General features: G+C 44.8%; 44 protein-coding genes and 5 pseudogenes. 16 read left to right on the top strand and 33 right to left on the bottom strand.

Translation table 11 applies throughout. The features are described 5' to 3' along the window. The 8 genes from L3V35_RS24815 to L3V35_RS24780 form a co-directional block, all read left to right on the top strand. On the top strand, window positions 1–96 hold a 96-nt coding region (locus L3V35_RS24815), incomplete at its 5' end, for an IS3 family transposase (protein ID WP_135458248.1). A 165-nt stretch (window positions 97–261) separates the two neighbouring features. Next, entirely contained in the window at window positions 262–894 is a 633-nt protein-coding gene (locus tag L3V35_RS24810) for a LysE family translocator (protein ID WP_237300806.1), read from the top strand. 137 nt (window positions 895–1,031) lie between these two features. Beyond that, the gene (locus L3V35_RS24805) at window positions 1,032–1,553 is read left to right on the top strand and encodes a GNAT family N-acetyltransferase (protein ID WP_132940543.1); all 522 of its coding nucleotides are present in this window, start codon (window positions 1,032–1,034) and stop codon (window positions 1,551–1,553) included. 483 nt (window positions 1,554–2,036) lie between these two features. Continuing rightward, window positions 2,037–2,480, top strand: a complete 444-nt coding sequence (locus tag L3V35_RS24800) for a GNAT family N-acetyltransferase (RefSeq protein ID WP_206747488.1) — start codon at window positions 2,037–2,039, stop codon at window positions 2,478–2,480. 14 nt (window positions 2,481–2,494) lie between these two features. Continuing rightward, a complete protein-coding gene (locus L3V35_RS24795) occupies window positions 2,495–2,761 on the top strand; it encodes a magnesium transporter (protein ID WP_237300805.1) in 267 nt (88 codons plus the stop codon). A gap of 500 nt (window positions 2,762–3,261) precedes the next feature. Next, the gene (locus tag L3V35_RS24790; protein ID WP_237300804.1) at window positions 3,262–3,924 is read left to right on the top strand and encodes a hypothetical protein; all 663 of its coding nucleotides are present in this window, start codon (window positions 3,262–3,264) and stop codon (window positions 3,922–3,924) included. Between the two features lie 53 nt (window positions 3,925–3,977). After that, window positions 3,978–4,595: a hypothetical protein gene (locus L3V35_RS24785; RefSeq protein WP_237300803.1), complete on the top strand. Its 618-nt coding sequence runs from the start codon at window positions 3,978–3,980 to the stop codon at window positions 4,593–4,595. A gap of 1,458 nt (window positions 4,596–6,053) precedes the next feature. Next, window positions 6,054–6,413 (top strand): hypothetical protein, encoded by a 360-nt coding sequence (locus tag L3V35_RS24780; RefSeq protein WP_016790675.1) that lies wholly within the window; start codon window positions 6,054–6,056, stop codon window positions 6,411–6,413. An 18-nt stretch (window positions 6,414–6,431) separates the two neighbouring features. On the opposite strand, the gene traI is transcribed toward L3V35_RS24780, so the two are convergent. From traI to traD, 3 genes are all read right to left on the bottom strand, one after another. After that, a complete protein-coding gene (traI, locus tag L3V35_RS24775; RefSeq protein ID WP_237300802.1) occupies window positions 6,432–12,176 on the bottom strand; it encodes a conjugative transfer relaxase/helicase TraI in 5,745 nt (1,914 codons plus the stop codon). Between the two features lie 93 nt (window positions 12,177–12,269). Further along, on the bottom strand, window positions 12,270–13,793 hold the full coding sequence (locus L3V35_RS24770; RefSeq protein WP_171350111.1) for a hypothetical protein: 1,524 nt from the start codon (window positions 13,791–13,793) through the stop codon (window positions 12,270–12,272). Between the two features lie 617 nt (window positions 13,794–14,410). Continuing rightward, window positions 14,411–16,516: a type IV conjugative transfer system coupling protein TraD gene (gene traD / locus L3V35_RS24765; protein WP_237300801.1), complete on the bottom strand. Its 2,106-nt coding sequence runs from the start codon at window positions 16,514–16,516 to the stop codon at window positions 14,411–14,413. A 481-nt stretch (window positions 16,517–16,997) separates the two neighbouring features. On the opposite strand from traD, the gene L3V35_RS24760 reads away from it, so the two are divergent. Together L3V35_RS24760 and L3V35_RS24755 are read left to right on the top strand one after the other, a co-directional pair. Continuing rightward, window positions 16,998–17,270, top strand: a complete 273-nt coding sequence (locus L3V35_RS24760) for a helix-turn-helix domain-containing protein (RefSeq protein WP_048657775.1) — start codon at window positions 16,998–17,000, stop codon at window positions 17,268–17,270. 314 nt (window positions 17,271–17,584) lie between these two features. Beyond that, window positions 17,585–18,172, top strand: coding sequence for a hypothetical protein (locus L3V35_RS24755; RefSeq protein ID WP_237300800.1), 588 nt, complete (start codon window positions 17,585–17,587; stop codon window positions 18,170–18,172). A 174-nt stretch (window positions 18,173–18,346) separates the two neighbouring features. Here the strand turns inward: L3V35_RS24755 and L3V35_RS24750 are convergent, their stop codons facing one another. Next, window positions 18,347–19,582 carry a type II toxin-antitoxin system HipA family toxin gene (locus L3V35_RS24750; protein ID WP_048657858.1) on the bottom strand — a complete coding sequence of 412 codons (1,236 nt, stop codon included), beginning with the start codon at window positions 19,580–19,582 and terminating at the stop codon, window positions 18,347–18,349. After that, window positions 19,575–19,850 (bottom strand): helix-turn-helix transcriptional regulator, encoded by a 276-nt coding sequence (locus L3V35_RS24745; protein ID WP_102282377.1) that lies wholly within the window; start codon window positions 19,848–19,850, stop codon window positions 19,575–19,577. Before L3V35_RS24745 ends, L3V35_RS24750 begins: the two co-directional genes overlap by 8 nt. Before the next feature lie 663 nt (window positions 19,851–20,513). Between L3V35_RS24745 and L3V35_RS24740 the strand changes: the two genes are divergently transcribed. After that, window positions 20,514–21,020: an AAA family ATPase gene (locus tag L3V35_RS24740; protein ID WP_048657859.1), complete on the top strand. Its 507-nt coding sequence runs from the start codon at window positions 20,514–20,516 to the stop codon at window positions 21,018–21,020. 321 nt (window positions 21,021–21,341) lie between these two features. Here the strand turns inward: L3V35_RS24740 and L3V35_RS24735 are convergent, their stop codons facing one another. The 4 genes from L3V35_RS24735 to L3V35_RS24720 form a co-directional block, all read right to left on the bottom strand. Continuing rightward, window positions 21,342–21,749: a hypothetical protein gene (locus tag L3V35_RS24735; RefSeq protein ID WP_132785188.1), complete on the bottom strand. Its 408-nt coding sequence runs from the start codon at window positions 21,747–21,749 to the stop codon at window positions 21,342–21,344. 263 nt (window positions 21,750–22,012) lie between these two features. Next, entirely contained in the window at window positions 22,013–22,177 is a 165-nt protein-coding gene (locus L3V35_RS24730) for a hypothetical protein (RefSeq protein WP_155407271.1), read from the bottom strand. A gap of 56 nt (window positions 22,178–22,233) precedes the next feature. Continuing rightward, a complete protein-coding gene (locus L3V35_RS24725) occupies window positions 22,234–22,788 on the bottom strand; it encodes a hypothetical protein (RefSeq protein ID WP_048657861.1) in 555 nt (184 codons plus the stop codon). A 409-nt stretch (window positions 22,789–23,197) separates the two neighbouring features. Beyond that, window positions 23,198–23,683, bottom strand: coding sequence for a GrpB family protein (locus L3V35_RS24720; protein WP_048657862.1), 486 nt, complete (start codon window positions 23,681–23,683; stop codon window positions 23,198–23,200). A gap of 240 nt (window positions 23,684–23,923) precedes the next feature. Between L3V35_RS24720 and L3V35_RS24715 the strand changes: the two are divergent. After that, window positions 23,924–24,233, top strand: a pseudogene (locus L3V35_RS24715) (regulator). A gap of 161 nt (window positions 24,234–24,394) precedes the next feature. Here L3V35_RS24715 and L3V35_RS24710 read toward each other — a convergent pair. The 19 genes from L3V35_RS24710 to L3V35_RS24620 form a co-directional block, all read right to left on the bottom strand. Beyond that, the gene (locus L3V35_RS24710; RefSeq protein WP_048657863.1) at window positions 24,395–24,664 is read right to left on the bottom strand and encodes a hypothetical protein; all 270 of its coding nucleotides are present in this window, start codon (window positions 24,662–24,664) and stop codon (window positions 24,395–24,397) included. Window positions 24,665–25,039: 375 nt separating this feature from the next. Continuing rightward, window positions 25,040–25,576: a hypothetical protein gene (locus L3V35_RS24705; protein ID WP_048666366.1), complete on the bottom strand. Its 537-nt coding sequence runs from the start codon at window positions 25,574–25,576 to the stop codon at window positions 25,040–25,042. 83 nt (window positions 25,577–25,659) lie between these two features. Beyond that, window positions 25,660–28,467 (bottom strand): conjugal transfer mating-pair stabilization protein TraG, encoded by a 2,808-nt coding sequence (traG, locus tag L3V35_RS24700; RefSeq protein WP_237300799.1) that lies wholly within the window; start codon window positions 28,465–28,467, stop codon window positions 25,660–25,662. Between the two features lie 3 nt (window positions 28,468–28,470). Then, a complete protein-coding gene (locus tag L3V35_RS24695) occupies window positions 28,471–29,877 on the bottom strand; it encodes a conjugal transfer protein TraH (protein ID WP_048661582.1) in 1,407 nt (468 codons plus the stop codon). Continuing rightward, window positions 29,874–30,287, bottom strand: a complete 414-nt coding sequence (gene trbB, locus L3V35_RS24690; RefSeq protein ID WP_048661583.1) for a type-F conjugative transfer system pilin assembly thiol-disulfide isomerase TrbB — start codon at window positions 30,285–30,287, stop codon at window positions 29,874–29,876. The genes L3V35_RS24695 and trbB overlap by 4 nt, the downstream gene beginning before the upstream one ends. A gap of 75 nt (window positions 30,288–30,362) precedes the next feature. Then, complete coding sequence (gene traF, locus L3V35_RS24685; protein ID WP_132974765.1) at window positions 30,363–31,148, bottom strand: type-F conjugative transfer system pilin assembly protein TraF; 786 nt, start codon at window positions 31,146–31,148, stop codon at window positions 30,363–30,365. Window positions 31,149–31,171: 23 nt separating this feature from the next. After that, window positions 31,172–32,899, bottom strand: a complete 1,728-nt coding sequence (gene traN, locus L3V35_RS24680; RefSeq protein ID WP_237300798.1) for a type-F conjugative transfer system mating-pair stabilization protein TraN — start codon at window positions 32,897–32,899, stop codon at window positions 31,172–31,174. A 36-nt stretch (window positions 32,900–32,935) separates the two neighbouring features. After that, complete coding sequence (gene trbC, locus L3V35_RS24675) at window positions 32,936–33,649, bottom strand: type-F conjugative transfer system pilin assembly protein TrbC (protein ID WP_171762886.1); 714 nt, start codon at window positions 33,647–33,649, stop codon at window positions 32,936–32,938. A gap of 253 nt (window positions 33,650–33,902) precedes the next feature. After that, window positions 33,903–34,913: a conjugal transfer pilus assembly protein TraU gene (gene traU, locus L3V35_RS24670; protein ID WP_048661614.1), complete on the bottom strand. Its 1,011-nt coding sequence runs from the start codon at window positions 34,911–34,913 to the stop codon at window positions 33,903–33,905. A gap of 159 nt (window positions 34,914–35,072) precedes the next feature. Next, a complete protein-coding gene (gene traW, locus L3V35_RS24665) occupies window positions 35,073–35,804 on the bottom strand; it encodes a type-F conjugative transfer system protein TraW (protein WP_080967333.1) in 732 nt (243 codons plus the stop codon). Continuing rightward, window positions 35,755–38,304: a type IV secretion system protein TraC gene (traC, locus tag L3V35_RS24660; RefSeq protein ID WP_237300797.1), complete on the bottom strand. Its 2,550-nt coding sequence runs from the start codon at window positions 38,302–38,304 to the stop codon at window positions 35,755–35,757. Before traC ends, traW begins: the two co-directional genes overlap by 50 nt. Window positions 38,305–38,454: 150 nt before the next feature. Beyond that, the gene (gene traV / locus L3V35_RS24655) at window positions 38,455–38,850 is read right to left on the bottom strand and encodes a type IV conjugative transfer system lipoprotein TraV (protein ID WP_048657845.1); all 396 of its coding nucleotides are present in this window, start codon (window positions 38,848–38,850) and stop codon (window positions 38,455–38,457) included. A 2-nt stretch (window positions 38,851–38,852) separates the two neighbouring features. After that, window positions 38,853–40,391: a TrbI/VirB10 family protein gene (locus tag L3V35_RS24650; protein WP_237300796.1), complete on the bottom strand. Its 1,539-nt coding sequence runs from the start codon at window positions 40,389–40,391 to the stop codon at window positions 38,853–38,855. After that, window positions 40,381–41,166, bottom strand: coding sequence for a type-F conjugative transfer system secretin TraK (gene traK / locus L3V35_RS24645; RefSeq protein ID WP_080967332.1), 786 nt, complete (start codon window positions 41,164–41,166; stop codon window positions 40,381–40,383). Before traK ends, L3V35_RS24650 begins: the two co-directional genes overlap by 11 nt. Beyond that, on the bottom strand, window positions 41,153–41,728 hold the full coding sequence (gene traE / locus L3V35_RS24640) for a type IV conjugative transfer system protein TraE (RefSeq protein ID WP_048662546.1): 576 nt from the start codon (window positions 41,726–41,728) through the stop codon (window positions 41,153–41,155). Before traE ends, traK begins: the two co-directional genes overlap by 14 nt. Window positions 41,729–41,742: 14 nt before the next feature. After that, on the bottom strand, window positions 41,743–42,045 hold the full coding sequence (gene traL / locus L3V35_RS24635; RefSeq protein WP_048661540.1) for a type IV conjugative transfer system protein TraL: 303 nt from the start codon (window positions 42,043–42,045) through the stop codon (window positions 41,743–41,745). A 9-nt stretch (window positions 42,046–42,054) separates the two neighbouring features. Further along, entirely contained in the window at window positions 42,055–42,342 is a 288-nt protein-coding gene (traA, locus tag L3V35_RS24630; RefSeq protein ID WP_048661539.1) for a type IV conjugative transfer system pilin TraA, read from the bottom strand. Between the two features lie 78 nt (window positions 42,343–42,420). Next, entirely contained in the window at window positions 42,421–42,786 is a 366-nt protein-coding gene (locus L3V35_RS24625) for a hypothetical protein (protein WP_048661538.1), read from the bottom strand. A gap of 346 nt (window positions 42,787–43,132) precedes the next feature. Continuing rightward, window positions 43,133–43,312 carry a TraY domain-containing protein gene (locus L3V35_RS24620; protein ID WP_048661537.1) on the bottom strand — a complete coding sequence of 60 codons (180 nt, stop codon included), beginning with the start codon at window positions 43,310–43,312 and terminating at the stop codon, window positions 43,133–43,135. A gap of 796 nt (window positions 43,313–44,108) precedes the next feature. Between L3V35_RS24620 and L3V35_RS24615 the strand changes: the two genes are divergently transcribed. After that, entirely contained in the window at window positions 44,109–44,942 is an 834-nt protein-coding gene (locus L3V35_RS24615; protein ID WP_048661255.1) for a hypothetical protein, read from the top strand. Window positions 44,943–45,546: 604 nt separating this feature from the next. Here L3V35_RS24615 and L3V35_RS24610 read toward each other — a convergent pair. Together L3V35_RS24610 and L3V35_RS24605 are read right to left on the bottom strand one after the other, a co-directional pair. After that, window positions 45,547–45,708 carry a Hok/Gef family protein gene (locus tag L3V35_RS24610; RefSeq protein ID WP_081016090.1) on the bottom strand — a complete coding sequence of 54 codons (162 nt, stop codon included), beginning with the start codon at window positions 45,706–45,708 and terminating at the stop codon, window positions 45,547–45,549. 147 nt (window positions 45,709–45,855) lie between these two features. Further along, window positions 45,856–46,077: a hypothetical protein gene (locus tag L3V35_RS24605; RefSeq protein WP_237300795.1), complete on the bottom strand. Its 222-nt coding sequence runs from the start codon at window positions 46,075–46,077 to the stop codon at window positions 45,856–45,858. Window positions 46,078–46,441: 364 nt separating this feature from the next. Here L3V35_RS24605 and L3V35_RS24600 point away from each other — a divergent pair. Beyond that, window positions 46,442–46,711, top strand: a pseudogene (locus L3V35_RS24600) (hypothetical protein). A gap of 291 nt (window positions 46,712–47,002) precedes the next feature. Here L3V35_RS24600 and L3V35_RS24595 read toward each other — a convergent pair. Further along, window positions 47,003–47,212 carry a hypothetical protein gene (locus L3V35_RS24595; RefSeq protein WP_210442333.1) on the bottom strand — a complete coding sequence of 70 codons (210 nt, stop codon included), beginning with the start codon at window positions 47,210–47,212 and terminating at the stop codon, window positions 47,003–47,005. 316 nt (window positions 47,213–47,528) lie between these two features. Beyond that, the gene (locus tag L3V35_RS24590) at window positions 47,529–47,741 is read right to left on the bottom strand and encodes a cold-shock protein (RefSeq protein WP_210442335.1); all 213 of its coding nucleotides are present in this window, start codon (window positions 47,739–47,741) and stop codon (window positions 47,529–47,531) included. 806 nt (window positions 47,742–48,547) lie between these two features. Here L3V35_RS24590 and L3V35_RS24585 point away from each other — a divergent pair. Next, window positions 48,548–48,837: pseudogene (locus L3V35_RS24585) on the top strand (DUF4277 domain-containing protein); the annotation flags it as partial. Here L3V35_RS24585 and L3V35_RS24580 read toward each other — a convergent pair. Then, window positions 48,803–50,020: pseudogene (locus tag L3V35_RS24580) on the bottom strand (IS3 family transposase). The pseudogenes L3V35_RS24585 and L3V35_RS24580 overlap by 35 nt on opposite strands. Window positions 50,021–50,295: 275 nt before the next feature. Between L3V35_RS24580 and L3V35_RS24575 the strand changes: the two are divergent. Beyond that, window positions 50,296–50,515 (top strand): annotated as a pseudogene (locus L3V35_RS24575) (hypothetical protein); the annotation flags it as partial.

The following is a 50,515-nucleotide window of genomic DNA, read 5'->3' as shown; positions in this document are numbered from 1 at the left end:
TTTGAATACATCGAAGTTGATTACAATCGAACAAGAAGGCACAGTGCTCTTGGGTATCTAAGCCCAGTTAACTTTGAAAAACAATATGTCGCTTAATGCGGTGTCCAGTCTGACTGGAGCAGATCATTACTCGCGGTTCGAGGGGAGCAACAAACGGAATTTCATCAATTGGCTGCCTTAGGGTTGGAGAAGAGAAACTTCAATATGGAAAGTAATATTGGAGAATGAAATGGTTAAAAATTGAAGGGAGTTTGAATAATAATGACTTCAAATACGGAATTGTTTACCTACTTAGTTGTTACTTTGTTATATGCGTTCATGCCCGGTCCGGCGATCCTTTATAGTATTGCTCAAGCGGTGTCAGGAGGGAAGAAAGTAGGAATAATGGCAGCTTTCGGCCTTCATATAGGAGGGTATGTCCATGTGATTTTAGCTGTATTAGGTTTGTCTTCGGTGCTTCTAGCTAATCCTACTCTCTATTCAGTTATTCAAAAGTTAGGAGCTCTTTACCTCGTTTGGTTGGGGTTCCAGCGTATCTATCTAACTAAAAAGTTAAGGGTTACTTCTCGCGAAAGTAATATGGCCTCTCCTAAAAGAACTTTCATTGAGAGTGTCATTGTAGATGTCTTGAACCCTAAAGCTGCAATTTTTTATCTTGCTTTTTTGCCACAGTTTGTGAATGAATCAGGAAGTGTTGCTGTTTGGCTGCAGTTACTCATTTTGGGCGTTTTTACGAATTTAATGTTTAGCAGTGCGGATCTTTTAAGTGTTTTGATGGCGAGTCATCTACATAAAAGGTTCAAAGAAAGAAGTCACTGGGTTGATTTTTTCTCAAGGTGGTCTGGAAGTATTTTTATACTGTTAGGTGTTATGGCCTTGGTAAACTCTTCGTGAGCTTAGGGTGCTGCTCAATTTAAACTTGCAAGTTTCAAAACTGAATACACAATCAGAGCGTTCATTACTGGCATGTAATACCAAGTGATAAATTTAACTTTCTGGTGTTTCGCCCGTTAGCTCTTACGAGGATGAGTATGAAAATCGTATATGAAATTAATGTGACCGAAAAGCAGCATAAAGAAATAATGATGTTGCGGAATCAATCATTTCCAAAGCATCAAGTTGGGCGTTCCTACTTTAAACAACTCCCTCACCTTCGTGCGCTACAGTATGAAGGAGATGTGCTTGTCGGGTATCTCGGATTAGATTATCGGGTAATAAAAGTTGGGAATGAAGTACACAGGGTTTTGGGGATAGTCGACTTTTGTGTTGCTGAACATTATCGAGGTCAAGGTATTGGTACGTTGATGTTATCCGAGGTTTCCTTGTTTTGCGAAGGTAAGGGGGTCGACTTCATCATTCTTGTCTCAGAGCTGCAAAGTTTCTATTCAGCACGAGGATATATTCAAGTTAAGGGAACCAATTCATGGTTAAGGCTTCATGAACACACGAATTATGGTGTTGCTGTTGAACATGTTGATGAGCTTTATATAAAGCCAATGAATGCAAAGAATTGGGGAGATGGCCATATTGACTGGCTTGGCTATATGTACTGACGACAAAGGACAACCAAACGTTTGAGAGTCTCAAGATACTTCGTCTAACCTTATGGCTTAATGTAAGGTGCCTAAGCTGTTTGTGTCCAGAGGCTTCATAGACCTGAAGTTTTACTTATGGCACTTTTATAAAAAGTGCCAGCTAGCTAAGATCTGCCCCAAAGCATCTTAGAGTAAAAGCTAATAATATGCTTGTTAACGTGAGTTTCCCCTACCAAAAATTATCCGAACGAGCTGATAAATTAACGCCACCCTGATTAAGCTCATCTTGCAGACTAATGTTCGTTCACCTGACTTAACCTATTGACTATTAATTAAACCATATGAGAAAAACTGCATTTTAAGGAGGTGAAAACACAGTTAGGCGGCTAATAAGCGTTATATCACTCCTCTACTGTCTTCATCTGTAATTAGATGGTTGAACTTCCTACAAATGTCGGTATTCTCCGTGAGATAATGTTACTTGCTGATAGGAATTCAAAAATGCAAGAGTTTTCTTTAAGAATTGCAGAGCCAAAAGATGTGCAAGCGCTAGTCAATGCTTTGTCTGCCTCAAGTAAAGGTGATGTTAGCCTTGAAGCAATGAATAGATTAAGAAACAGAGTGTTAAATGAAATAAATGGACTTATTCCTAACAGCAAAACTTACATAATAGAATACCTTGGTGAGAGCGTCGGCCGACTCCGTTTGGTCGAAGAAGAGAACGAGTTGTTCCTAGGTGGTATACAATTACTGCCAGAGCATCAAGGCATAGGATTGGGTAGTTTGATACTTCGGCATCTTATTAATTATTCAAAAAGTGAAAACAAGTGCTTACGACTTGAAGTTGAAAGAAATAACCCGAAAGCGAAAAAATTATATGTAAGTTTGGGCTTTGTAGTTGAGCAGAGCTTTGAAGACAAAGAGTTCATGGTTAGAGCTATATAACAAACGGATTTAAAGTGGGAGTGCTGAATGGTGTACTTTGGGCTATTGTCATTGGCGTTATCACGGGTCTTTGGTTTGACAGTATGATGTTGGGGATCGTCATCGGTATGGCCATTGTGACAAACACAATAAGTGCTTCACTCGCTGGTATCTTTATCCCTGTTATTTTAGATAAGCTAAAAACCGACCCTGCATTATCAGGTTCTGTCATATTGACTCCAGTAACGGATGTGTTTGGCTTCGTCGCATTTTTAGGCTTAGGTACACTATTTTTAATATAAATCCTCGCGTACAACGTTAGTTATTTTCGGGGGGTGATCTTACGTTGAAAAAATAGGTGTTGCCAACAGCGGACACCTATTTAGGGGGACGGAGTTAGTTGTGTAGTGGCTCACAGGATTTGGCTTCCTAATTAGAGACTCCCATGACAGTTCTCTGTGCTGATCCATATGTGAACCATACTGATTCTAATGTGCATTGTAATTTTTAGAACTTAAGCTCTAACGCGTTTTTGTCCAGAACTTTCACAGATGGCACTTCCTAACTCTGTCACTTCCTAACTCAGAAGTGCCCCAAAGCTTCTCAGAACCAGCAATAGGGCGACCTAGTCAGAACACCAATAGACCAACTTTGGTCTCCTACACGGACTTTTCCCGTATTTCTCCCGCTTAATTCTATATCTATTAACACAACAGGTTGATAGCAGTTGAGTTTCATAATAAATGGCAGCAACATAGACGGAAGAGTTCCGCCTATGTTGAGTTATGCCTAAAGGAGACTTATGGAGTCAATTTACGAAGTAATACAAGAAAATCCCGAATTCTATGTGTGGGTCTTTGGCATCATAAATGTGCTTTGGGCTTTGTTTGTATACTTCAATAAGCAAAGACACGAGCGAAACCTGAAGCAACTGGAGCAAGACCTTCGGTATAAGTCTGACAGACGATTAAAAATTTTCGACTTAAAAGCACGTGAATATGCAAAGTATGTGACTGACTTGGACAATTTTGGACGTAAAAACGAGATAGAACTTCCAAAACGTATGCAGCCGATTTTCGATGAGTATTTACAAAGCTACTTGGCCGCAACTCAAGCGGGAGATAAAGAGAGAGAATATCAAGTCATTGGTTGGCTTAGCTCGCAAGTATCTGCGCTGATGCAAGAAGGGCTAAAGGATGTTCTAATACTTAAAAGTGAGTCAAATCGTTTAAAGTTGATAGCAACAGATGAGATGCTTCAGACATTCGACAAATTGGAGGGCTTAACACAAGAGTCCATGGATTGTTCAAATGATTACATGAGCAATTTCACCGATATCGTATTGAATCAAAAGCATGGTGAAACCGAAGCGTTTCAAAAAAAAGCGTCAGATTTAGCTGAACAGATAAAAAAACAGTCTAACTCTCTTCTTTACCAAATGAGGCGTGAGCTTAGCGATATATAGGCATGCAAGCATTTAAGAGTGACTCCCAATGATTGGCTTTTTGGAGGCTTAAAATGAAAGATAGTGGTTTGGCCATAATCAAAGATAATGCAGAGGTTTTGTTAGATCACATTTCAGAAAATGAATGGATTAGAGAAATACCTGTATTAGATAATATTTTCAATATTTTATCGGTAGCGACATCTATTAGAGATGCGTTGTTTGCAAAGAAGTTGGAGCAGTTTTTTGTAAGCATAAAAGATGTTAGTGAACGGGATTTAAATAAAATAAAAAAATTCGCACTAAGCTGTGATGCAAATGAAGTATCTGAGATATTAATTAACGTTTTAGATAAGGTTAGTGATAACAAAAAGCCTACTATAATTGCAAATTTATTTATTGGTTATATTGAAGGTTACCTAACTGTTGAAGAATTCAAAGTCACTTTGGAAGTTATCGATAAATCTTACACTACAGATTTAGAGAGCTTTCTTTCAACAGGCTTCGGCATCGTCGATTTAACTCTCACCGAACTTATAGAGGAAAAAGTCTACAGTATGATTTTTACTCCTCTTTTAGCTAGAACAGAAAACCCGCAAAGGACTCACGTTGAGCGATATAGTATTTCAAATCTTGGACTAGTGTTTTTTGACGCTTATAACTATGGTGTCACTGCTAGGAAACAAAGCTAACAAGCATTTAAGACTTCAAGATACTTTTTCTAATCGATATCGAACGCGTTAGATCTCAAATCTCTAGCACGTTTCTGTCCAAAACCGTCACAGGCTGAATTTGTACCTTGTGTGATTTGTACCCATTGTCGTCGTGACTCAAGGCGAGTTCCAATGATGTATTTGCAACTGGAAGCAGTTAGCTTTGTCGACAAGAGTTGATAACAAAGAGAGCCAAAGCTGATTAAATTGATTAACCAATAACTTTCAATGTTTTTGGTTATAGTATGTGTAATACAAATTCCAATAATACTTGGGTTATTTTAAATGAAACAAGAAGTACATAGGTTTGAGCTATCAATAAATAGCACTATCTCTGAAGTCTATGGTCACTTTATTAAGGCAAATAGTGACCAAAGCCTCGATAGAATGTTTGAAGGTCTTCAAAAAAAACTCAGGAAAATTACCTGCTCAGTGAGAGAGAGGGAGTGTACTCTCATTAATGTGTACATTGCATACGGCAGAAGACAAGAGGACTTTGATGGTAAAGGGAAGACTTGTAAATCTTTTCCTACAAGGAGAATCGAAAGTATAATGAACACCCACTCTAACCTTTCGCCAGAAGAGCTACTAGGTGAGGCTTTACGATCTTTAGATCTGTGATCTGGAACTTTAACGCTTTCTAAATTAGCGCATGATAGCTAAAAATATGAGCAGAAAAATTAAGAGTAATTAAACACCCTAGGTCAAAATAATGATAGATGTAGTTTACTCTCAAGAAAATGAATCTATGAAAGAGGTCAATATGGTCTCTTTTTTTGTATTGATTTTAAACATAATTCGATTATTGTCCAGAGGCGTTCTAGCGCTAATTTCAGTTAACTGTAATCTCGTCATTTTTAGTCTGTATTTTGGGGGTTAAAGTGCCCCTGTATAAGAGTAACTTGGCGTTAATGTAAAAACAGTGTGGTCAAATCTACACCCCAACCCCTTCCAATAGGGGCGTTTTTCATCGATAATTTAGCCTCTTAGCGAAAACAAAGACTAATTGGAAAGCGTCTCCAAGATGCCCCTGTACTTTCAATTCTTCACCACACACCACGCTAAATCGTAAACGATTTAAATGGTTGTCTGAGATGAATGTAAAAGACATAAAAACAATGACTTATGTTTATTGGTGGAGGTGAAATAGAGCGTGAAAAAATTTTCAAAATCTCAACTAATTAGCCGCTGAAATCCCAGTGTGAAAATATGTAATCACATTGAATTATCATTGACGCCTTTCTGTATAAGGGATTGCGGTTGTTTCAATCTAAATCCAATGGGATTTAATTGAATTATTATTTATCCCTTTATAGGTAAGGCTTTGGCGGTTTTTTTAAAACTAAGTACAATGGGTTTACATTGAGAGTTTATTGGATTTCATTGGGGTTTAAAAGTGGACTTCATTGACATTCATTGAGGAGAAAAGGCTAAATTATGTCGCGTTCTTACCCTTTACAAAGCTCCCTTCGAGGGAAGCTAGAGCAAGATTTTAAGAAGTTCAGAGATAGAGAAAAGTTAAGTGATGCTGAGGCAACTCGTCAGCTTTTCACCTTGGCGTTGCGTATCAAACTGAATGACAGTGACGATGAACGGCCGTCGAACCGTGAGTTGATGGAAGAAACGTATCGTAGAGTTAGGCAAGTACAAGGCGTGCTAAATTTAAATTTGGCGCATAGCTTTGATGGGGAGGGGTATTATAAGAATAAAGCGGATTCGATTGAGCAAAGAAAATCCAATACCGCTTTGGTTGATAAAAGCGTCGATGAATATCTTGAAGGCGAAAAAAAAGGGTAGCCATTGGCTACCCTTTTATTATCGCTCTAACTCTCTGTCGATTTCTCTGTCTTCCCAATGGCTCTCTTTCTCTGATTGATTAAATTCCATCTCTTTTTGAGGGGAATATTCTTTTGGCTCAAAGTGATCGAGTGATTGGCTGTCGGTTTCTTTTTTCTCATTATAGTTGAGGGTGTCTAATTCGCTCTCTTGATGAGAAATGTGTGGCTCACTTAATTCAATGTTATGTGCGCTGTTATCTTGCTCTAGTTTATCAAGGCATGATTTGATGTCCTCTTTAAGGTTATCGTCTGACATGAATTGAATGTCTCGACCATTAAAGTTCTCGACGATTTTCTCAATGTTGTTCGGGTTTAAATCGTGGTTGCCGTGATTTAATACAATAATGATGTTCTGTCTCAGTTCATCGGTAGAGATGTTTTGAATGTCGTTCTTATGATTGACGTTGATAATGTCAATCTGCCCTTGAGTTTGGTCTCGAATTAAAAACGAGTTTTCTATCGATGTGCTGATGATGGTGGTGTTTAAATCCTCCCCCTGATGGAATTGTGTTAATTGTTTGGATTTTGTTCCTAGGGTTCTTGGATTAATATCTAGGGAGGTGTCTTTATTTCCTTGAGTGTCTAAATAGGTCACTTCTATGGCTTTGGTTTCACCTTGTTTATTGTGGATGTTGGTTAGCATCGCAGGGTGAAGGGAGCTATCTTCGGATGAATAGACCGCTGGGTGGAATTTTACATGGTTGTTTTCAATGTTATTGACACCGAGCTTGTTTAAGTACGTTTGGGCCAGTGTGTTATCCATCGGTAAGCTTTGATTGATATAATCCTTAGCCCTTTCTTCAAACTGCGCAATATGCCTTGGGGTGGTGCTCAGTAATTTTTCGTGTTTACTGTTTTCCTCCAATTGATATTTGTCCGGCTCATTGAGCATCTTGTGCGCTTCATTCATCGCGGCTTTATAATTCATTTCCTTATGACTCATGATTAGGTTAATCAATGCGCCTTTTTCGCCCGTGGTGTAGTCTTTAAAATACCCTCGATGCTCTCCTGTTAGGGTCACTTTAATGGCTGATTTACCAATGCCAAAGGTTAAGTAATCCCGGTCTGATTTTGATTGATTCGGCTGGCCTAATAACTGAACGGCGAGGCTTTCTGTGTATTTTGGTAGTTGCGTATTGATGTGCTCCCTAAATTTGTTGTAGTCAAAGTCACCGCTTTTATTTTGGAACCGGACGTCCTCATGAGGGAGGGCATTACGGTTAAAGTAAGTGGTGTCTTTGGGTGGGATTTGGTTGAGGGTTTCTATCGCACTGGCTTTATGGCTATCTTTAGAAAGCCAGCTTTTGACCAGTTGTTTTGTGTTGTCGGTATAGAGCCGAATGTGCTGACTGGCACGAGTCACATCGATACCGGCGCGTCTTAAGTTGGTCAGTGCGCCTTTGCTTTGTATCGCGCTAATGACGTGTTGATAGGTGGACCCTTGCGCCATGTCTGCGGTTCGACTGTACGCGTAGTCCCAGTGCCCGTCTTTAAGCGCATTAGGGTGAAGGTTGAGTGTTTGTCCTGTCTTAGATTGAGCGACAATACTGTCTGTAGTCGCTTGCGTGATGCGGTACTCCACGTTGGCTTTAATGCCGCGCTCTTTATCGGTAAAACGGGTGATGATTTTATCGCCCGTTGAGAGGGGTTTTTCTGACACGCTAAACAGTGTCGTGAAGGTATGGTCTCGATTGCGGGGTAAGAACGGCCTTGTCTTACCTGTACTCGCGTCTTGAAGTGTTACTACGCCATGCTCTGAATCTACGTGAGTGATTGTCGCGTACTCACCGGGTCTGGTGTTCAGTATTAAGCCTTTTTGATACGGCATCATGGTGGTGAGCTCTTCACCCGTCGCACCGATTGAGCGTAGCCGGGTTGCGATGACGTTCTCTTTGCCTAACTCACTCTTTTTCATCAATCCGACTCGGATGTATTCGGTAGTTTGGTCTCGCTCCTTGTTGGTGTAAAGAATGAGAAGTGTGTTTTCTCGCGTCTCTGGTGTGCGCTCTAGATAGTCCTTGGCGATCATATAGGGCAGTTTTTCTGTGGCTTCTAACTGCGCTTTGTGTCGGTCTTTACGGTGTTCATTCAGCGTGGAAATGACATGCTGGCGGTTGCCTTGAGTATCAGGGGCTTGCTGCTGGAGCTTATCCAGGGCGCTCTGTGGCTGCTTATCAATGATGTTTTGCGCCGCATTAAGTAAGGTGTCGTTTTGCTGACGGATGATGTCGGTCATGTAAGCGGTATCGATGCGGCCTTGGCTTATGGCTAGCTCAAAGGGTTTACCGGCACTGAGTGATAAAAGCTGCTCTTTATCGCCCAATTTGACTGTTTTGGACTGACTGTCATTGACGAGCTTTGTGAACTCATCGGCTTGCTTGTTGCTGACCATGGAGCTTTCATCGAGAAAGAACAAGGTGTGTTGATAGTCACTGGCTTCTCGATTGCCTTGCCGGATGTCAGAAAGCAAACTGTCTAGCGTTTGCGCTTTCACGCCTTTGCTTTCTAGCTCTGCAACCGCGGCGTGAGTGGGCGCAAGACCGATGACGCTTTGCTCTGGTTGCTGGCTGGCTTCTTTCACTAACTGGATAAGTTCAGTATTGGATTCAAGCATGGTGGACTTACCTGTGCCGGCTAACCCTTGGATGGCCACAAAGCTGTCCTTGGTGGTTGATATGAGGGTGATGGCGTCCTTTTGCCCTTGGGTTAGGCGAGGCTTGGTATTGAGAAAGTCTTGCACCTGTTTAGGTGTGGCAAAAGGCTGATGTTGGTCTTTACCATCATCGATGTTTTGCAAGATGCGCTTTTCAGTCTCCAGCGCGGCGTGCGTCGTCCAGCGTGTGCCGTCACTGTACTCTGCAGAGAGGGTGTCGCTGCGTTTAGTCAGTTCTGTTTCAACCTGCTCTTTGGTAATAGAGCCACCGGCTTCTTCAAAGGCGTAACGCACCGCTTCCACCACTAACGCTTTTTGGCTAAACGCCGCTTCTCGCTCTGAGAGGTGGTTCAGGGCAAAACTGACCGCTTTTTCGATGAGTGGGGCGTTTTGCGCTTTGGCTAGTGCTGACAGTGCCTGACTGACATCGTGCTTTAGCCAATCTTGGGTGGCGTCATTTAGGTAGCGGTCGTTGACGTTTTGCGTCTGTAATACGCGCTCAATGGCTGACGGGGAGACTTGCTCTTTCTCAAGTACGCTTTGGGCTTTGTCCGGTTTGTCGGTGAAGATATCAAGGCGCTCTGTTTTTTCGGTCAGGTCGTTTATCAGGGGCTTAGATAAAGTAAATGCTTTACCTGACAGCAAGGTATGGGCTTTTTGCTCAATATGGTGGGCGCCGTGAACATAGTCGTATTGCAGCGGCGCGTCTTTTAAGCTCTCTAGGTTGACGCGCTGCGTTTGACCTTGGCTCTCAAGCGTGAGGCTCTCTTTGCTAGCGTTTGTGACAAGGTAACTTTGATTGACGTCCAAACCGGCAGGGAAGTGTTTGCCTAACGAGCGAAGACGTTCGCCTTGGGCGATGTTGAGGCTTTGCGGTTTGCTGATTTGCATCTTCATGCGCTTAAAGGTGCGACTGGACGGGTCAAAGGTGTGTGACTGTCCATCGCGTTTGCTGAGTGCGGTCATGGTGTTGCTCTCTTTATCGATGCTGGCGATGACAAAGCTCTGAGGTTTGTTTTTCTCCCAGTGGGTGAGTGTCATGCCTGGTTTGTAGTGTTGAACGAGGGGTTGTTGCGCTTTGGAGAGGTGGTGAGGGGTTTGAGTGAATAGGGTGGTTTCGTGTCTGGCGAGGGCGCCGGTATTTTTCAGTTGGCCCCGTATCGCTTCGGTTAACCGCCGCTGCTCGACGCTGGAGGTGGCAATCACTTGCGTGTTGGCTTTATCGGGGAGGTCGGCGTACACCCGCGCTATCCTATCGGTGTCATTGTCATGCAGTTTCACGTTGGTATGGCTGGCTCGCTTGCCGACCCAAGAATGACTCTCCACATTGCCTTTTTGATACAGCGAGATAGCGTTATTGGCTTTAAATCCCTGACGGCTTGATACGCGGTTAAGCATCACCACTTTACTGCTCGATTGTTTGGCTTTATCGGTGAGGGCTAACAGCTCATTGGCGCTCATCTTATTGGCGTCATCGATGAGCAAGACGTCTTTATTGGTCAGCGGCGTATCGCTTTGCAATAAGCTGTGGGTGGTGTGGCGCTGCTCTGGTGAAAAGAGCTGACCGACCCAGGCGCTGAGTGTTTGACTCTTGCGCTGTACGCTCTCCATGCCTTCAGCCTTGGCTTTCACGCTTTGGGATACTAATTGGACACGCTTACCACTGTGGTTCCCCACGTTAAGTAGCTGCTGCGCAATGCTTTGTGATGAGCCATGCACATTCACCACGTGGAACTGTTTGGTGGAGTGGTACAGGTCAGTCAAGATACGCTGCTGGTTTTCAGGGATAGCAAGCTTGTTGAGCGTGCTGGATTCAACGTGGGTGCGCATGTGATGCGCCCGACCTTGGGTGCTGTCGATAAGCGCTTGTTCGTTATCAATTAAGCCTTTGGTGGTGTATTGCCCTTTTTGCCTGAGTCCTATCAAGTCGCCCTGTTTAATCATTTCATCCGCGACTTTTTTGATATCAATAGCGTTGAGTTGTACGCCGCCTTTGGTGAACTCTGAGGCGGTGAGTTCAATGATTTTTTCTAGGTGTAACGCGGTGCTGTATTGCCCTAGATGGTCAATGGCTCTGCTGATGGCGGCTTTGGTTTCACCAAGTGGTGGGGTGTTTTGCGCTTCTTTCACTTGTTGCGCCATGGTGACAAGCTGGGCGGGCTCATACCCTTGCTCTTTTACGGTGCTTTGCCACTGTTTGTTGAGGCTGTCACTGCTCTGGTAGGTCTTGCTTTTACGAGTATCGAGGTTTGCTACGTCTTTCGCCGCGCGAGAGTCAAAGCCTAAATCGAGTGTGCGTTGGTCAATTTGCTGTTTGCGAGTGGATGACGCATCAAGAATAGGCTGAGGGACACCGCTGATTTCGAACTGACCGTTGCCGACGCCTCGCGTGGAATAACCGAGTGTTTCTGCATCTTTAGCTAATTGGCTCTGGTACAAGATACCGTAGTATTTTTGGAAGTTGTAAATGCGCTCGCCAGTCCCGTTAATCACGCCCCCTTTTTGTTTTAGGCTGGTTGATAAAGCGCGTAAATCTCCTTCTTTATCGCGCGTCATGTTAGCGGTTAGCGCGTGCGAATGCACTTGCATGTCATTTTCACGGCTGGTCTTATGGCGTACGACTGCAAATAGCATCGAATCCGTATTTTCGTATTCTTGAACGCCTTTCTCATGGGTGACTTTGACTTGTGCTACGTCTTTCTCAAGCTCTGTTAAGGCGAACTTCACGGCGTTATTGTGCGCTTCAATGAGGCGGTTATCTCCGCCAATAAGTGCAAGAACGCTGAGGGATTTGGGCGCAGAAAAGGTCAGGTCGAAGCCAGATTTGTGTTTTTCTCGCTTCCCTTTAATGGTTTCACCGCCAAGATTGCCAGAAAGCACCGATTCTAGGGTGGCTTGATCTACGGGTTTATCTGCCAGTCCCGCTTCGATGGCCAGCTTGCCATGCCAGAAGGTGTTTTCTACCTGGTCTTTTTCTAAAGAGACGTCAGGTAGGTCTTTGGGGTTTTCTTCGCTTAGGTAATATTTGGCAGCGCCAGAAGCGGATTTTAATGGGCTAATAGAAAGCATGAGTATTTTCCTTATGCAACGCAAATTGCCGCTAGCAGCAAAACTGAGCGGTGAGTGGAGGTTAAGGGGGAAGTGGAATTAAAAGAGGTGTGGTTACAAAATGATCCCAACACAAGCAAAGGAATTGCTAGCGGTTAACGTTCGTTCTTCGTGAATGATGACGCCATTTTCATCAAGGTGAATGGATGTAATGCCCGCTTTAAATCGGTCTAACGCTACAATTTCTTCATTGGTTAAATGCTTGCCATGAGTTAGGCATTCCAGGCGGTTAAAGCTATATTCATCGGCGGCCATCGCTAGTTTCGAAGAATCAGAATGCTTCATGCACTCATTGCCATACAGCCAATCTTGAGCACACTCTATATTTGGCTCTAACTGGTAAGTCATATGGTGGGTGACGCTTGCAAAAGAATGGGACTGGCTTGTCCATTTGTAGCTTACTTGAAAACAATCAACCTCATCGGGAATGACGGCATACCAACCTCGACTTTTCGGCGAGGTCTCTAAATGCACAGACACGTAGCGTTTGTTTGGCCAAAAGCGCTTTGTTTTTAGATTGCCGTTTGGTTTCGCCCAGTCGGGGCCTATAAACTCAAAATGAATGTCTGTTACCTTGTTGCTGGTCAGCTCAGGTGTCAGAAATATTCTAGGCGTAAATTGAAGGTATCGCTCCTTGGGGTATTGAGGCAAATGGATGTCGAGTTGGTGTTTAATGGCCGATTGGATCTCTGAGTGTGCTTGAGTGTAGCATTCTGACCATTCAAGACTTTTTGCTGCCTCAATGGGTGACATGCCCCGGGCATATAAATCGATATAGGGTGTCCAATCTATCTTGATGTATCGGTATGGGATTTTTTTGAGATGCGCTGCAAATGCCTTAAACCATTCTTTCCATTGGTCGTCATATTCGTTGGTCATTTTTCCGTTGAGATAATTAAGACCTTTGCGAGTAAAAGTTACGCACCTTTGGTCATCGTTGAGATCTAGGTAATTTTCTGAAATCAGTTGCTCTAATATGTCTCTGATTAGCATGCCAGAGTGTGGGTAAACATCCAAAGCGCGCTCTTTTGCTTGAGACTTGCTCAAGCTCATTCGCTTTTCTTTCATGTGCGCTAGATACTGAGTGTTGATAGGGTCTACTTGGTAATTTTTTGTTCTTGGCCACAGCCAATCTAAAAGGTCGCGGGCATAGGCCGTATTCGGTCCTAATTCTAACGTATAGGACGTTGGCGCTTTGGGTAGTGGTGGAAGCTCTTCTTTATTGCCATTCATGGCGTTTAACTCTTCGGTAGTTAAGTTTCTTAGTATGACATGGGTAAAGCCTTCAATATTGTCGATGTGCTCCCCCAAGCTGACTCTGACACTTTGGATGAAAGGAATGATGGATGCTTGGTTAAATAGAATGTTGTGGGTTGGCTCGTGGTGCGTGACTGCTTGCGCTTTTAAGTCGTCCCAGTCACCATAACCTACCGCTTGAGCGCAAATCGATAACCATGTGTTTTTTTCGGGGGCGTTGCCCTGAATGATTTCAGCGAAGGTAAGTTGATCGAATATAGTGTGTAATTGTTTCTTTAATATCGGTAGATGGTCAGAATTAAAGAGGGTCTTATTTGGCATGGTTAATCCTTGATGAATGAACGTAAAAAAGCCTTGCAATGGCAAGGCTTGGAATAGTGGTTGAGTGATTATTCGAGATGATGAGGCTCTAGGGTGCAGTCTCTATGGGGCGTTACGCTTTTCATCGATTTTCCTTTGAGGAATCTCATCAATGATAGGGCTTACGTGCGCTTATGGTGCACTATAACTAAATATCTAATCATGACTAAGATTGAATCAGTGCACTTTTTAACACTATGGGTGCTAAGTACATGAAAGTCAGGCCTATCGAATTCAATAAACCAAATAACGAGTACTCCATGCTGATGCTCAGGAGTAAAGCGAATCCTGCAGAGGTGAGTACAATGTAGTGAGGAGTGTTGGGGTGTTTTTTAACAAAAAAAACCACGAGGCGCTTCAAACTATACAGTGATAAAAAGCCAGTGGACGCGATGAAAAGTTGCGTCTACTGAAATTGACTCTCGGTGATCTGCATAAGACAAAGTGCAAAAAATAAGAGTGAGACGACCAAGGTCTCGAAGATTAATCTAGACAAACTCGGTAACATAAAAATACCTAATACATTTGGTTTGCAATGACCTATTTTTGTCTTGTTTGGCTATCGACTATTTGATGCGCTATTCAACCATATCGCCCGCTTCCATCTCGATATCTTGAGATATCGCCGACTCTTCAAGCTCTTTTTGAGCGCGCTCTTGATGGTCATTGTCTGATTTGAGCTTTTCCGACTCCTTGCTGGCTAACGCTTTGACTGTCTCACTTCGTTGTGCTTGTTGGATTTGGTCGGTTTCCAGCTTCATCTCTTCCGGCGTTTCAAATTGCTTGGCTTGGATTTCTGTGAGTGCGTTACGCTCTTCTTCGTTGAGGAGCATACCTGGGGCGACACACTCAAAGTAAATCGCTTTTTGATACGCCTTGGTCATGGCGGGCGATGGGGTGTAATGACGTTTAATAAAGGCCGGTGTCACATCTCGCATCTTATCAAAGTGCAAATCCAGTTGAGTGATAAAGCTGCTTCCTGGTACGCGAAGGTAACATTGCAAATCATCCATGGCTTGGATTTCACTGCTAGAGACAACCGGGCGGGTGACGGTTTGGTGACCAATCGATACCCCGTCACGCAACGCATTTGCACCGTAAGAAATGTGCTCTATTGACACGTCCACCTCTTGCTCACCTAAATCTTTTGACGAGATTTGCGCCATTTGCGCGGAGGGGGCACGAAAGTAAAAACGGGAGTTGAGTAAGTCAAAAATGACGTCCGCGGTGTTTTTGCCGTAGGTTTTCACGAGCTGAGCATAAGACTGGAGACCAATCACATAACAGCCTCCAAACTTACGCACTTCGGCAATGATGGTGTCAAGCTCAGGCAGTTTATGCAGACTTGGCATTTCATCCATGATCACCCAGATACGGCGATCTTCATCGTCTTTGAGTCCCAAGATAGCGTTAGAAGCAATGGCAAGCCAAGTCGAAATCAAAGGACGCAGAGAGGCGTGTTGCTGCGCGTTACTGGATAAGAACAAAAAGCCTTTTTGTTTATCGTCTTGCACCCAATCGGTGATAGAAAACGGTTTGCGTTTGGGCTTTCCTTTCGCGTCTTTGTCATCCAATCCATCCAAAAATCGTAGGCTCTTGATGTAGGTGGCGAGCACCGACTTAATGGAGATGGCCGTCTTTTTGATGTCTTTCGAGACCAGGGATGCAGACTCTGTGCCTTGCAGGAAATTACCCAGGGTTTCAAGTTCAGACGTGAGTATCAGACTGAGCAGCCTTGCGGTCGAGCAGGGCTTGTCATCTTGGCTCATGCGATACGCCGCACTCGAAAAAATAGTCCGAGCGGAATCCACCCAGAACGGATCGCCTTCGCCATGTTGCGGGATAAGTGCGCTGGCTATATTTTCAAAGTCAGGGGCTTCTTTCGCATCACACCACACATCCCAATTGGCGCAGCGTTCATCGAAGGGATTGAGTAAGGTGTCTTGGGTAGGGTCAAATAACTTACTGGTAAAGGTGCAGCCTTTATCATAAATAATGGCTTTATCTCCACGTTTACGTATCCAGCGTAATAGTTTACGAAGCATGACGGATTTACCTGCCCCTGTGGTGCCGTCGATGAGCATATGTTGAACTTCAAACTCATGTTTAAATAAGGCCTGCCCATCCACTTTGAAATCAGAAATCCGTCCGTTTCCTACGCCCTGTTTTTTGAGTTTCTTTGCCCGTTTTTTTAAATCGTTAGTGAGCACTTTGGGCTCTGCGTATTGAAAGCCTCGGACGTGAAAATCTTCACTTTGTTTTTCGCCTTGTCGTTTAAAGAAAGTCATGGCGAGCATTAAGATGGTGAAAGCAATACCGATGCCAATCAAAAAGTTGATTTGTATTTGGCGTATCACGTTATCGTAGAGATTGATGAGTTGGGTGTTGTCCAGTTGGGAAGCGAGCGTGCCAATGTAGCGTTTCCCGCTCCAGAAGGTCGTGACTTCGCTGTTAAGATCGTGTCCAAGGCTGGCATAGATATGATTGCGCCAATAGTAGAACACAGACCAAAAGGCGTTATCGGGCGCGCGTAGCCAGGTAAGAACGCCAGTGAGCGCTATCACCGACCAAATGGCGGCGTAGACTAAGGTATTGTTGACTTGAAAGAACATCCGAATGGAGTGAAAAGTAATTTGTCCGCCACGGGTAAAGTGGTTGCCGGACGCGCGTTTAGGTCTAGGCATCGTGGTTCCTTGAGAGTGAAATGGAGTACTTTTTAGATAATTACCTGCGTATGCAGATAAGCTGGCCAACAATTGAACGGTTGTTGGCTAATGGTATTGCTGTGTAGAGCCCCGAGATGTTGGCAAAACTTGGGTGGTTTTATTTCCTTGCGCTGATAATCGTCACGGTCTCGAACGTGGTCAGTGTTGTGCTCGAAACCTTCAAAGCAATCCTGATTACTATTTTTCAGAAGAAAAGCGAAATTGCTCTCTGTGTAATAGAGATGGTGAGCTTTATGTTGAGGATGGGCATCACCGGACAGTGATTGGTCGAGTGTTTTTGGAAACGAATGGCTTTGAGCCTATGATTAAAAATGTCCTCGTTGCTTATTGCGCTGGGCAGTGATCCATCGTATTCGTAATTTCCCTCGCCGGCTGATTTCAAGGCGATTTCATGGTAAATTTGTTAGAATGATAAAGTTCTTTATGACCTTCAACTTCAATGAATGACCAACTAACTCCAATCAACAAAGACCATTTAAAAAAACTTATCCGAGCAGAACTGGAACCGACATGGTTTGATAAGCAATCAGTTAGCCCTGATATGTCTTGGGTGACTCCTGCTGTGTTTGAAATATTGTTTACTGAGTTGATAACTCATACGCGCGGTAATCAGTCTAAGGCTGCTAGGGTTTTAGGGATTAACAGAGGTAATTTCACCAAAAAGTTAAATCAGATCACAACTCGTGAATTTGGATCGGATGAGAGCTTATAAGTATGTATCAGCCTATTGGTACCCTGACGAGGGTGCATAGATTAACCAACCCCCATTACCTCTCAAGAAATCAATGGCAGTTGCTCTAATTCTTGCTTCAAGAATCACTGGCGCTTTTTACTTCAATTTGAAAACAATTATCGGCATTTTTAGGTGATTTCAAGCTATTTAGTACCAGGAGCATAAACTCAACCTACGAAGGTTTTAGACAGGTCACGTCCAAACTTTGTGGATAACTGCTTATAATTTGTTATAAAAACATAATGTTAGGTTGGAATTTAACGAAGCAAGCAAAACGGAAGGCCAAATCAACCATGGAAAAGATAATTCACTACGATATTCAAAAGGTTAAAGTTAGAAGCGATAAAGAAAGCACTCGACTGACCAGCCAATGGGATCAGGTTCTACAAATCTGTCGTGACAAACCACTCGGAGAGATCGCGAGAGCAAGATTAGCGTTTAACCTTGTCGATTACATCACAAGTGAAGATCTACCTTTTCGCTTATTCATCACCCGCGCACCACAAGCTATGGCCACCATAGGCGAGGAAACACGAGTGTATAAAGAGCATCGAGTTATTAATGGTAAACAAAGCGGAATGATTTACGCTAAAAGCGAACAAATGTTACCAAGAGAAATCCACTATACGAATGAGTTTGTGGCAACCCGCTACGTTGCTGGGACAAAAACACCACTCTCTGCCACCTCCCTCGTTGGTTGCCTCAAGGCTGGAGATGTCATAACACCACTCGATGGCATCTTGTTTTTAGGCTGCAAACGAATAGCCAGTGATATAGCACGTCTTAAAAAAATCGAACCCACCATGAACATCGCAATGAAACGTATCGAAGTATCAGACAACTTCACAGACACAACAAGAAAGATGGCAAGTTACGAATGAATAACGAGGCGTAAACGATTGCCGTATGCATTAACATGACAGATATAACTGAAACTAATCTTTGGACAAAACCTTGTTACGAACTTTATATTACAGATTAACTCGAATAACCTCAGCCACTGTAAAACCCTCAAATCATCTACAAAGTCATGGCGAATTTGATTCATCCTACACTTACAGCGCCTTAAATTTTTCTACCATATCCTTATCAATCTCCTTGATTAGATTAGGGGACAAGCCCAGGTGTTTGGCCTCAAGACTAAACGAGCGTGTTGTTTCAAATATTTCCTCAGCCATAACCATAATCGCTTTCTTTGATGACAACCCCGACTGAGCAGCTAACTGGTCTAGTGCGTTCTTTGGCGTTCGGCCATTACCACCAAATGCCGTCATATGCTCTTTGTAAGGGTTAGGGTTGTAAACAATGTCGTAGAAAGGCGATAGCGTCCAGTTATCGGCGTCACTGGCAAGGAAACTGAAGTTCTTACTGTGATCATCTTGGTTAACAGTTAGGTAATTAAACATGCAGCGCTTAATGAGCTTCTGAGACTCAGTGACACTACACATGATGCGCGTAGCTTTAACTAAATCCACATAGTCCAAAGAAGGCTCTCGAAACGGTGCATCTAACAACCCACACGCAGAAATCATATGGATTCGACCGCCTTGCTCGGTGCAATCAAATCGTTCCTGCTCTAGCCAAAATCGTCCATTACCTGCATCAATTAAATCAAAGTCAGGAACCTCAATGCCGACATTACGGGCCATCTGCATGTAGCAATATTCGACTAATGATTCAGAGTGCTTCAAGTCAAACTTTTCAGATGTCAGTTTTACGATAAGCTTTGTTCCTAGTGCGTCATCTAATGTTGAATATTGCCCATTCAATAAACGTGTCACGTTCATTTTTGGCCTAGCACCACCCGAACCACCAGTATTCATCAAGTGCTCAAGCAAAGCAGACTCGGTGCCTTCAAACTCTTCAATCGCAGCTCGGCCAAGGGTAATGATATCAATCGACTCCTTGGACTCATCAAGTAAATCTAATTCAGGCTCATAGCTCAACGCCCCCATGCATCTGTCACCCAGATAAGCCAAACGCTCTAGGGCGGTAACTTCCTTTGGGTTATGATCGTTCTGTCTAAATACACGATCCATGAGATAAAGGCCCCAACCATCAGGGAGACTATCTCCAAATACCCCATGAATGCCGTAATGCGGCCCTCTAGGCGCAACTTGTAGGCTCGTATCAGCCTTTAAATTGAACGGAGCCAGAGAGGTTGAGTGAGCGCCTAAATAAGCCTCATCAAATTGAAAGAAGCTTTGCTTACTATTTTCAACTAGCTTGCCGACAAATACCTTTTCACCTGTGCTAAGCGTTCGTTTTACGGTTAGGGCTGATTTAAGCATGTCGAAGCACATCCTCTATTGATTTAAATTCAGGCTCAGACGACTTTGTTAGCTCTTTCACTTTTTTCAAGTCACCGACTGTCTCATAAAGCATGAGGAACTGACGCAATGAGATGTTGCCAGATGACTCAAACTTTCGGATCGTCGCGTAAGGTACGCCAGAGAGATCGGCCATCTTCTGAACACTGAGTTTATCTTTTTTCCGAGCAGACTTGATAAACTCTTTGAGTTCCATCTGCAAATCATAAGCGGTATAAAGAGATAACATACATGCCTCGTAAGTTGCTATTATGGTATCAATTATAACGCCAATCATAGTCTAATTGCTATTATTGTAGCAAATATAGAGTAATGACAATCATTACTTCATTAACACGAATGACAAAAAATTCCATCACTGTGACGGGTCTCCATTGCTACTATAGTGACAAATTAAGGTTTTTTTTGGCATTATTTGCTACCATTATAGCAGATTAAAAAACAAGGCTTTATGCACCCATTAGCTGTTTCACAAGAGCATACCTTGCTTTACATTCAGGTCGATCAACTAGCTGTGATGGCATTAGATTAGATATGAGAAAAGACAGGTTATCAATAATAGTAGAGCTTCTACTCCAACGCAGTTTGGGGCAGATCTGAGTTTGAAGCTTAGGACGAAACCTACCCATCAAAGAGTTTACCATCTCCCAAGTAGCAGAACGACACCACTTCAAATGATGCCGTTCGTGATAGAAAATGGACAAAAGCTTTCATCCTAGACCGATAGTCTTGGATTCAACCTATTCAGAATTTTCATCAGATTATTCAACTCCATGCATTAGGTGATATCTGGTAGAGTTTGTAGGTAACTCTGCCATACTGTTCATCAGTACTGTTAAATACGGGCTTGTGTTCACTAATTGCGTAAAGAAACAGAAGGAAAAGAGGCGAAATGAGCACTCCTACTTTGTACATATTTTCAGGTCTTCCAGCTTCAGGAAAATCTACACTGGCTAAGTTACTTGCTAGCCGTACAGGCGCAATGTATGTGCGTATCGACACCTTCGAGCAGGGGCTTAGAGATCTATGTAGTTTCAAAGTTGAAGGGGAGGGGTACAGATTAAGTTACCGAATAATTAGAGATAATTTGGCTCTCGGGATTAGCTCTATTTCAGACTCTTGTAATCCAATAGAGCTAACACGACACGAATGGCAAGATGTTGCAAAAAGTACAGGGGCTAATTTCGTTAATATCGAGGTTGTGTGCTCAGATCTCACTGAGCACGAGCACAGAGTTAAGACACGAGATAATGAAATTGAGAACCTAAATCTACCAAATTGGCAACAGGTACAGAATCGCCACTACGACAAGTGGAAAACAGATGTCATCAAGATTGACACAGCGGGTCATACTATCGATGCGTCTTTTGCTGAGCTAGTAGAAAAACTCTGTGTGTAAACAGTTTCGGTTTCTTTGCATGACTGCATAACAATACAAGCGATGATTTTAGAGCGGTATGCCATTTTTGACCGAAAATGGGAGAAATCGCTCACCGAATCTTTACTTCCGTTCGCTCGGGCAGTGCCGATAAATCAGGGACGAAATTTATCGGCCCTAAATCGAGCTGGCACGTTTTGGGGGCAAAGCCGTGTTTGCAGAGATCAGTTTGCAGAGATCAGCACCAGCACGTCCTTGGACAAAAGCACGTTAGAACAAAGACTCTAACGTAATGTACTAAGATTAGAAAAAGTATCTTGACGCCATAGTCTCTTGTTATAATTATTCTTGACGACTGTACACTTCATCAAACTCATTCTGGTTTAACGATAGCACTGAGATAGATTTGAGTAAGCCTTTTACACTGAGAATTATTAATACACTTGGTAGAACTGCATATGAGACTGAAAAGTGACAGATCATGGTCAATACTCCAACTGTCATTGAAGTAACACCAAGTAACGGTAACATTAGAAACAAACCAGATTTAACCAGTTTTGCTGTTACTCTAGGTATTCTTTGACCACATATACATACTAAAGTAGCAATCATATTCGCCACTAACGAGATGGCAAACATAAAGCCTGATACATCAAGAAAACTCGAAAAATTTTCTGGTTTCCCAACACTAAAAAGAGCCAAGAAAAAGGCAAAACTAGCAGCAAAACACCCAGAATGAATCCAAGTCATATAGCTCAAAAATCGTTTTGAATAGAAGAACTTCCTATAAAACTTTAAATGATAATCCACATTCTGCATATTGAACCTTACTGAATTGTAGCCGCGTTAAGTGGTGAGCAACGCTACCACCTAACCTAAAATATTGTGCCGTAAACACTAAAGCTGAATCAAACCGAAAATGCCAAGCGTTGGGAATCCGTCTTAAACGCTTGTATGCCATTTTCAGGCATAAAAAAAGCACCGCTATTGCGATGCTTAATATCTGAATTTATCTATGCTTTGGCAGGTCCGGCGAGACGTCCATAAGCAGATTTAGGAGCCTTTACCTTCAAAGCTTTACCAAACGATGATTTACTTTTAGAAGCGTGAGCTTGCATACGCTTGATAGCTTTATCTACGTTCACATCATTTGTTTTGTTTGCTGCTACAGTCAACATAATAGCCCCCTTAGTTTCCTTAACTATAACCGATCATCACTAAGTTGGAAAGCGGCTTAATCTTCATCTACTACAACACGTTTAAACAATGCATTATTCCTAGGGTCAAATGGATCACTTTCATCGAAACCCAACTCACGATAGTAGTTTAATAAGTCATCGTCATCAATTGGATCTTGGATACCAATCCAATCAGCCTCAATAGCAACAGCAAACAGCTCGGCACAGCGTGAAGCAATAGGAACGATATACCCTTTCAAAGGGTTTTCAACTTCACCACCCTGAATATAATTGATCTTAACAACCAATTTCCCTTCGCTGGCTTTTCCGATCATGAGACCGCAGAGCTCTTCACCGTGCCAAACAGCAAGCTCCACCCTAGCCATATGATCTCTACGATATTGGTCTCGTACCTGTCGCCAATCCCATCCTATCTGACGATTTACCGGTATATCCCATTCGTCTTGAGAACGGATAGCATCTTCCGTGATTTCAGTTAAATCAATATGACCAATAAAATCAGCCTCGAATTGCTCAAACTCATTTTGAGCTTGAGCCAACACAGCACGTCTAAGTTGTTGATATTTATTAGCAATGGCTTGGTTATTCATGCATTTATGTCTATCAATCATTAATTGAGATAGATAATATCACGTTTTTTGAGGCACTGGCATATAACGCTTATTAGACGAAAAATTGTTGTGTTTTATCCTTTGGTTATGCATTCATCTTTATATTAACTCAACTGACAATCAATACGTTGTGCCACATAAAGGGAAGTTAGATTACAAGATGTCGCCTAATAACAGGAATGATGAGTTATCAGCTCAATCGAATAAGTTTTAGTAGGATAAACGCACGCCCTCTTAATTGTGTAGAGTATTTGATCTAAGTGTTTTTGGGGCAAAAAATTGTTAGCGGATGCTCTAAATTAGTCACTGAATAACTAAAAGTATGTAAATTCACCTAACTCGATGTCCAGTTTTGATAGTGAAGCCCATTTGTAGAAACTGTTGCACTTCATATTTGATGCGAGGCTTGTCCTAACACGCGCTCTATAAAAGTTGCCTTTTTTCGGCGGTATTCATGAGGAGACCAACCTGTGCAAGACATTTTCAGTTCATTGTACTGTTGAACTAAATCAGAATTTTCGCGGAGTTTGTCTCTAAACCCCACAAAGCTGTCAAACTCCGAACCATTCGCCACAACCTGGAAAGCTACGTCCTCACCTGAATTACTTTCCAGCATGCAAAGCTCTGGAGTTCTTAACGTATTGGATTTTTCGTTGAAGCCTAAGGTAGAAAGCAGCTTTACTGCTTTCTCTAATTTGCTTCCGTTAACACCGACGAGTATATCTAAGTCACCTTTCGATACAGCATTAGGTATAGAAGAAGCTCCAACATGCTCAATCACTGCGTCTGAAATCAAAGCAGCTATCTCAAGTTCGTACTTACGATATAGAGCTTCACAAGATGCTTGATATTCATCTGCTTTGTAAAACTTCATATTTTCTCCCAAAAGGCGTAGTTTTTTAAGGTGTGGCGCGCAATGCTAAGGCTCTCGTGTACTACCGTAAATACTTAACGCAGCGCACAGTAAACATGTCACGTGTTGCTAATTCTTCTTCTTAGCGTCTTGTTACAGGCCAGTTCACCAAGTCCATTTTTATATCAGTTCAAAGGCTGGACACGGTGCCATTAAAGCAGACTAACACTATACAACCTCTTGCTTATATAGGTTTTTATCGTGAAGTATCGCGAAATGAGTAAGAATTCCATTTTTCGAGAATTAGAAGGCCAAATGACAAAGGAAGAGGTCTCTGAACTGTGTTTTAAATCTGTGAGAGCTGTCGCTGGTTGAGATGAGGGAAATCCCATTCCGCCTGAGTGTAAAGGATTAATACGGATGGCAACAAATTTTGGAAGGAATAGCTCTTTTAGGGATTCAGTCTGAATTAGAAATAATAACGTCAACACATTTGCTCAAACTTGCGAGAGCGATAGTCGAAGCTTTTAATCGTCTGGGTGAGACACTTTTAATCCATAAAAATGGCTAGACTAAAAACTGTCGTTTTGTTGTTTCAATTGATTACGATGGTTCAGTTAAGACAAAAACCCGAATGAACCAAGTCGAGAGGCTTGCGAAGAAGCATATATCAAACTACCCAACCCAAAAGAATATGAAACTGTTAGTCTTATTGTTCAAGTTCAAGAGTAGTTAGCTTATCTGATAATGCTGGGTTTCTGGTGACATATCCATCAATAAAATTCTATCTATATCAGTTATGCAGGCATCCAAGCGATGCTTGAGAGCTCCACTATATTCGCAGCACATCACATTGGTTACGGTATACTCTGTAAGTTCATTTGAAGGAATCAACGTATAGTTTTTTCTTGAATGTGCTCTTTGTACAGCTGAATTTGCGTCCATTGCCTTTATGATTTGATATTTAGACCAATCGGTTACGCTAAACAGTTTATGTTTCATTACCAGCCTTCTCTTTCGTCCAGATTGCTATGAACTCTACTCATATGCCCCGAAAAAACTTCTCCATCGATTCGCTTTTGCGAATAACTTCTAAATACAAGCCGAAGGCTGCTCAATTCAACGGTCCATTAGATTTAAAACGACAGGTTAGATGATGATTTAACTAACAGATATTTTTAGTGTTTTTCGATAGGTTTCAGGCGAGAATGTCCTATCTCCTCGGATGTTTAAAGGTCGTAACGCTTTAATTGTTTCTAAAAAAACACTTCCGTCCTATGAGCAATATCTGGGTAAATTGCGACTGATTGAAAAAGACAAATTTGTTCGAAGAAACTAACAATGGGCCACTTCGTTCTAGAAATAGCTGTGCCGAGATTAATATTTCCAACCGTTAAATTGTAACGATTTAGGAATAGGGCTGTAGCAAGGGTATTCGGTTTGTAATCCATATCCAATAATGTAATCAAGAGTCGCGCTGAAGGAGCCGGCGTAATTATCTCTTCTAAACTTTCTTGGATCGTTTTTGGCTGTCTTCTCAAGCACCGTCCAAATCATTTCTTCAAGGAACTCAGGGTGACGCTTTGGATCGAGCGCCATCGTATCGCGCATACAAAACCAGTTATTGCCCCCTAATTTTTGCTGGCGGTAAGCACTATAAAAATACGCGGATTGCAAACCTTGTAGGTAGGCGTTTAAGCGTATGGATCCCACAGTGTCTGTTTCATCAATGTGCTGCAAGAAGTAGGGCAGTTTGGTGATGTCTGGCAGGTCTTGGGAATATGGTCTTTTATTTATTACCGCGAGCTCGTACTGCTCGTGTATCTCGCTCAGCAGTTGAGTGAGCTCAGGAGAGCGGGGTTGAGCTTGCACGCTCGCACAGGTAAGTAGCAGTAATGGTAAGACAGTTTTCATGGTCACTCTCCCTTTAGAACCCTGTTCATAATACCAGCACCTAGGTGGTGCATAAAGTTCTATTTTATGAATCGAGATCAATATTATGCTTTCGGTTTTTTTGTGTATCTTGGCGCTGATGGATAGGCTTGGTCGGAGGTGACGTATTCCGTCCTTTCGGGTGGAGTGACCTCCTCTTCGACTTGCGACGCGATGGTCAGTTTAATCATCGGCTCAGGTTTGCTGATGGGTTTCTGCGCCTCCTCTTGTTGATACCTCACTTCATCGGTGACACCATCAAAGCGCTCTTGATTAAACAGTCCGCCCGTTTCATTGTTGTGCAGCATAGCCGTGCGGGTAGCAGCCACGGTATCGACGGTACTCCCCCATTCTTTCTCCATCGTGTTGTTTTGCTCCGGTGAGAGGGTAAGTGGCCCTGTCGGTGTGGTGGCTTGGTGCGCTTGGTTCATTTTGCCCACAATTTTTGCCGCATCACCATCGAGCCCCGCCATGGTGGCGAACGCTTCAGTGCGAGTGAATTCTTGCCAAGACTTTTTAGCATCGGCAATATCTTCCGGTTGATGGGCGGTCATTAGGCGTTGGACGTCTGGTTGTTCTAACTGTTTTTCTAGGTAATTCTGGAAGCCTTGAATCGCGTTGGCCGTAAAGCTGGCACTGCCAGAGTCTAGGCGCGTTTGAGTATTCGATAGGGCGTTCAAGTCCGATTGGCTTTGCATCACGCTAGCACCAAGAGACTTGGTGTTGCTGGCGTTAATCGCAAAATCATGCGCAAACTGCTCAACCGAAGTTCGGGTGTCTTTATTATCCACCTGCGTACCGGCACTGGTCACGGCATTGGCCCCTTCGGTGTATTGTTTCGTGGCTTGCTCAAGCTGCTGCTTTTGCTCGGTATTCATCTTGCTGTAAGCCGTACGTTCATCATCAGACCATTTCACACCGCCACTGGCGCCTAAATTGAATGGCGATGCCCCTTTGCCTGTGCCTACGCCGCCCTCGAAGCCGCCATAGACACTTTGCAGGTAAGCTTGTGATTGGTCTTTCGTCCAACCCGTTTGTTGACTTACGCTGTTCACTGCCGTTTGCATGTCATTCATGCCTTGACTGACTTGAGTGTTAAAGCCACTGGTGCTGCCTTCACCGTAAGCCAGGTTTTTACTCACACTGTCATGCCAGCGGTCGCTCAGCGCGGCGCCTCCTTGGATAGTTTGACCCAGTTGGGTGCTATTTTGCTCTAGGTTTTGCGCTGTGTGACTACGGGCATTCGCCACACTCTCTTGCAGCATGCTTTGCGTGTTGGCGCTGATGTTGCCGCGACTGGTGGTTTGTGAGCTGTCGTAGGTGGTGCGCCCATCTCCGTGTTGTGTGGTCACCGAGCCGTCTGGGTTTTGGGTGTAGGTGTGGCCCTGGTTGGTTAGGGTATTTGTATCAAACTTATTGGCATGCGTGTTGTTCATGCTGTGGTTGTCAATCTGCATACTGCCAAAATCCAGATTACCCGTGGAAGCCGCAGCACTGGCTCTAGCATTGGTCGAGTTAATCATGCTCGATAGCTGATAGTTCATGCTCGACAGGACTTCTTGACCGCCTTTTAAAATCCCTTTGGCTATCATAGGGACGGCTACCATCAAGATACCGGTCATCCAGGCGAAGCGACTGTGAAGCTCATCCGCGGTATTCGCGTTGGAGAGCACCAGCCCTCCGAACTTCCCCGAGACATCCGTAGACAGAGACTCCAGCCCCCAAAGCTGAAAGCCGTTGATGATGGCAAACAAGGCTGGCCAAGTGGCCAAAAAGGCAAACGTGCCAAAATAGTTTTTGAGCACCATCATGGTTAAGCCAGGAATGACTGCCGCCCCGGCAACAAAGAAGCCCAAACACGCGAACAACATAAACATCATCGTATGGAGCATCGGCAAGTATTCTCTCGCCATTAAGCCCAATGACGCCCACATCGAGGTGGTTTGCAGTTTGTTGGTGGTATAGGCGTAATTGAGCGCGGCTTGCGTTGGGTCTAGGCTATCAAGGTTATAGCGCAGCTCGTTCATCAACATATTTTGTTTGATGGTGTTGGACGCGCTGGTACTGATGGCAAAAAATTTGTTGTAGCTGCGCTGCAACGATTGCACCACTTGGGGTTTATAACGGTCCGCGTCTTTGCCGAGCAATTGATGCGCTAACAAACTCATGTTTTTATCTGCGGCATCATTAAAGCGCTGCTTGATGATAGGGTAGGCTTCTTCGCACCGCTTGTAGGTGCTTTGACCGCCCCCTTCATCAAGAAAAAGGGCGCGCAGTGGGCTTTGCCTAACGCCGTCTAGAAAGGCAAAAATATCAGGCGCGGCAAAGAGTTCATCCCAGGTGTATTTCCCGTTGATTCTCACATCCCCAATCATGCAGTTATGAAAGTAGTCTCGCCAGAGCTTTTGTAGCGCCAACTCATTGATTCTGGATTGTCTTGAGAGCTGATAAAGCTCAGAGCCAAACAGCATCCCAGTCCGACCATAACGCTCATCGTCAGAGGTGGTGAAAATGCCTTCCACGCCTTCGGCCATCCCCACCATGATAGAAGAGAAAAAGTAAGTAGGCACGGCCACGAGGTAAGGGACATTATCCACCTTGTAAGCCTTACCCGGTTGCGTCTTATCGATGATAAGCATGTCGGCTTTCATATTGATTAGAAACAGGGGCACAGCAAAGAACACCACCATCCATTTGATGAGGTCTTTGGGATTCCGTGACAGCATGAAGATAAACAAACTGGTAACAAGCCCCAGCATCATGCACATCTGTAAGTAATCCCCAAAGGTATTGGTTCTAAAAAAAGTGGCCAGCGCATTAAAGGCTTTGTTGACCACTTCGCCGGAAGTGTAAGTGTAATATTCGAGTATCATAGGTCAGTTCCCATAAGCTTGCGCAGGTTTGGTGGTCGTGCTGATTTCATTTGTGCTTTGCAGCGCGGTTTTTCTCTGCGAATCAATCAGTTGATTGCGTTTGTTGAGCGCTTCAATGGCTTTATCGGCAAGCCCCGCGGTAAAGCGTTTGGCGTTATCGATATCACGAGTGATGAGGGCGATGTCATCCTGGCTGTTGTTGGTGTTGGCTAAGGATTGGCTGGCAACATTTAACATGCTCACGAGGTACTGATTAAGCAGCTCCACCGCTATCATTCGCGAGTAGTTGCTGGTATCGGGGGGTTGCTTGGCGGATAAGTCGTCAATAAAGAACTTGAGTACCGGCGTTTGAATCAGCTCCAGAAAGCCCTCTTGTTGACGCGTGAGTCTTTGGTCGGTGGCTATCTTTTGCAGTATCGAGTCCAGTTGTTTGCGTATCTGGTTTTGAATCCCGTTGGCTTGAGTGATGGAGAGGTTATTGCGCTTGGTAATGGTAATGCACGCATCAGGGGCTGTTTTGCGACACTGATAAACGTCAGACTTGCCCCCTTCGAGCAAGACATTGACCAGATTGTTGTTGTCGGTCAAAAGGCTAGGGTAGTAACGCGGGTTGCCGTCTTTGTCGTACACGTAAGTGCCTGACAAGCTCATCATAAATTGCGCTAGATTTTTGTCGGAGGACAAAAAAGCGTTATTCATGATCGCAGACCAGACCACGTTGTGATGGGTTTGGGTCATATCTTTTAGCGCTGGATCCTTTTTGGCGTTCGCTAATTGACCGGCCGCTTTGCCTCCTGCGCCACATTCCTGCTGACCTTGCACCCAATCCGAGAAGGCATTGTTTTGTGTGCCGAGGGCCGCGCAGACGTGCTTTTTGGTGGCGGGCAAAGCAAAGGCGGCCAGTCCACCGATGGACGCTTGCGCGGCTTCACAAGAGTTCACCGATTGATTGAGATATTTGTCGAGCCTGGCTTGGAGATTATCCAGGTTTTGTTTGAGCTGCGGCGCCCAGGTTTGCAGGGCTAAATTGACAATAAAAGGAGGAGCATTATGAATAATCGCTTTGCCCAGTTTCACCAGTTGGTCTGAGCTGATGTGTGAAAATCCTCCCATAAACATATCAATGCCAGAGCATCCCGTACTGATTGAAGGGACCGTGACGCTGACCAATTGTGCATCGACAATTTGATTACGCACAAACAAACTGCCACCGGTGTAGTAGTTGGCCGACTGCCCTTGGTAAGCCGTTGGGTTTGAGACGTTGGCGTTATACCCTGAGTTATCAAAAAAACGCGCCAGTGAGTGGTTGGTGTCGGCGTGGCTAGCGCTTGATAAGCTGATAAGAACGAAAGGAATAACTCGCTTATGCACCGAAACGGTGGATAAGTGGTGGAAAAGTGATCGCTTCATTGCAGCGCCTCCTGCACACGCGGATCGTTAAGGGCGTTCTGAATGCTATGAGCCAGCGTGCTTTCTGGGACGTCTCCAATGCTCAGACGTGAGAATTTACGGCTGTTGACGTTCATTAAAAAGGTCGCAGGCATGACCGTTTTCCTCTGGCCTGGAAAAAAGGTTTTGCCTATCTCTGGTGTGACAGGAATAGGGACCTCAAACCCTAGAATGCCTGGACCATCAACAGAGAAGGCGTAAACCGGTAATTGAAATCGTTCGCCAAGGCGAGTGATTTTAGGAGCTGTCTTATGGCAGTACGGGCAGGTGCTTTCAAAAAAGAACACCAGGGCATATTGGTTTTGCATAGCAGCATGTGCGGTGGTTGCATGAATCAAAAAAGCCAGCACAAGGGTACGAAAAAATGGCATAGCGCCTCCTGACGTTTTAGGAAGAAATAAAAGAGAGTGAACATCCTTTAAGAGAGCGGCATGGACGAAGTTGCTTTAAAAATCCGATTGCTCAAAATTGGTGGCGACGTTGTAAAAGCGTCCAATTAAATCATTTTGGCTTATCCAGCCGTACGCCAGTGGCTTCATCTCTCCAGTGCTTGGCTGCACCAAAATTAAGGCGGGCGTAAAAGGCACCGAGACTTTGCCTTGATTGTGGCGGTTTTCTTTGAGGTGAGTGATGAAGGTTCCGTCATTACTGATCCCAAGGAGCTCAAAATGGTATCGGTCAGCAAACGCTTGAATGGATGGGGCGAGTTGCTGGCTCAGTGTATCTTCCCCGTCATAGACAAAGAAAAAGCCCCATCCGTCTTGCTTCATATTTTCAACCGCCGCGGTTTTCTTCTTCTCCTCTAACTCTAAATACACCTGTCTTGCTGCTTGCTCGGTCGGATGGTCTTTGGTGTAAGAAAACTCCGGTCTTTCGAGCAGCAGCGCTTTAAAGGTCATGCCCAATTGGTCGGTTTGGTCCGTGATAAAATGATTTAACGCTAAAAACTTCGCGAGCTTGTCTTTATCTTTGGGATGAATGACCGCGTCGTTTTGCGCCTCAATATGCACAGAGTGAAACCAGTCCATCTGTTCGGTGGCCGATAGGGTTTTAGGGCTTGATACTGTGGTTTGCGTGTTGCTTGGTAGCGGCTTAGGTTTGGGTTTGTCGGGCCTTGCCTTAGGCTCGTTGTACCATCGCCACCCTAGAGGGGTTTCATGAGCCAGAGTGGGTGGGAGGTGGGCAAGCAGCGTTAGGGTAATGACGCAAAGCAGTGGATTTTTCATCATCATAGACCTTGGTTCAGTCGAGGTGGTTATCCGCCCGTGGCACTTTGAAGTCGTTTCTTGATTTCATCAAAGTTGGGGAGGTTGGTGTTGGCTCGCATTTCTGGGTAGAACTCTTTAAAATCAATGTGCTCAAAGTTGATTTGACCCAGTTCTTCGGGAGTAATGGCGGCGCAGGTGGGATTTTTTGCACTGCCTAACCGTTTACCCAGTTGCTGAATAGAGCCTTGCTCTTGAATGATTTTGGCCAGCTTGTTGTCGTAAACGCAGTAACTGCGCTTTTTACGTGTGCAGACACCCAGCACTTTCTTGGCGCAGTATTGCCCCACGTACAGGGTTAAGCCTTTCTCTTTGGCTTTCCCCAGCGCTTCTTCCGCTTCGCTGCATTTCGCTCCCAATCCTTGCCCCCATCCTGAGTCTTTACAACAATCGTTAAAACCCGCGAGTTTCTTATTGCACTTCATCGGCTTACCCGTGAATATTTTGGGTGGGTCTCCGATGTCTTTCACGGCTTCGGCAAGCCCCGCTAGCGCGGCGACGGACTTGTCAAAGTTGCCGTTAAGTTTGGGCTCGGGCACATAGCACTCTCCGTCAAGACAGAAGGAGTGCTCACCACATTGCAGGTCAGTGGCTCGGCATGTCTTCTCAGCACAGCTCTTTGTGACCTCTTGCTCGACGCACACCCCATTTTGCTTCAGGCTGCAATGTCGAGTTTGAGTCGTACAGTCTTTCGGGAGGTCCGCGCAGGTGTCAGGGCGGTCACAACGATGGTTAACCTGATATTTCCAACAGTTGAGCGTGGTGGGAATGCCATTCACCGAGCGTGTGGCTCGGCCTTCAAGACATTGCTGGCTAGTGACATTGCACGAGTTCATCAGGCTGCATTGTGTTCGCCAGGTCATATTGTTCTTGATGCAGTTCCCCCCGGATAAAGAGAATCCGTTTGAGCAGCTCAATGTGGCTTTTTTCGTTTGTGTGGTGGGTCGACAAATCTGGTAGCGTTTATGCCAGTATGCGCTCCATTGCCAGTTTAAGTTGATGGTATGTATTAACTCGCCAAGCGTGTAGCCTTGGTTGGGAGAGACTATCTTTCCATCCCAAAAATACGTGGTTTCTAATCCCGAAAAACCTCTTCTAGTCCCTGATTGCCTTACGTAATTGTCATTATTGTATCGGCATTGTGGGAGGGGGCGTTGGCAATCCCTCCCTTGTTGTGTCCAACCGGATGGACAGCGGTAGCTCACCTCACCGGTGCTCACGGAGGCAACGGGAACTTTTGTACAAGGCACATTGTTATTCGTTGGACGATGACACTGTTTAGGAATGTGTTCGATAAGGCACTGGGAGCCGCTATCACAATCGACATAGGCATTTGAGATGCCATGAGTGATTTCAAAAGCATTCTCTTGGCCAAGTAAGGCAAAGCGCATCGCCGGGTCGTATTTAACATCGGGTCGACCTTTATTGAAGTTCGCGTTGATGTCTTGAGCCAGTTCATTGGTCACAAACTCTGTCCCTTTTTGTGCATTGATCTCACTGTCTGACAGTGTGGATTCTTTTGGACTGCGGATCTCTTTTCGACACGTGGCGTCTTTGCAATAGTCATCGACATTGAGCGGGAGGGCATGAGGCGTGAGCGCTTGGCTTGCCGTTTGTTTCGCCCAATGAGCGCTCTCGGTAAAAGTGTGTTGTTCGCTGGCAAGCGAGATAGTGGATAAAAGACTGAGCGTGAGCGCAGTCCAAAGGTCAATGCGCATATAGAGCACCTCATCAAAAATTGGGGCGAGAGAGGGTTATTGGGAATAGAGCGTGCGCAGCAGCGGGTGAATGTTTTGCTGCGCATCCCCGGCAGCGAGGTAATCCAGAGCTTGGTAAAGTGAAATGTTGCCGTAAAGGATGTCGTAGTCACTGGTTTTACAAGGCTGCTTAGGTAAGCAGCGGTTTTTTTTAACCGAAACAAAGGCCGGTACGTGGTGAATATCAAATTGCTTAAACCAATCGGGGCTGATGGAAAAGCCGCTTTGAATGGGCGCCTTATTGGGTGAGCGTATCAAGGCCTCGATCCGCTTGACCGTGGCCGGAAAACCTTCGGGTAAGACACCGCGTATCACCAGTGGCACGCCTAAGTGTTCACTTTGCATCAGAAGCTGCTTGAGCGCGGTCTTGGGCATGGTGAGTGACACAAACACCATCACCCCTTTTGGGGCTTGGTCAGGGTGGCGCGTGGGCTTTTGTCTTCCTAGCAAGGGGGAAAGAGTCTCTTCTTTTATCAACTCTTGAACCTTGCGGCTGAGAGTCAGCGCTTCTTCTCGATAAGCCTGGGCTTTATTTTGTATGTCGTCCGTAGGCCACGCCTTCGCCGCCTCCGGTTGTTGAGTCATTTTTTGCTCAAGCTTGGCAAAAGCTTTGAGCTCTTGCTCCGTGTAAGCTTGGGTGGGTAACGCGATAAAAAAACACAGAAAAACAAGAGAGCGCCTAAAGGTGCTCTCAAAAGATGGAATGGTCATAGTAACCTCTTCATTATGGCCGCTGAAAGGGTGGGTAGAGGGTGTGAGCGTTTTGGCAGCTGATTGACAGCACCTGACGAGCATTGAGATCGCGACAAAACGAGAAGCAAAACTGCGAGAGCGAGAAACAGCAGTAAATGTGCTTGTGGTTGGCGAGATCTGTTTTTAAAAAATCGGTAAGGGAGTCAGGGTGACTGGCAATGAATAGGTCAGTCTCATTTTTGTGGGTAGGTCTGGGCATCATCGCGTCACCTTATAAAAAGACACAGTTGCGCTTTCGCCATTGTACAAAACCAAAGTTATCCCCTGTGACCGGATTGTCATGGCCGGCTTCCCAGAGCGTGGTCGTGGTGGTGTACGGGTGACACCAGGCGGCATCGGGAATAGGGCCCGACATTTGATACCGATAACGAGATTTTGGCAAAATAGGATCGGGATATTGATAACAAATCGCGCCATCTTCGCCGCGCGTCTCCCAGATGATCCCTTGTCGATGCAGTTTGTAGTTAAGCTTTTGCATCAAGAGTGTCGCCGCCTGGATGGGCGTGTCTCGATAGTTGGTGGTGCCAGTAAGCGGATAGGCACTGCCCTGTGAGCCTAAACACCAAAATAACGCATCAATAGGTAAGGCCGTGTTAGTGGAGGTCAACATGGCTTCGGGCACGCACGCAAGCTGAGCCACTAGGTTACCAAACAGTAACGCTTCGGGATTGAGAATGAGGGATAACTCATCGTCGTCCCAAAGTGGGTCAATTTCCGTCATGTAGGCAACATCAAACACATCTGTGGCCATGCAGGCGGTGGATTGCATCAGTTGTAGCCAATAAATGATGGGGTACTTATACCAATGGGCGTGATAAAAACCTCCGTCACTGCTGTCACTGTCACGAGCGGTCACGCGACCACCGATACGCTGAGTGTTGGCGCCTGACATTTGCACGCCCATGTTCACCATACAATAAGGGACGCGCGTGATATCGGTTAAGGCATAAGGCTCCCAATAGCCAATGTTGATGCCGATTTGCACAAAGATAGGCGGCGGTTTCGGGCAATAAGAGATAGGCATTGTGGGGTTATTGGTGTCTGGATATTTGGACGGCATGACTGTGGATGAGCCTATTGTCATCGGGAACAAACAATCCCAACAAATATCGGTAATGGGGTTAATAAAACGGCTTTTACACGCCGCACTGGCTGCTAGGGTTGATGGGGCAATAAAAACCAATAGGCAGCACAACAGTAAACGCAAGTGTCGTTGAGTCATGGTGGGGTCCTTTTTCCACGCAGAGCGTGGGACTCCTTTTGTCTCGACAACAGGCTTCGCCACATTATCGCAGCCAAAAGCGAGCTTGGTTAATAGAAAAAGAAGTGATATTGGAAGCATGATCAAGGGGAGGCGCGCACTTCTAAGGCCATTTCATTATCATTGCTCTACTTCCAAGGGCTGCAAACCCGATACGTTCACTTCATCGATGCGCCAGCGCGTGCCATCTTGATAGGCAATGGCCGGGACGTGAGTGATGTTAAGCGATTGGGTTAAGTGGCCTTGCTGCGCAAAATACATTCTTGCATCAAGTAAGGTCGCCATTTTATTCGGGCTGCCTCCCGTCAGCACCCACTTGATTGGCTTGGCGTTTTGATACTCGCTGGCGAACCTTCGTTGCTGCGCGTCTCTGGCATCAAAAAAGACCAGTACCTTACTGAGCTCAAATAGAGGCAGAACGTCTTGACCGTCTACCTTTGGCCAAGTGCGGCTATCAAAGGGGTTCACTCTGGTGCCCGCTTTGGCAATCACGGCCCCCGTGGTGGGGGCGATGATGTCTTTAGGGAGAGTGATGCTTGGATCTACGTAAAAGGTGCGGGGATCGGTTGTGGTGGTTAAGCCTGCAACCGGCGGCGGGTTTTCAATGCTTTGCAGGGCGCGCTCAGTGAACTCGTTTTGCATGTCCGCCAATTGACCACTGGCCTCAAACCCTTTCAGTCTTTGGTGTATCCATTCCAGCATGTCGATTTCACCGATAGGGAAGACCGGGGCGACTTGCCCCAGCGCTTTCCCGTGAGCGTTAAAAGTGGCCATGCCTGCTGCGAGGATAAAAGGCAGCAAACTAAGTGCTTGCCCCAATGGCTTGATTAAAGGCGTCAATGTCTTTGCCATAAAAGTGCCTGGAGGTTTGCTCAATGGCGCGCTCCAGTGATTGGCCTTGTTTATAAAGATTTTCACAATACTCAAACTCCTTAGGCTCGGTTGAGAACATGGCGCGTTTCAGCGGAGAGGCGAAAAAGCGGTGATAGGTGACATGGCCACCCGCTTTGATGCGCGCGCTGCTGTATCCTGCTTCAACAGACGGGGCGAAGCTTTTAATGATGCGCTGCTCAAACGGTGAGAAGGCATCCGGGTTTTGGAGCAGATACTTATCAAACCCTTCCCCTTGACGAAGAATGATGTGAATGTCTGAGTTGTTGTAGCAGGCTTTGGCTTCCTCGTTGCTAAAGAAGTCTTCAATCCCTTGAGTCACCGTACAAAAAGCGCCGCCGAACTTACGGGCGGTGCGATAACCGGTGTTGATGAACTCCCTCGCTTGCTCGTTTGCCCCAGAGAGGAGGCTCCAGGCCTCTTCAATGATGCACAGCTTTGGGGTAGAGCGAGATCCAGCCAGGTACATCTGCTGGTTAATCGACACCATGAGAGCAAAAATCACGGGTCTGAGCACAGCAGGCGGGAACCCATCGAGTTCAAGCGTGGTGATTTCCACATTGGGGTCGAGCATGGATGGCTTGTTGAACACGTCTTTGTACATGCCATCTGTGCAGAACTTTTTCAGTTGCACCGCTATGTCTTTAATGCGTCGGTCGCTTTCTTCTCCAGCAATCTCAATCAAGGCGTCTCTGACATCATCCACCAAGACTTGATGACCTTTACGCTCCCATGCCGTCACTATCGCATCGCCTAAGACGCTTTGTTGAAACGCCGTCAGTGGTACGTAGGGTGACGCGATGGTGGCAAACAACGCCGTGATATTATCGAGCGCTTCCATCATGGGATCGACAGGTCTGCCGTCATCATCCACAAACTCAAACTCAGCACTTTGCATGGCGCCTAAATGCGTGAACGGGTTTAAGAAGATGTTGGCGTGGGTCATGTAGGTCCCCCCAAGGCTCAGGGTCAGCTTTTTATAGCTGGCTCCTTTATCGAGGATCCACACTTTACCGCCCATGGCGTAAACCGTTTCAGCGATTTCTTGGACTAGGAAGCTTTTCCCTGCGCCTGAGCCTCCCGTCAGGGCGATGTTTTGGTTATCACTGCCACAGGTGAAAGGGTTAAAGAACGAAATTTGTTGGCGCATAGTGGGCAGCAATACGCCACCTTTGAGCTGGCTAAAGTCCATGATGAGCGGAAAGAAATTCACCAGGTTAGAGCTCTTTAAGGTACGAACGCGCCCCGCTTTTTTACAATCGCTCCATAATCCTTCACTCATCATAAAAGGCAACATGGAGAGCAGCGCTTGTGGCTGATTCATTTTCAGTGGAATGATGTCAAGGCCAGCATGGCTAAATGACTCCTTCGCCGCTTGGGTGTCTTTTTTCTGGTGGGTTTTATCGGTCATCAGCGAGACCGTGAGCACCATAGATGCAATGGTGAACTCTTTAGACAACAACCCTTTTTGCAAGGCTTTGCGCTCTTTGAGTTCATCTTCAGCCATGGGCGCGAGTATCGCCATTTGGCTGTTCACCGTCTTGGTTAAGTCTTTTATCTTGTTATCGTTATCCGCATTTTGCTTACCGGTTGGCTCATTGCGAAAACTCAAGGTAACGCGATGAGGGCAAGTGATGTTACGCGACACATTACGGATTGAAGAAAAGGCTTCTGGTAAGGCGTACAAGCGATAATCACTAGGCAATCGAGAAAGCCCTAAATGAACAAGGCGTGTGCGTACCTCTTCCCCTTGGTCATTGGTATGACGGGTGGCGATATGACCACGATGGGTTAACGCTTCGGTATCGGGAGATAACGCTTGCAGGTTCAAAGGTTCTAATGGGTTGTAGCTTTTTTCATTGGGTCTGTCTTGGCGTTTATCAAAGTTTAAGGTATCACCGACGCTGGTCAACAGTCCCTCAGGCGTGACGGGCAGTAAATCAAAACCAAGCTGCGCCAGCCCCGTTTCTAGAGTCATTCTCGCATCAAGCAGCTCTTGTGGGTCTTTTTCCGTGGTGGAGACAAAAAAGAATGCGTCGTAGTCGCGCAAATCAAAGCGATTGTTTTTTTGCCTATGTAGAAACCCGTGTTGCGCCGCGTAGTGGGCGTAAATGGCGTCATCGTTGGCCATTTTCTGACAGATACCGCCCCGCAGACTGAGTAGGGCTTGGTTCCCTTCAAGATAGTGCGCCACTCGGTTGTGACCAAAAAGCTGCACTTGATAATCCCATTTATCCCCTGCGGGTAAATCCCCCATAAGGTGGCTTAACGACTGAATTAAATCGTCGTTAGCGCCCCCAAGGAGACTGATTTTAAAACCAAAACCGCGAGAGTGAGTATTGTCGAACACCTGCTCAATGGGATCGTAGTCTCGATACGGCAGTTCATGGTGAAGGTGGTTTTGGGCTTGCTTGGCCTCTTGAAATAAGGAGGATAAGCCACTGCGTGAGGAGGAAAACATGGGGGATCCCTTTTTCTATTTTAATGTTAGGGGGCGTGACACAATCTTGGACCGCTTGATGGATTACCCCCTAATTGAGAGAAGGCTGAGACTGAATGTCGCGCGCCCATGATAAAAATGATGTTTAAGCTTCGTTTCTTTTTTTCCTAATCAATCTTTCCAAATCGCGCGCGCAGGGCGCCCAGACCAACGGCTATCGTCTAAGACAAAGTAAACATCCATCGTATCGATGTAGTGATTGTCTTTGTCTATGAAAGGGAAGACGGTGAGTTTTTTAACGTGTTCTTGGCTTCGCTCAGGCTCACCATCTCGGCTACGCCTTGGCAGTAAGGTAAAGACAGAAGGTGGGGCGAGACGAGATTGAGGAGAGACGGTGGCATTTCCACTGTCTCCGGTATAACCGTATAGGTTGTCTCGAACCTCGTTCATGGTGACACACCCTGAAACGCCGCCGACCTTATCGCAACTGTATTCGCTCTCAAAGCCCGCGCTGCAACCGGTCAGACCTAAGAGTATCGATAGTGAGAACAAAGAATGCCTATTCATGGTTATTCCTCACGCCCAAAGCCCACGTCGCTTAACCCTTGTTGGGTTATTTTTTGCGCTAATGGGTTGATGGGGGCAGTTTGAGTGGTTTGTGGAAGAGAGGGAACGTTGGTGATGACATCCAAGAGCTGGTTGCTGTTGGAGACTTGCTCACGCTGCTCATTAATACGGATTTCGTATTCATCGGCCAATAGGGGATCTAATGGAAAGCCTTCCAAAAAGACAATATTGACGATGGCACCAGGATTGACTTCCACTATCGGATGATAGAGCTCGGCCAGTTTGATGTAGTAGTCCGCCAATTTGCTGCCAACGCTTTCCGTGGCGCCGCCAAGCAGATTCAACCCAATTTTATCGCTGTTGATGCTTTGACTTGGTCCGAGCGCCGTCGGTGTCGTGGTTTGTGCCAGGGCTTTACCCGCATCACCGACACCTTGCAAGATCCCCGCAATGCCGGCCATTTGAACGATTTTACCGTTTTTCATAATGGTGGTACCGCGAATACCATTGCGCCCAAAGTTAAACACGGTCGCATTGACGGGGATATCGAGAATATCGCCATTAGGGTGGATGCAGCTCATTCTATTGGTGCGAGCGACGCCGCGACTGGATGAGATTTCGCCGTAAACGGCACCGGTGATCGTGCAATTCTTTAATTTGGATTGCTCACCGTTGGGTAAAATCCCCTGATTGACGGTCTGAAAGACAATCGGTGAGGTATCCCCTTGTCCAGAGACGCCCCCATTAGCGTCTGCGCCGCCGGTGATCACGGCGGTCACAAAGGTGCCTGTTGGCACGTAGTTATCGGTCGTGCGACGGGATTGTCTCTCCTCTACACTGGCTTGCCAGTGAAATTCAAAACTATCAAAGGCATCCCCGCTAAAGGCCACATCATCTTGCTCTTGGTACTGGAACTCATTCACCTTGGCGGTATCTATGTTGCTATTAATGGCAGGTCTTGGGGGCAGTTTGTATTGGCCAAAAGTGCTTCCCTGATGGATCTCTACGCTATGTTGATTCGAAGGATCGCCTGCATTGAGGGCTGAGGCTAATTGCGTCTCAAGTTGGACCTTGAGCGCGTCAACTTCATCGAGCTTTTGTTGCATCTGCTGCTCAAGCTCCGTCAATTGCGATGCTTTATCGCGCTCATTGGCTTTTTTAATATTCTCCAACTCAGAGGTTAAGCTTTGTCCAAAGCGACTTAAGGTGCCTTCGAACCGCGCTAAGCTTTGCTCGATTTGGTTGATTTTATCTTGTTGAAACGTCAGGGCGGACTGGTTGTCTTTGTCGGTAAAATCATCGGTGACGACAGCACCAAATCCGACGTCTTGAATGTCCTTGCTTTGCTCTTGGGGAGGCAATGTTAACCGCCAAACAGCAAAAGCCAGGGCGGCAAGCACCAGTAATACCGTGAACGTAATGGTGCGATTGCGCTTTCTTGTTACGGCATTGACCGTGCCACCGTCTTCAAAGTCACCGTCGGTATCTTTGAAGACGCGTTTTTTAAAGCGGTCAAAGGCGTCTTTGGGTTTATCGATCATGGGTGGCGCCTCCTCCGGTAATGAGATAGAGCGTGGTGGTTTGCCCAGGTTTTAACTGATAGGTATCGAGCGCGGCTGAGCGTGCGGAATAGCTGTAGAACTGTGCGGTGGTCAGTGCCATGTCACTGCGGCTTTGATTTTTGAGTTGATAAACCACCCCAGAGTAATCACGGCCAACGAAGACCGTTTGAGGGATGATGGCCAGTGACGCTGCATCTTTGGGTAAGGTTTTGGGGTCAACGTCGTGACGTTTAAAGCCGGCGATGGGGGCGCCATCATGAACAAAACGCATCATGGCTTTGGTGAGCGCTGTCATGGCGGCGGGGTAATCCGCCGCCTGCTCAGTCGGGCTTTGCTGCTCTTTATAGTTTTGCGACCAAACAAACTCCGTGACCAAAGACGGGGTGGCTTTGGGGGTAATAAACAGCGCAAACAATCGCCCTTTTTCTGTCGTCAGGTGCGCGGTAAACGGTAAGGGAAGGTTAATTTTTAAGGTGATAGAGCCGGAAGCGTCTTTTTGGTTGCCCGTTGAGGTACAAAATCCTTTCGGGCAGACGATCGAAATAATACGGTCATTTTTGACCAGCAAACGGTTCACGTTAATGGAAGAGAGTGACAAGGGGATCGTGTCGCCTTCGTCAAACTCATAGCTCACCATAGCGGCATTTTCAGCTAGGGCAAAAGAGGGGATGAAAAAGACCACCCAAAGCGCGATGGACAAAAAATAAAGGTGCCATTGCGGCGATGGGGTGAATGATTGCTCATAAAGATTCATCGGTGTCGACCTCGACTTCTTCAATGGAGAGTAAACCTATGACGCCTTGGTCATAGCTAAAGTTGACTTGATACCACTTCATCTCCGGATCTAGGGCGCGTTGGCCTACGTGCTTTTGGAGTTTCCCATAGAGTTGCACTTGGAGCGTGTTGAGAGAAATACGGACAGACTCGACAGAAAATTGGCTGCTGATGTTGTCTTTTTTAATTACCGTGGCTTCTCGAAGCAACTTAGGTTGAACGATGTGCCAGCTTGTCTCGTCTAAATATTCAAGTAACTGACCAAACTGACGTCCAACGCTGGCTGGCGTAATGTTGAGTTTCAAGTAGAGAAGATAATCCGCCATTTGCTCAAGATAAGGCTCATCGACTGTGCCATCCGAAACCGTAAAGGCTTGAGAGAGGGTGGGTGGGATTAGGGTTCGGCTCTGATGGGTAAGGGCTTGATAACTGGTGTAACCCAACACCAGGTTAGTGATAAGCATGAAAAGAAAGCCTGCACTCAAAAAAAGATTGAGGAGACTTTTGACGGCCAGCTTATCCCGTTTAACAAACGGGTCCATGATGAAGGGTCTCCTTAGAAAATCCAATAGCGACGACAGGCTGAGGGGGTACGCTTAAAGAGGGCGGGGCTGACAAAAGAAGCGCCCCACCAATAAAGTGACAGGGTAACTATATTATCGCCGTATTGTGATTTGATGTAACGCAACCCCCCAAACCAAGCCAGCGATAACGTCAGCCCTATCATTTCGTGTTTAAGCCAGAATGAGAGGCCAAAAATGCAGAGGGCAGGCACGAGTTCATCAACAGGGAACCCGAGCCAGCGGCGACCTTTGTTCATGTGTTTTGGGATAGAGAAAAACTGATGAGGGTCTTCCATTGTGACTCCTTAACCTAAGCCGACGAGTGGCGCTCCAACATTCCACAAGACTGAGCCACCAATGAACCCGCCAACGGCCGCAAACCAGTTACGGCTCATCAGTCCAGTGACGACCGCCCCTGCAAGCCCAGTCCCCAGCATGGCGGTTTCAACCGCAGAGCCTTTGCCCGCCGTGTCTTTCATGGCTTGCTTACCTGACGCGAAGATATCGGCAGCCAGAGCAGGCTGAGTGATAAGAAGTGTCGAAACAGCAACGCCAAGCCCGACAAGGAGGGTGCGCTGGGTGCGTGTTTTCATAATAAGTATCCTTATTGAGTGATAAAATTATCAAGTACATGGTCAGGATGGAGGGAAAGGGGACTCCCTCCCACATCCTTAAGAAAACATCGAAGACTTCGCGTACTTCAAACCACGATTACGGCTCACATGTTGCTTCCAATTTTGAGCGCTAATGATGGTGTTCTTAAGCTTCCGATAACGTTTTTTACAAGCATTATTTGAAGTTGGGAGAGTGAGACGATTAACTGACTGAGCTTGTTTTTGAACCGCGACCAAATGAACACCCTTCCAACAGAAAGGAAATGCAAGGTGCCCAGTAAAAGGCAACAAAGCGGCAAACGCCATGTGTTCACGCCCAACCGTTCCCAGTTCTTTGACGCTGACAAAATCCCCTTGTTCAACAAAGTGGCCTAATAAACTCGCGGCCTCATCTTCACGACAATATCCGTAGATAATTTGCATCGTCCACACTCCTTGTTAGGGCATTGTTTTGTTCTTTTAAAAAAAAACAAAACGATGGGCTCTCTTTCAAGAGCCGTGCTACAAACTGGCTTGAGCATTCTTGTAGTAGAAGGCGCACATCCAAAGGATGTGGTGTCTGGTATTCCCAAGTAACTCTATTTCACCACTCAACCAGCGTGCTTAATTGAGTAGAAAAACAGCCTTGGACGTCGCCCCAGAGAGGGCTCCTGAATTTGTTAGGCATATTACGCAGGCCTGCGCCCCTCTGCGGCGCTTTTTGCAATAGTGAAGGCAGCCCACCTTCGAGGCCATCTGAGGTAATAATCCCAGACGGCAATCTGATTCGTTACAGCGACCAATTAGGAAAACGTTTGAGGTGATCTTCTAATCGAAGTTTCCCTTCGCGCTTTTTGGCCCGCTCTGCTCTTTTCGCCGAGAGCGTTAACGTTTTATTCGCCTTTGATGAAAGATTAAAAGCGATACCGACTTCCTTGTTCTCAACCATACATTCTGATTTAAAATTCATACAAAAGTCTTCCTAAATAGAAAAAACCGAAACGCTCTCGTTCAGACCGAAACATCAATGAGTCATGTAATCGCTCACTGGCGTCTAATTTCGTTGGGTTTGTGACTGACTTATCATTTCTTGAATTTAACATAATGTAAATAATACGCATAAGAATAAACTATTGATTTTAATAGAAATTAAATGATATTTAACGGATGGCTTGTTTGAATTTTATATAATTAATAGATTAATTATTTTAATTTCCACCCCTCAATGTGCTATAAATTTTTCTAAGGTTATTTTTTATCTTGTTGTTATTTATGGATTTTTCATATCTGCGTATTATTTACATTATGTTAACAATTAACCATCGAGAGAGCATTTTGAGACTTCGAGATTGAAATCTCAGGTGACGACACGCTATAATTGCCTGAGGTCTATAAGGTTAAAACACACAACATTGCTCACTAACCTGTAGTGCCCAATGTTGTGTGTTTTTTCTAGGATTTAGAGTGTGTTAGAGGTGGTACTCTGACTATATAGCACTCGCAAAAAAGCCGACTTTCCAAGAGTAGTCGGCTTTTTTGTGTCTAAAAAACCGGCATTTGATTTCTTTTCCCGGTTGAGATAGCGTGAAATTTCACCGTTTGGACGGCCAATCCAAACACCCCAAAAACCTCTTGGACTTCAAAATATGACCTTGACTCAGCCTTCGCTTGGGCTAACGCCCAGTAGACTCCACATTCTCAATAACACCGCTTGTTTATCCCTCGGGATGAAGCGTTGTGTGTTTTAAACGTGGACGGTGAATGTTATGAAGACGCCTGGACACGACTCCTCCCCTCCCCCGCTCGATAAATCGAGTTACGATGCGGAGTATCGCCGTAAGCGTAAGGCTCGGAAACTGGATTTGATCGAATTGTATCAACGTGTCGTTGAAGAAGAGAACGCACGAAACCCTAAGACGCCTTTTGAGATCGGATTTAAGTCTCGCCGGTTGCTCCGAAGCGGTAAGGTAGAAACCCTACCGCCAGAATACGCGCGAATCTTAAAAGGGTGTGAAGAATTTATTACCAACCCCAATCGTTTCCCGTCACTCAATGCATGGGGCGGTGAAGCGGTGAATAATGTGCAGTGTCGCACCTTAATTGCGAAAGTATTAGCGTGCATTCTGCCGAACACAGACCTCATTGGAGGGCGCATCGGTTTGCCCACAGAAGCGGGATTGAAAACCATCAGCTACGATCAACTTCAAGAAGATTATGCGTTGCGCTTTGGGGAGTTTATTTCGCCGAAGTCCTTTGCGAAAGCGGTGAAGTATCTAAAGCGTGCCAGCTATTTTCACAGTGAGCGGATCAATGTGTGTGTCGACCAAGACGAAGGGACGATACGCAGCGCACCTGCATACAAACAGTTTACCCCTCGCTTCTTTAATGACTTAAAAGTCGTGCGTTACGCCAACATCAGCGAATTGATCCTCGCGACACGGAAGCGTCAGACAAAGAAAGGACTGAGCTTTCAGTGGCTGTCTTTTCGTAAGATCGCGTCAGGGATACAAGAGATCTTCAATGCGTCAACATTAAACACGTACGCTCAATCAACCTCAGCCTTCTTTAGTGAGTATCAACCCGACCTAGCCCCTAATTAAAGGGATATTTTTGTCTCCGCGAAAGCGGAGGGATCAGCACGTCTGAACCTTATCCTACCCTGCTTTATCTCTCATTTTTCTTGTTTTAATCACCGGGTTGTTTAGGGTTAACTTGCACGCTTGGCCTTATTCGGAAAGGATTTTTCTATTCACGATTTTTCATGAGAAAAGCAGTGCAATAAAAGGAGGATAAAAAAAACGGCTAAAATTGTGATCAATAAGGGGCGGCGCTTATGAACACTACGTATGAAGATAAATAGTTAAATGAATAAAAAAATAAATAATTAAGGACAAGCTAAAAAACGACGCGGAAACTTTCTTTTGTCATACGACAGGCACCTTCTTCGATTTAACGCTAAGTCATGTGGCCCCCTTTCATCATCTCCTCACTTAACGTTCACCTTCATCCGGATGGTATGGCCTAGTAGGGTAAGGTGAAGTGGTCAAGTAAACTGGAAATCATCAACCAAGAGTTTGGCCATTTCAGAAAAGAGATCACGCCTCACTACCTTCATCGAGGAACGTGTTCGTAGGAATAAGGGCGCTCTTAGACCATGCTTCACAATACTGAATCAGGAGGGGTTTTACCCCCTCCTGCTCAGCTCTACCTTACTGCTGTTTCGTAGACAACAAATTGAGCCAGAAAACTTGTGCCACCATCCTGGTAGCGAACCTCACAGAGTGAGTCTCGAACTAGCCATAAGCTACACAAGAACGTAAAACACAGGACAATCAGCCCCGCGAGTGCTGTTTTATTTTTCGGCATTTTTGTTGCCTCCACAGTAAAGAGGCTCTACAATGAGTGTGTGAGTCATCACTTAGGCCTCGTTAAATGAAAGTTACTGCGTTAACAGTAACCGGACAACGGGGCTTTTGTTTATCTGCCACAAGCCTTTCAAATCAAAAACGTTGTTTAACTCGCTTCTTCAAGCTTATCGATGTAGCGTTTGTGCTGTTGGTTGATCTCTTCAAGCAACCCTATTTTCAGACTCTGATTTTGTAGTTGGGATTTTACTTCGCTCAACTCAGATAACGTCACTTTGTAATGCGTTTCCATTTCCGTCGCTCTGGATTGCAGCGCAGTATGCTGCGTTTCAAAGTCAGTAACACGACGCTTCTCTAACGTACTGACCACCGATGTGGACCCTTCTAATTGAGTAGAAAGCTTGGTGACTTGTTGAGAGAGGGATTAGCTCTCGGATTGCAATGTCGAACTTTGTTCTTCAAGCACCTACTGTTTTGCTTTAACTTCCTTCACGTAATCCTGGTTACTTTCAAGCTTCAACTCCGATTTCTCCAGTTCGGTACGTAACGTCTCATTTGTGCTTCAAATGAATGCCCTTTGTATATCGAATAGTTATGTGCAATTTTCAAATAGTGACAATAAGGTATACCCTAACAACAAATCCTTAAACCTAAAATTTAAATATTATTCATGTTAACAATGATTAAGGGTGATGTGATTTAATCATTGCAACAATGAATAAGAAAAGATGGAAATGAGAAATCAAAGGTTCAGCCAAATCCAAAAAGAGATATTAAGTTGTTTGGCAAAAGGATTCGTGAAGGGAGTTAAAGAAGGTAAGTCTACATTGGTCAATCATGCGGTTAACCAAATTCTTGGAAGAGAGATTCATCCAAACAACTTCCGCGTATCTTGTAAAGCTCTTGAGTAGCGAGGGCTAATCATGCGTAGGAAAGTAAATTTAGATTGGTATCTAAACATTACGCCCGAAGGATTTGACAAAGCACTTGAAAGGCTAGAATAAGTGTCATAAAGGGGCTGGGATGTGGGAATCGAGGTGTGGATAGAATCATTTACACCAAAATTTCCGCCTCCGCTGAAATAGAAAAAACGCACCTTACCTGCTCACAATGAATTCAGGGGGCGCTTACGAGCCAAAGGAAGAGCTATAGACACTTAAAAAAGCCTTCAAGAGCCTACGAAGCAAGCTCTCAAGCACACAATAACAAAGAGTTAGGATTCAATCGAACAACTGTTTATCAATTATTAGTAAGATTAATTATGAGCTTGTGCTTTCGATAAGATTTTATATTAGTTAAGCCAAAATACTAAAATCACCAAGTACACAATCATGTTGATCAGTAATGCTGCCTGTTAAAGTCGTTTCGCAGTATGAAAACTTCATATTCATATCATCCACGTTTCCGCTCACTAAAACGTGGCGCCTTAAAATGTCACCATTTAGTTGGTGAATAATCCCATCCCAAGATAGGTTATCTTTAAATAAATTAAATGTTATCTTCATAATATTCCTATTTCTTATTTATCGTTGTTTTTTTCTTTTGTTGTTGAAACCAAAAAAGTTTACGGCCTGTTGTTCGAGACATGGTTGACCCTTATTTATTTTCGTTAGATATAACGAAGCTAGCAGTATGTTATAAATACTACTATTGGTATATATTAATAATTTTATTTATAAAAACGAAGTAAATAAGAAACGTAACGACAAATACAAGAAGTATTGGGATAATGTTGGATATTTTCGTGGGGTGTTATAAATAAGTACTCTAAGATGAGGGAAGTAGCGAAAGCGGTATTTCCGCTCACGCCTACTTTAAATCTTATGCAGCTACAACGTTTGCAGCTTGAAGACCTTTTTGGCCTTGCTCTACTTCGAAAGACACTTGTTGGCCTTCTTTAAGAGTCTTGAAACCTTCAGATGCGATAGCACGGAAGTGGACGAATACGTCAGCGCCGCCATTGTCTTGAGTTAAAAAACCAAAACCTTTATCTTCGTTAAACCACTTTACTACGCCATTTGTTTTGTTAGACATATTGTGTCCCTTATATAAAATAAAAATTAATCGCGAAATGCGATGCGCTGGGAGCTGGAATTATTTAATGTATCTATGAAGCTAAGGGAAACACTGAGGAAAACAACAATAACGAAGAAATTCTGAGGGCTTTACTTTTACAACTGGAGTTTCATTTAATAACTCTGAACAACAGAGCAACGCCATTGTTGCCCATTATCTCTTTTTTGTAAAGGTCTAATTTGAAGTTAATAGAATAATATCTCTTTCAGCTGCCCTACATAATACGTTTTTTTACTATTAGTCCTTCATCAAAAAATTAAAGTATTCGTCGGCAATCAAAAAAACTGAGAAATACACCGATGCTTACAATCCCCCTCAATCTTGGCGTGGGCTAAAGCCCAAACAACACATTCTCAATAACACCGCTTGTTTATCCCTCGGGATGAAGTGTTGTTTGTTTTAAACGTGGTGTGTGGGATTGGATTAAGGGGAAACAGGGCCACTTCGTTAAACGCTTGCATAATTTGTGCTTTCTCTAAGGCTTTATATTATTAGGTAAAGTAGCCCATATTAAAAGGGGTTGGGGTGAAAAATGGATCACACTACTAAAAAGTCACAACACCTTTTAGGAATTCAGGGCCATTCGTAAAACGAAATAACAGTAAAATATGACTTTAGAAAGGCGATATTGTATCCGTCATTCCGCCCCCAATTTAATAATTTAAATAGTGTTATCCAGCGTTCATTTATCAGTAAAAAAACGACACCATCTTGACCGCGCTCGGCAGTTTTGATCTATTACTGTTATTTGACAGTCTCAAAATATGCCTACTCAGCCTGTTATTAAACGCTTGGCTCATCTTGGTCTCATTGCAGCATTTTTCCATGAAATCGGCCTGCCACGAATGATGGACTCGGAGATCACAGCAGAACACTTCACATGTTCTCCAACTTTTTTGAGGCCAAGCCCGTGTCTAGATTACTCGCCAAGGATGTTAAAGCACATCATCTTACCGATGATGTACTAGGTCGAACCTTGGATGCCCTATACTAAGCCAATGTCTCAGCGCTCTCTCAGGCTATTGCTGAACGCGTTGTTGATAAGCTAGGTTTGGTTCCCTTATAAAACTGGCCACAGTTTTATAAGGGAACCAGAACTGTCGTTCTGACTCATTTGGGGTTAATCCACCATTGTATTGGTGTGGACGATGCTGGTTGTAATATCCAACTAGATAATCCGTTACTGCTTGATACGCTTCTGTAAAGCTTCTATAACCATTCTTTGGTATCCACTCCGTTTTCAAGCTTCTGAACACTCGCTCCATAGGGCCCAGTATCCCAACAGTTACCTCGGCGACTCATACTTTGAGTGATTCTATATCTCCATAGCAACTGACGATATTTTTTACTCGTATAGTGGCAGCCTTGATCTGAGTGGAACATGACACCAGACGGCTTTCCGCGGCTCTCATAGGCCATGGTCAACGCCTTGCCTGTCAATGTGCTATCTGGGGAGTTAGACATTGCCCAACCAATGACTTTTCGTGCGAACAGGTCAATAACAACCGCTAGATAAGACCACCTCTGTCCTGTCCAGATGTAGGTCACATCGCCGCACCAGACTTGATTCGGCTCAGTCACCGCGAACTGACGATTTAATCGGTTAGGTATATGAACATGTTCCTGCTGTGTTTTTTTGTACGTATGTTTTGGTCGTTGGTAACTGACTAAATCTAGTTCTTTCATGAACTTACTAGCTCGGTAACGACTAAGTGGAATGCCTCTCGCTGTGACTATGTCAGCAATGGTTCTCGCTCCAGCGGAACCATTACTCAGCTCATAAGCTCGGCGAACTTCGGCACGAACAAGCACACGCACTGACAACAGAGATTTATCTCTATTGGCCCAATAACGATAGCTACTGCGATGAACCCCGAACACTTCACAAAGCCGTTTCACAGCATAACTCTTCTTGAGTTTCTCGATCATCGAGAACTGTTCAGGGAGTCTGACATCAAGAGAGCCGTAGCCTTTTTTAGAATTTCCTTCTTTTCTTCAATACGTTTGATTTTCTTTTTAAGGTCACGGATTTCTCTTTGCTCTGGAGTGAGTGGTGATGAATTTGGTGCCTTGCCAGCTCTTTCAGCTTTGAGTTGCCTTACCCAGCTTTCTAACGTAGTTTTTCCAATCCCCATCGCTTCGCAGGTTTCTTTATAGGAGCGTCCCTGATCAAGCACTAACTGAGCGCATTCAAGTTTAAATTCTGGGTTAAAAGTGCGTCTTTCACGCTTAGTCATAATGTCACCTATTTAAGTATCGAGATGATCATACATCACCTCTTAATCAGGTGGCCAAATTAACTATGCCACTACACTTGGCCTTACTCGGAAAGGATTTTTCATGAGAAAAGCAGTGTAATAAAGGGAGGATAAAAAAATGGCTAAAATTGTGATCAATAAGGGGCGGCGCTTATGAACACTACGTATGAAGATAAATAGTTAAATGAATAAAAAATAAACTGGCTCCCTATGATAAAAAGCTCCACCATCTTCGCTATGTCTGGGTCAAGCACTTGATGTCATTTTTGACCTCAAAAAAACTCAAAACCAATATCCGCAATCGCTTGATGCAAGCGATTGAACAGGAGTTAATGGACTTACTTGATCGCCCTTTTTTCAATGATAAAGACAAAGTCGAGGCTTTATGCGAAGAGTATGAGGCCTATCATGATAAAGTGTTTAAGAAAGAAAAACAGCAAGCGCTCAATGCAGCTTGTCGCGAATTTGAAAACG

Origin of the sequence: Vibrio sp. L5-1 (assembly GCF_021728315.1) — a bacterium.
Classification (GTDB): domain Bacteria; phylum Pseudomonadota; class Gammaproteobacteria; order Enterobacterales; family Vibrionaceae; genus Vibrio; species Vibrio splendidus_K.
The sequence above is the reverse complement of the archived record's forward strand: the minus strand, read 5'-3'. Positions and strand labels throughout refer to the sequence as shown.

Excerpts from the sequence above, each read along its gene's own strand:
- L3V35_RS24805 (WP_132940543.1), top strand. The coding sequence starts at position 1,032 with ATGAAAATCGTATATGAAATTAATGTGACCGAAAAGCAGCATAAAGAA.
- L3V35_RS24800 (WP_206747488.1), top strand. The coding sequence starts at position 2,037 with ATGCAAGAGTTTTCTTTAAGAATTGCAGAGCCAAAAGATGTGCAAGCG.
- traL (WP_048661540.1), bottom strand. The coding sequence starts at position 42,045 with ATGGAAGACCCTCATCAGTTTTTCTCTATCCCAAAACACATGAACAAA.
- L3V35_RS24695 (WP_048661582.1), bottom strand. The coding sequence starts at position 29,877 with ATGAAGCGATCACTTTTCCACCACTTATCCACCGTTTCGGTGCATAAG.
- L3V35_RS24745 (WP_102282377.1), bottom strand. The coding sequence starts at position 19,850 with ATGTTATCTCTTTATACCGCTTATGATTTGCAGATGGAACTCAAAGAG.
- L3V35_RS24590 (WP_210442335.1), bottom strand. The coding sequence starts at position 47,741 with ATGTCTAACAAAACAAATGGCGTAGTAAAGTGGTTTAACGAAGATAAA.
- L3V35_RS24620 (WP_048661537.1), bottom strand. The coding sequence starts at position 43,312 with ATGAATTTTAAATCAGAATGTATGGTTGAGAACAAGGAAGTCGGTATC.
- trbC (WP_171762886.1), bottom strand. The coding sequence starts at position 33,649 with ATGACCATTCCATCTTTTGAGAGCACCTTTAGGCGCTCTCTTGTTTTT.
- traU (WP_048661614.1), bottom strand. The coding sequence starts at position 34,913 with ATGACTCAACGACACTTGCGTTTACTGTTGTGCTGCCTATTGGTTTTT.
- traE (WP_048662546.1), bottom strand. The coding sequence starts at position 41,728 with ATGGACCCGTTTGTTAAACGGGATAAGCTGGCCGTCAAAAGTCTCCTC.
- L3V35_RS24705 (WP_048666366.1), bottom strand. The coding sequence starts at position 25,576 with ATGAAAACTGTCTTACCATTACTGCTACTTACCTGTGCGAGCGTGCAA.
- L3V35_RS24720 (WP_048657862.1), bottom strand. The coding sequence starts at position 23,683 with ATGAAGTTTTACAAAGCAGATGAATATCAAGCATCTTGTGAAGCTCTA.
- traF (WP_132974765.1), bottom strand. The coding sequence starts at position 31,148 with ATGATGATGAAAAATCCACTGCTTTGCGTCATTACCCTAACGCTGCTT.
- L3V35_RS24610 (WP_081016090.1), bottom strand. The coding sequence starts at position 45,708 with ATGCCGAAAAATAAAACAGCACTCGCGGGGCTGATTGTCCTGTGTTTT.
- traW (WP_080967333.1), bottom strand. The coding sequence starts at position 35,804 with ATGGCAAAGACATTGACGCCTTTAATCAAGCCATTGGGGCAAGCACTT.
- traG (WP_237300799.1), bottom strand. The coding sequence starts at position 28,467 with ATGATACTCGAATATTACACTTACACTTCCGGCGAAGTGGTCAACAAA.
- L3V35_RS24615 (WP_048661255.1), top strand. The coding sequence starts at position 44,109 with ATGAAGACGCCTGGACACGACTCCTCCCCTCCCCCGCTCGATAAATCG.
- L3V35_RS24785 (WP_237300803.1), top strand. The coding sequence starts at position 3,978 with ATGAAAGATAGTGGTTTGGCCATAATCAAAGATAATGCAGAGGTTTTG.
- traK (WP_080967332.1), bottom strand. The coding sequence starts at position 41,166 with ATGAATCTTTATGAGCAATCATTCACCCCATCGCCGCAATGGCACCTT.
- L3V35_RS24730 (WP_155407271.1), bottom strand. The coding sequence starts at position 22,177 with ATGTTGACTGTAGCAGCAAACAAAACAAATGATGTGAACGTAGATAAA.
- traA (WP_048661539.1), bottom strand. The coding sequence starts at position 42,342 with ATGAAAACACGCACCCAGCGCACCCTCCTTGTCGGGCTTGGCGTTGCT.
- traI (WP_237300802.1), bottom strand. The coding sequence starts at position 12,176 with ATGCTTTCTATTAGCCCATTAAAATCCGCTTCTGGCGCTGCCAAATAT.
- traC (WP_237300797.1), bottom strand. The coding sequence starts at position 38,304 with ATGTTTTCCTCCTCACGCAGTGGCTTATCCTCCTTATTTCAAGAGGCC.
- L3V35_RS24790 (WP_237300804.1), top strand. The coding sequence starts at position 3,262 with ATGGAGTCAATTTACGAAGTAATACAAGAAAATCCCGAATTCTATGTG.
- traN (WP_237300798.1), bottom strand. The coding sequence starts at position 32,899 with ATGCGCATTGACCTTTGGACTGCGCTCACGCTCAGTCTTTTATCCACT.
- L3V35_RS24755 (WP_237300800.1), top strand. The coding sequence starts at position 17,585 with ATGGAAAAGATAATTCACTACGATATTCAAAAGGTTAAAGTTAGAAGC.
- L3V35_RS24780 (WP_016790675.1), top strand. The coding sequence starts at position 6,054 with ATGTCGCGTTCTTACCCTTTACAAAGCTCCCTTCGAGGGAAGCTAGAG.
- trbB (WP_048661583.1), bottom strand. The coding sequence starts at position 30,287 with ATGCCATTTTTTCGTACCCTTGTGCTGGCTTTTTTGATTCATGCAACC.
- L3V35_RS24770 (WP_171350111.1), bottom strand. The coding sequence starts at position 13,793 with ATGCCAAATAAGACCCTCTTTAATTCTGACCATCTACCGATATTAAAG.
- traD (WP_237300801.1), bottom strand. The coding sequence starts at position 16,516 with ATGCCTAGACCTAAACGCGCGTCCGGCAACCACTTTACCCGTGGCGGA.
- L3V35_RS24625 (WP_048661538.1), bottom strand. The coding sequence starts at position 42,786 with ATGCAAATTATCTACGGATATTGTCGTGAAGATGAGGCCGCGAGTTTA.
- L3V35_RS24760 (WP_048657775.1), top strand. The coding sequence starts at position 16,998 with ATGAATGACCAACTAACTCCAATCAACAAAGACCATTTAAAAAAACTT.
- L3V35_RS24595 (WP_210442333.1), bottom strand. The coding sequence starts at position 47,212 with ATGAAGATAACATTTAATTTATTTAAAGATAACCTATCTTGGGATGGG.
- L3V35_RS24650 (WP_237300796.1), bottom strand. The coding sequence starts at position 40,391 with ATGATCGATAAACCCAAAGACGCCTTTGACCGCTTTAAAAAACGCGTC.
- L3V35_RS24735 (WP_132785188.1), bottom strand. The coding sequence starts at position 21,749 with ATGACTTGGATTCATTCTGGGTGTTTTGCTGCTAGTTTTGCCTTTTTC.
- L3V35_RS24725 (WP_048657861.1), bottom strand. The coding sequence starts at position 22,788 with ATGAATAACCAAGCCATTGCTAATAAATATCAACAACTTAGACGTGCT.
- L3V35_RS24740 (WP_048657859.1), top strand. The coding sequence starts at position 20,514 with ATGAGCACTCCTACTTTGTACATATTTTCAGGTCTTCCAGCTTCAGGA.
- L3V35_RS24750 (WP_048657858.1), bottom strand. The coding sequence starts at position 19,582 with ATGCTTAAATCAGCCCTAACCGTAAAACGAACGCTTAGCACAGGTGAA.
- L3V35_RS24810 (WP_237300806.1), top strand. The coding sequence starts at position 262 with ATGACTTCAAATACGGAATTGTTTACCTACTTAGTTGTTACTTTGTTA.
- traV (WP_048657845.1), bottom strand. The coding sequence starts at position 38,850 with ATGAATAGGCATTCTTTGTTCTCACTATCGATACTCTTAGGTCTGACC.
- L3V35_RS24710 (WP_048657863.1), bottom strand. The coding sequence starts at position 24,664 with ATGAAACATAAACTGTTTAGCGTAACCGATTGGTCTAAATATCAAATC.